At 63.9% G+C, this 54,397-nt stretch carries 57 protein-coding genes and 1 tRNA gene (2 of these 58 cut by a window edge); 39 read left to right on the top strand and 19 right to left on the bottom strand.

Annotated elements, in window-relative coordinates:
- The 10 genes from ribD to BRA471DRAFT_RS21630 all read left to right on the top strand — a co-directional run.
- Nucleotides 1–493 carry the 3' portion of a bifunctional diaminohydroxyphosphoribosylaminopyrimidine deaminase/5-amino-6-(5-phosphoribosylamino)uracil reductase RibD gene (gene ribD, locus BRA471DRAFT_RS21675; protein ID WP_007611104.1) on the top strand. 656 nt of this gene lie to the left of the window's left edge, so 493 of the gene's 1,149 nt are visible here — the last part of the coding sequence; the start codon falls outside the window, past its left edge; it ends in the stop codon at nt 491–493.
- A complete protein-coding gene (locus tag BRA471DRAFT_RS21670) occupies nt 493–1,116 on the top strand; it encodes a riboflavin synthase (protein ID WP_007611102.1) in 624 nt (207 codons plus the stop codon). The genes ribD and BRA471DRAFT_RS21670 overlap by 1 nt, the downstream gene beginning before the upstream one ends.
- 72 nt (nt 1,117–1,188) lie before the next feature.
- Entirely contained in the window at nt 1,189–1,680 is a 492-nt protein-coding gene (ribH, locus tag BRA471DRAFT_RS21665) for a 6,7-dimethyl-8-ribityllumazine synthase (protein ID WP_007611095.1), read from the top strand.
- Between the two features lie 2 nt (nt 1,681–1,682).
- Nucleotides 1,683–2,180 carry a transcription antitermination factor NusB gene (gene nusB, locus BRA471DRAFT_RS21660; protein WP_007611091.1) on the top strand — a complete coding sequence of 166 codons (498 nt, stop codon included), beginning with the start codon at nt 1,683–1,685 and terminating at the stop codon, nt 2,178–2,180.
- 174 nt (nt 2,181–2,354) lie between these two features.
- Nucleotides 2,355–3,353: a thiamine-phosphate kinase gene (gene thiL / locus BRA471DRAFT_RS21655; protein ID WP_007611090.1), complete on the top strand. Its 999-nt coding sequence runs from the start codon at nt 2,355–2,357 to the stop codon at nt 3,351–3,353.
- A gap of 235 nt (nt 3,354–3,588) precedes the next feature.
- The gene (locus BRA471DRAFT_RS21650; protein WP_007611089.1) at nt 3,589–5,709 is read left to right on the top strand and encodes a sodium-translocating pyrophosphatase; all 2,121 of its coding nucleotides are present in this window, start codon (nt 3,589–3,591) and stop codon (nt 5,707–5,709) included.
- A 373-nt stretch (nt 5,710–6,082) separates the two neighbouring features.
- Nucleotides 6,083–7,276: a class I SAM-dependent methyltransferase gene (locus tag BRA471DRAFT_RS21645; RefSeq protein WP_231170950.1), complete on the top strand. Its 1,194-nt coding sequence runs from the start codon at nt 6,083–6,085 to the stop codon at nt 7,274–7,276.
- On the top strand, nt 7,273–8,823 hold the full coding sequence (locus tag BRA471DRAFT_RS21640) for an amino acid adenylation domain-containing protein (protein ID WP_007611086.1): 1,551 nt from the start codon (nt 7,273–7,275) through the stop codon (nt 8,821–8,823). The genes BRA471DRAFT_RS21645 and BRA471DRAFT_RS21640 overlap by 4 nt, the downstream gene beginning before the upstream one ends.
- 35 nt (nt 8,824–8,858) lie before the next feature.
- Entirely contained in the window at nt 8,859–10,334 is a 1,476-nt protein-coding gene (locus BRA471DRAFT_RS21635) for a hypothetical protein (protein ID WP_007611085.1), read from the top strand.
- Nucleotides 10,331–10,603, top strand: a complete 273-nt coding sequence (locus BRA471DRAFT_RS21630; protein WP_007603436.1) for an acyl carrier protein — start codon at nt 10,331–10,333, stop codon at nt 10,601–10,603. Before BRA471DRAFT_RS21635 ends, BRA471DRAFT_RS21630 begins: the two co-directional genes overlap by 4 nt.
- Before the next feature lie 79 nt (nt 10,604–10,682).
- Here BRA471DRAFT_RS21630 and BRA471DRAFT_RS21625 read toward each other — a convergent pair whose 3' ends face one another.
- Both BRA471DRAFT_RS21625 and BRA471DRAFT_RS21620 read right to left on the bottom strand, forming a co-directional pair.
- Complete coding sequence (locus tag BRA471DRAFT_RS21625; RefSeq protein WP_007611084.1) at nt 10,683–11,684, bottom strand: tripartite tricarboxylate transporter substrate binding protein; 1,002 nt, start codon at nt 11,682–11,684, stop codon at nt 10,683–10,685.
- A gap of 86 nt (nt 11,685–11,770) precedes the next feature.
- Entirely contained in the window at nt 11,771–12,256 is a 486-nt protein-coding gene (locus BRA471DRAFT_RS21620; RefSeq protein WP_007611081.1) for an outer membrane protein assembly factor BamE, read from the bottom strand.
- Nucleotides 12,257–12,354: 98 nt separating this feature from the next.
- On the opposite strand from BRA471DRAFT_RS21620, the gene BRA471DRAFT_RS21615 reads away from it, so the two are divergent.
- The 9 genes from BRA471DRAFT_RS21615 to BRA471DRAFT_RS21570 all read left to right on the top strand — a co-directional run bounded on the left by BRA471DRAFT_RS21615 (nt 12,355) and on the right by BRA471DRAFT_RS21570 (nt 19,475).
- Entirely contained in the window at nt 12,355–12,906 is a 552-nt protein-coding gene (locus BRA471DRAFT_RS21615) for a ubiquinol-cytochrome C chaperone family protein (protein ID WP_007611080.1), read from the top strand.
- A complete protein-coding gene (locus tag BRA471DRAFT_RS21610) occupies nt 12,903–13,466 on the top strand; it encodes a DUF177 domain-containing protein (RefSeq protein WP_007611079.1) in 564 nt (187 codons plus the stop codon). Before BRA471DRAFT_RS21615 ends, BRA471DRAFT_RS21610 begins: the two co-directional genes overlap by 4 nt.
- Nucleotides 13,467–13,764: 298 nt before the next feature.
- Nucleotides 13,765–14,826, top strand: coding sequence for a phosphate acyltransferase PlsX (gene plsX, locus BRA471DRAFT_RS21605; protein ID WP_007611078.1), 1,062 nt, complete (start codon nt 13,765–13,767; stop codon nt 14,824–14,826).
- A complete protein-coding gene (locus BRA471DRAFT_RS21600) occupies nt 14,823–15,803 on the top strand; it encodes a beta-ketoacyl-ACP synthase III (RefSeq protein WP_007611077.1) in 981 nt (326 codons plus the stop codon). The genes plsX and BRA471DRAFT_RS21600 overlap by 4 nt, the downstream gene beginning before the upstream one ends.
- A gap of 133 nt (nt 15,804–15,936) precedes the next feature.
- Nucleotides 15,937–16,278: an integration host factor subunit alpha gene (locus BRA471DRAFT_RS21595; protein ID WP_179950105.1), complete on the top strand. Its 342-nt coding sequence runs from the start codon at nt 15,937–15,939 to the stop codon at nt 16,276–16,278.
- 27 nt (nt 16,279–16,305) lie between these two features.
- Nucleotides 16,306–16,884: a MerR family transcriptional regulator gene (locus tag BRA471DRAFT_RS21590; protein ID WP_007611070.1), complete on the top strand. Its 579-nt coding sequence runs from the start codon at nt 16,306–16,308 to the stop codon at nt 16,882–16,884.
- 108 nt (nt 16,885–16,992) lie between these two features.
- A tRNA-Pro gene (locus BRA471DRAFT_RS21585) sits at nt 16,993–17,070 on the top strand.
- 753 nt (nt 17,071–17,823) lie between these two features.
- The gene (locus BRA471DRAFT_RS21575) at nt 17,824–18,729 is read left to right on the top strand and encodes a macro domain-containing protein (protein WP_007611068.1); all 906 of its coding nucleotides are present in this window, start codon (nt 17,824–17,826) and stop codon (nt 18,727–18,729) included.
- Entirely contained in the window at nt 18,720–19,475 is a 756-nt protein-coding gene (locus BRA471DRAFT_RS21570; protein ID WP_035974169.1) for a DarT ssDNA thymidine ADP-ribosyltransferase family protein, read from the top strand. The genes BRA471DRAFT_RS21575 and BRA471DRAFT_RS21570 overlap by 10 nt, the downstream gene beginning before the upstream one ends.
- Nucleotides 19,476–19,806: 331 nt before the next feature.
- Here BRA471DRAFT_RS21570 and BRA471DRAFT_RS21565 read toward each other — a convergent pair whose 3' ends face one another.
- Nucleotides 19,807–20,046 (bottom strand): hypothetical protein, encoded by a 240-nt coding sequence (locus BRA471DRAFT_RS21565; RefSeq protein ID WP_007611067.1) that lies wholly within the window; start codon nt 20,044–20,046, stop codon nt 19,807–19,809.
- 341 nt (nt 20,047–20,387) lie between these two features.
- Here BRA471DRAFT_RS21565 and BRA471DRAFT_RS21560 point away from each other — a divergent pair, with 341 nt between their 5' ends.
- From BRA471DRAFT_RS21560 to BRA471DRAFT_RS21550, 3 genes are all read left to right on the top strand, one after another.
- Complete coding sequence (locus BRA471DRAFT_RS21560) at nt 20,388–21,296, top strand: dihydrodipicolinate synthase family protein (protein WP_007611066.1); 909 nt, start codon at nt 20,388–20,390, stop codon at nt 21,294–21,296.
- Nucleotides 21,297–21,440: 144 nt separating this feature from the next.
- Nucleotides 21,441–22,412 (top strand): SDR family oxidoreductase, encoded by a 972-nt coding sequence (locus BRA471DRAFT_RS21555; protein WP_007611064.1) that lies wholly within the window; start codon nt 21,441–21,443, stop codon nt 22,410–22,412.
- 271 nt (nt 22,413–22,683) lie between these two features.
- Nucleotides 22,684–23,796 (top strand): S9 family peptidase, encoded by a 1,113-nt coding sequence (locus BRA471DRAFT_RS21550; RefSeq protein WP_007611062.1) that lies wholly within the window; start codon nt 22,684–22,686, stop codon nt 23,794–23,796.
- A 10-nt stretch (nt 23,797–23,806) separates the two neighbouring features.
- Here BRA471DRAFT_RS21550 and BRA471DRAFT_RS21545 read toward each other — a convergent pair whose 3' ends face one another.
- The gene (locus BRA471DRAFT_RS21545; protein ID WP_007611061.1) at nt 23,807–24,313 is read right to left on the bottom strand and encodes a MarR family winged helix-turn-helix transcriptional regulator; all 507 of its coding nucleotides are present in this window, start codon (nt 24,311–24,313) and stop codon (nt 23,807–23,809) included.
- 399 nt (nt 24,314–24,712) lie between these two features.
- Here BRA471DRAFT_RS21545 and BRA471DRAFT_RS21540 point away from each other — a divergent pair, with 399 nt between their 5' ends.
- Nucleotides 24,713–26,191 (top strand): porin, encoded by a 1,479-nt coding sequence (locus BRA471DRAFT_RS21540; RefSeq protein ID WP_007611060.1) that lies wholly within the window; start codon nt 24,713–24,715, stop codon nt 26,189–26,191.
- A gap of 293 nt (nt 26,192–26,484) precedes the next feature.
- On the opposite strand, the gene BRA471DRAFT_RS21535 is transcribed toward BRA471DRAFT_RS21540, so the two are convergent.
- The 3 genes from BRA471DRAFT_RS21535 to BRA471DRAFT_RS21525 form a co-directional block, all read right to left on the bottom strand.
- Nucleotides 26,485–26,964, bottom strand: a complete 480-nt coding sequence (locus BRA471DRAFT_RS21535; RefSeq protein WP_035974168.1) for a GcrA family cell cycle regulator — start codon at nt 26,962–26,964, stop codon at nt 26,485–26,487.
- A 73-nt stretch (nt 26,965–27,037) separates the two neighbouring features.
- Nucleotides 27,038–27,235 carry a hypothetical protein gene (locus BRA471DRAFT_RS21530; protein ID WP_007603456.1) on the bottom strand — a complete coding sequence of 66 codons (198 nt, stop codon included), beginning with the start codon at nt 27,233–27,235 and terminating at the stop codon, nt 27,038–27,040.
- 199 nt (nt 27,236–27,434) lie between these two features.
- On the bottom strand, nt 27,435–28,376 hold the full coding sequence (locus tag BRA471DRAFT_RS21525; RefSeq protein WP_007611056.1) for an acetamidase/formamidase family protein: 942 nt from the start codon (nt 28,374–28,376) through the stop codon (nt 27,435–27,437).
- Nucleotides 28,377–28,579: 203 nt separating this feature from the next.
- On the opposite strand from BRA471DRAFT_RS21525, the gene BRA471DRAFT_RS21520 reads away from it, so the two are divergent.
- Genes BRA471DRAFT_RS21520 through BRA471DRAFT_RS21510 form a run of 3 tightly spaced genes read left to right on the top strand, consistent with a single transcriptional unit; the run spans nt 28,580 to nt 31,361 of the window.
- Nucleotides 28,580–29,329 (top strand): YdcF family protein, encoded by a 750-nt coding sequence (locus BRA471DRAFT_RS21520; protein ID WP_231171161.1) that lies wholly within the window; start codon nt 28,580–28,582, stop codon nt 29,327–29,329.
- 56 nt (nt 29,330–29,385) lie between these two features.
- Nucleotides 29,386–30,168 (top strand): DUF169 domain-containing protein, encoded by a 783-nt coding sequence (locus BRA471DRAFT_RS21515; protein ID WP_007611054.1) that lies wholly within the window; start codon nt 29,386–29,388, stop codon nt 30,166–30,168.
- A 14-nt stretch (nt 30,169–30,182) separates the two neighbouring features.
- Nucleotides 30,183–31,361: a trans-acting enoyl reductase family protein gene (locus BRA471DRAFT_RS21510; protein ID WP_007611053.1), complete on the top strand. Its 1,179-nt coding sequence runs from the start codon at nt 30,183–30,185 to the stop codon at nt 31,359–31,361.
- Here the strand turns inward: BRA471DRAFT_RS21510 and BRA471DRAFT_RS21505 are convergent.
- Nucleotides 31,312–31,818, bottom strand: a complete 507-nt coding sequence (locus BRA471DRAFT_RS21505) for a hypothetical protein (protein ID WP_007611052.1) — start codon at nt 31,816–31,818, stop codon at nt 31,312–31,314. The genes BRA471DRAFT_RS21510 and BRA471DRAFT_RS21505 overlap by 50 nt on opposite strands.
- A gap of 117 nt (nt 31,819–31,935) precedes the next feature.
- Here BRA471DRAFT_RS21505 and BRA471DRAFT_RS21500 point away from each other — a divergent pair, with 117 nt between their 5' ends.
- Complete coding sequence (locus BRA471DRAFT_RS21500) at nt 31,936–32,409, top strand: MarR family winged helix-turn-helix transcriptional regulator (RefSeq protein ID WP_007611050.1); 474 nt, start codon at nt 31,936–31,938, stop codon at nt 32,407–32,409.
- 93 nt (nt 32,410–32,502) lie between these two features.
- Here the strand turns inward: BRA471DRAFT_RS21500 and BRA471DRAFT_RS21495 are convergent, their stop codons facing one another.
- Nucleotides 32,503–33,699: an FAD-dependent monooxygenase gene (locus BRA471DRAFT_RS21495; protein ID WP_007611048.1), complete on the bottom strand. Its 1,197-nt coding sequence runs from the start codon at nt 33,697–33,699 to the stop codon at nt 32,503–32,505.
- A 146-nt stretch (nt 33,700–33,845) separates the two neighbouring features.
- Here BRA471DRAFT_RS21495 and BRA471DRAFT_RS21490 point away from each other — a divergent pair, with 146 nt between their 5' ends.
- Nucleotides 33,846–34,322, top strand: a complete 477-nt coding sequence (locus BRA471DRAFT_RS21490; protein ID WP_050992708.1) for a MarR family transcriptional regulator — start codon at nt 33,846–33,848, stop codon at nt 34,320–34,322.
- Here BRA471DRAFT_RS21490 and BRA471DRAFT_RS21485 read toward each other — a convergent pair.
- The 3 genes from BRA471DRAFT_RS21485 to BRA471DRAFT_RS21475 all read right to left on the bottom strand — a co-directional run bounded on the left by BRA471DRAFT_RS21485 (nt 34,291) and on the right by BRA471DRAFT_RS21475 (nt 38,523).
- Nucleotides 34,291–35,547, bottom strand: coding sequence for an O-antigen ligase (locus BRA471DRAFT_RS21485; protein ID WP_007611045.1), 1,257 nt, complete (start codon nt 35,545–35,547; stop codon nt 34,291–34,293). The two genes, BRA471DRAFT_RS21490 and BRA471DRAFT_RS21485, sit on opposite strands and share 32 nt — an antisense overlap.
- 171 nt (nt 35,548–35,718) lie before the next feature.
- Entirely contained in the window at nt 35,719–37,269 is a 1,551-nt protein-coding gene (locus BRA471DRAFT_RS21480) for an undecaprenyl-phosphate glucose phosphotransferase (RefSeq protein ID WP_007611044.1), read from the bottom strand.
- 120 nt (nt 37,270–37,389) lie between these two features.
- Nucleotides 37,390–38,523 carry a glycosyltransferase family 4 protein gene (locus tag BRA471DRAFT_RS21475; protein ID WP_007611043.1) on the bottom strand — a complete coding sequence of 378 codons (1,134 nt, stop codon included), beginning with the start codon at nt 38,521–38,523 and terminating at the stop codon, nt 37,390–37,392.
- Nucleotides 38,524–38,726: 203 nt separating this feature from the next.
- Between BRA471DRAFT_RS21475 and BRA471DRAFT_RS21470 the strand changes: the two genes are divergently transcribed.
- Nucleotides 38,727–41,000 carry an exopolysaccharide transport family protein gene (locus tag BRA471DRAFT_RS21470; protein WP_007611042.1) on the top strand — a complete coding sequence of 758 codons (2,274 nt, stop codon included), beginning with the start codon at nt 38,727–38,729 and terminating at the stop codon, nt 40,998–41,000.
- Nucleotides 41,001–41,201: 201 nt separating this feature from the next.
- On the opposite strand, the gene BRA471DRAFT_RS21465 is transcribed toward BRA471DRAFT_RS21470, so the two are convergent.
- Complete coding sequence (locus tag BRA471DRAFT_RS21465) at nt 41,202–42,383, bottom strand: GNAT family N-acetyltransferase (RefSeq protein WP_007611041.1); 1,182 nt, start codon at nt 42,381–42,383, stop codon at nt 41,202–41,204.
- A gap of 126 nt (nt 42,384–42,509) precedes the next feature.
- Between BRA471DRAFT_RS21465 and BRA471DRAFT_RS21460 the strand changes: the two genes are divergently transcribed.
- Complete coding sequence (locus BRA471DRAFT_RS21460; RefSeq protein WP_007611040.1) at nt 42,510–43,550, top strand: polysaccharide deacetylase family protein; 1,041 nt, start codon at nt 42,510–42,512, stop codon at nt 43,548–43,550.
- On the opposite strand, the gene BRA471DRAFT_RS21455 is transcribed toward BRA471DRAFT_RS21460, so the two are convergent.
- Nucleotides 43,540–43,761 (bottom strand): DUF2842 domain-containing protein, encoded by a 222-nt coding sequence (locus BRA471DRAFT_RS21455; RefSeq protein WP_007611039.1) that lies wholly within the window; start codon nt 43,759–43,761, stop codon nt 43,540–43,542. The genes BRA471DRAFT_RS21460 and BRA471DRAFT_RS21455 overlap by 11 nt on opposite strands.
- Before the next feature lie 93 nt (nt 43,762–43,854).
- On the opposite strand from BRA471DRAFT_RS21455, the gene BRA471DRAFT_RS21450 reads away from it, so the two are divergent.
- Entirely contained in the window at nt 43,855–44,937 is a 1,083-nt protein-coding gene (locus tag BRA471DRAFT_RS21450; RefSeq protein WP_007611038.1) for a COX15/CtaA family protein, read from the top strand.
- A gap of 13 nt (nt 44,938–44,950) precedes the next feature.
- Here BRA471DRAFT_RS21450 and BRA471DRAFT_RS21445 read toward each other — a convergent pair whose 3' ends face one another.
- The 4 genes from BRA471DRAFT_RS21445 to BRA471DRAFT_RS21430 all read right to left on the bottom strand — a co-directional run bounded on the left by BRA471DRAFT_RS21445 (nt 44,951) and on the right by BRA471DRAFT_RS21430 (nt 48,342).
- Nucleotides 44,951–45,283 (bottom strand): hypothetical protein, encoded by a 333-nt coding sequence (locus BRA471DRAFT_RS21445; protein ID WP_007611037.1) that lies wholly within the window; start codon nt 45,281–45,283, stop codon nt 44,951–44,953.
- 119 nt (nt 45,284–45,402) lie between these two features.
- Nucleotides 45,403–46,683 (bottom strand): O-acetylhomoserine aminocarboxypropyltransferase, encoded by a 1,281-nt coding sequence (locus BRA471DRAFT_RS21440; RefSeq protein ID WP_007611036.1) that lies wholly within the window; start codon nt 46,681–46,683, stop codon nt 45,403–45,405.
- 138 nt (nt 46,684–46,821) lie between these two features.
- The gene (locus tag BRA471DRAFT_RS21435; protein WP_007611035.1) at nt 46,822–47,406 is read right to left on the bottom strand and encodes a CoA-binding protein; all 585 of its coding nucleotides are present in this window, start codon (nt 47,404–47,406) and stop codon (nt 46,822–46,824) included.
- Between the two features lie 111 nt (nt 47,407–47,517).
- On the bottom strand, nt 47,518–48,342 hold the full coding sequence (locus BRA471DRAFT_RS21430) for an enoyl-CoA hydratase (protein WP_007611034.1): 825 nt from the start codon (nt 48,340–48,342) through the stop codon (nt 47,518–47,520).
- An 86-nt stretch (nt 48,343–48,428) separates the two neighbouring features.
- On the opposite strand from BRA471DRAFT_RS21430, the gene BRA471DRAFT_RS21425 reads away from it, so the two are divergent.
- The 6 genes from BRA471DRAFT_RS21425 to BRA471DRAFT_RS21400 all read left to right on the top strand — a co-directional run bounded on the left by BRA471DRAFT_RS21425 (nt 48,429) and on the right by BRA471DRAFT_RS21400 (nt 52,116).
- On the top strand, nt 48,429–48,857 hold the full coding sequence (locus BRA471DRAFT_RS21425) for a PaaI family thioesterase (protein WP_007611026.1): 429 nt from the start codon (nt 48,429–48,431) through the stop codon (nt 48,855–48,857).
- 158 nt (nt 48,858–49,015) lie between these two features.
- On the top strand, nt 49,016–49,480 hold the full coding sequence (rplM, locus tag BRA471DRAFT_RS21420; RefSeq protein WP_007611024.1) for a 50S ribosomal protein L13: 465 nt from the start codon (nt 49,016–49,018) through the stop codon (nt 49,478–49,480).
- Nucleotide 49,481: 1 nt separating this feature from the next.
- On the top strand, nt 49,482–49,961 hold the full coding sequence (gene rpsI, locus BRA471DRAFT_RS21415; protein ID WP_007611021.1) for a 30S ribosomal protein S9: 480 nt from the start codon (nt 49,482–49,484) through the stop codon (nt 49,959–49,961).
- Nucleotides 49,962–50,190: 229 nt separating this feature from the next.
- Nucleotides 50,191–51,423: a GGDEF domain-containing protein gene (locus BRA471DRAFT_RS21410; RefSeq protein ID WP_007611019.1), complete on the top strand. Its 1,233-nt coding sequence runs from the start codon at nt 50,191–50,193 to the stop codon at nt 51,421–51,423.
- 57 nt (nt 51,424–51,480) lie between these two features.
- Nucleotides 51,481–51,717 carry a hypothetical protein gene (locus BRA471DRAFT_RS21405; protein WP_007611018.1) on the top strand — a complete coding sequence of 79 codons (237 nt, stop codon included), beginning with the start codon at nt 51,481–51,483 and terminating at the stop codon, nt 51,715–51,717.
- A 102-nt stretch (nt 51,718–51,819) separates the two neighbouring features.
- Nucleotides 51,820–52,116, top strand: a complete 297-nt coding sequence (locus BRA471DRAFT_RS21400) for an antibiotic biosynthesis monooxygenase (RefSeq protein WP_007611016.1) — start codon at nt 51,820–51,822, stop codon at nt 52,114–52,116.
- 6 nt (nt 52,117–52,122) lie between these two features.
- Here the strand turns inward: BRA471DRAFT_RS21400 and BRA471DRAFT_RS21395 are convergent, their stop codons facing one another.
- Nucleotides 52,123–53,256, bottom strand: coding sequence for an AI-2E family transporter (locus BRA471DRAFT_RS21395; protein WP_007611015.1), 1,134 nt, complete (start codon nt 53,254–53,256; stop codon nt 52,123–52,125).
- Nucleotides 53,257–53,391: 135 nt separating this feature from the next.
- On the opposite strand from BRA471DRAFT_RS21395, the gene BRA471DRAFT_RS21390 reads away from it, so the two are divergent.
- Complete coding sequence (locus BRA471DRAFT_RS21390) at nt 53,392–54,096, top strand: hypothetical protein (protein ID WP_007611013.1); 705 nt, start codon at nt 53,392–53,394, stop codon at nt 54,094–54,096.
- Nucleotides 54,097–54,186: 90 nt separating this feature from the next.
- A protein-coding gene (locus BRA471DRAFT_RS21385; RefSeq protein ID WP_007611011.1) for a gamma-glutamyl-gamma-aminobutyrate hydrolase family protein crosses the window boundary here: on the top strand, nt 54,187–54,397 show its 5' end (the start). Its footprint extends 563 nt past the window's final position; the window shows 211 of its 774 coding nt (coding positions 1–211); the start codon lies at nt 54,187–54,189; its stop codon lies beyond the right edge, outside the window.

Genomic DNA, 54,397 nt, shown 5'->3' with positions numbered 1-54,397 from the left:
TCCGCAGCTCGACTGCCGCCTGCCGGGCATGGCGGCGCGCTCACCGGTGCGCGTGGTGCTCGATCAGAGCCTGCGCATTCCCGGCGCGAGCAAGCTCGTTGGCTCCGCGCGCGAGATTCCGCTGTGGGTGGTGGGTTCTGAACTCGCGGAGGCCGCGGCCGCCACGCGGCTCGGTGCCGCCGGCGCGCAGGTGATCCGGGTGCCGCCCGGCAACGCCTCGGGTCTCGATCTTGCGGCCGTGCTGCATGCCTTGGCCGGGAAGGGCATCACGCGGCTGATGGTCGAGGGCGGCAGCCGCGTCGCGGCGTCCTTCATCGCCGCCGACCTCGTTGACGAGATCTGGCTGTTCCGCGGCGCGGAGGCGGTGGGCGCCGACGGGGTGGATGCGCTCGCTGCATTGCCGCTGTCGAAAATCACGCAGTCGCAGGCCTACAAGGTTCATGCTAGCGAGACCTTCGATCAGGATACTCTCACCATCTACGAGCGCGCGTAATGTTCACCGGCATTGTCACCGATATCGGCGAGATCGTCGGCTTCACACCGAGGGCGCAGGGCCAGTTGCATCGGCTGCGCATCGCCTGCCGCTACGACCAGACCAGCATTGCCGACGGCGCCTCGATCGCCTGCAATGGCGTCTGCCTGACGGTGGTTGCTTCCGGTGTCGAAGGCGGCAAGGACTCTGCTCAAAGGACCTGGTTCGACGTCGATGCCGCGGCCGAGACGCTGGCGCTGACGACGGCCAAGCACTGGAGGGTCGGCACCAGGCTCAATCTCGAGCGTGCGCTCAAGATCGGCGACGAGCTTGGCGGGCATATCGTCGCCGGCCATGCCGATGGCATCGCGACCCTCGTCAGCCGCGAGGATCTGCCCGACATGGCGCGGTTCGAGCTCTCCACGACGCGGGAGCTGGCGCGGTTCATCGCGACCAAGGGCTCGATCACGCTCGATGGCGTGTCGCTGACGGTTAATACGGTGAAGGACGTGACCTTTTCGGTGCTGATCATCCCGCACACCCTCACGGTCACGACGATCGGCGGCTGGAAGGCGGGGGATGACGTCAATATCGAGGTCGATCTGATGGCCCGCTATGCGGCGCGGCTGACGGAAATGAAGTGACGGCGTCTTTAAACTTGGCTTACCCGCTGGTGGCGACTACATAGCGCCAACCCCTGTGGAACGGATTTGACGATGGCAGACGCGCGGCGCGCACCCCTGAAGGACCAGACCGACATCTCCGGCGCACGCGCGCTGATTGTCGAGGCGCGGTTCTATGACGATCTCCAGGACGCGATGCTCGAAGGCGCGGTGGCAGAGCTGAAGGCGGCCGGTCTGACCCACGATGTCATCACGGTTCCCGGCGCACTGGAGATTCCTGCGGCGATCGCCATCGCGGTTGATGCCGCGGCCGCCAATGGCAAGCCCTATGACGCCGCGATTGCGCTCGGCTGCGTGATCCGTGGCGACACCATCCATTTCGAGATCGTCTCGCAGGAATCCTCGCGCGCGCTGATGGACCTGGCGGTGGCGCGCAAGCTGCCGCTCGGCAACGGCATTCTCACTGTCAACACCGAGGCGCAGGCCTGGGCGCGGGCGCGCGCCAGCGAGCTGAACAAGGGCGGCGATGCCGCGCGGGCCGCGATTGCGATGCTGCGCATAAAGCGCCGGCTGGCGCGGGCTTGATCATGGCCGATAACAACAAGAAGCCGCCGGCTGGCACGGAGAAGAAAGCGAACCGGCGCGGTGCGGCGCGGCTCGCGGCCGTGCAGGCGCTGTATCAGATGGATATCGGCGGCGCCGGCATCAACGACATTTTTGCAGAGTTCGAAAGCCACTGGCTCGGCAACGAGGTCGAGGGCGACACATATCTCCCGGCGGAAGCGGCGTTCTTCCGCGACGTCGTCTCCGGCGTCGTGCGCGACCAGAAGAAGCTCGATCCGCTGATCGACGAGGCGCTGTCGAAGGGCTGGCCGTTGAAGCGCATCGAAGCGATCCTGCGCGCGGTGCTGCGGGCAGGGGCGTACGAATTGGAACACCGCAAGGACGTGCCGGGCCGCGTCGTCGTATCCGAATATGTCGACGTCGCCAATGCCTTCGTCGACCGCGAGGAGACCGGCATGGTCAACGCGGTGCTCGACCAGATTGGCCGCCAGTTTCGCGGTGACGAGTTCGGGCGGGGGTAGACGGCGCGAGGGCGGTGATTTGATGCGATGCGGCTGCCCCATATTCTGCTGTCATCACCCGCGAAGGCGGGTGATCCAGTACGCCGCGGCCTATCGATGTCACACGATCGTCTCTGGAATACTGGATCGCCCGGTCAAGCCGGGCGATGACAGCGATGTGTGTGGCTGACGCTAATGACCAGCCCGCACAACCCCTCCGCCGAAGACTCCCTCATCGCGCGCTATTTCAAGCCGCTGGCGACTGATCCCGGCGCGCTGGGGCTGGTGGACGATGCCGCCATCCTGCAGGCGCTCGGCAGCGACATCGTCGTCACCACCGACGCGGTGGTCGAGGGCGTGCATTATCTTGCCGCCGATCCGCCCGATACCATCGCGCGCAAGGCGCTGCGGGTGAACCTGTCCGATCTCGCCGCCAAGGGGGCCGCGCCGGCCGGCTTCGTGCTGACACTGGCGCTGCGTAGCAAGGAAGACGCCTGGCTCAGGCCGTTCGCGGACGCGCTCGGCGAGGATGCGAAAACCTTCGCCTGTCCGCTGCTCGGCGGCGACACGGTGTCGACGCCGGGGCCGCAGATGATCTCGATTACCGCCTTTGGCCGCGTGCCGCAGGGGCGGATGGTCGGCCGCACCGGCGCGAAGCCGGGCGACCGTATCCTGGTGACGGGAACGATCGGCGACGCCGCGCTTGGCCTCGACGTGCTCAAGGGCGGTGCGGTCGCGAATGCGCTGGCCTCCGATCCGCACGCGCGCGAGACGCTGATCTCGCGCTATCGCGTGCCGCAGCCGCGCAACGCTCTCGCGCAGGCCGTGCGCGACCATGCGACGGCTGCGATGGATGTCTCCGACGGGCTTGCCGGAGATCTGACCAAGCTCTGTGCGGCGTCAGGCGTCTCGGCCACGATCGAGGTGACGAGCGTGCCGCTCTCGACCGCTGCGGCCGGCCTGATCGCGGGCAAGGTCGTTTCCGTCGAGACGCTGCTTGCCGGGGGTGACGATTACGAGGTGCTGTGCACCGTTCCGCCGGCGCAAAGCGACACCCTGATTGCCTTGGGGCGGGCGGCAGGCCTTGCCGTCACGGCCATCGGCACGATCGTCGCGGGCCATGAGCGGCCGCGCTTCCTGGACGGGCAGGGCCAGGAGCTGGTCTTGAAGCGGCTGTCCTACAGCCACTTCTAGGAATTGCTCCAAACCCGCGTCCGGGCTCCCAAGACCGGCTAAATACCTGCCGAGATCGGCTTTTCGGCCTTATCTGGCGTTGCACCCTCAATTTGATTTTGGCAAGGTCGTGACCGACTAGGGCCGCGCCTTCGGGCAAGGGGCGGCCCTTTTCAAATCAAGGCGCCGCACCGCACGACGGAAAAACAAAAGGCGCCGGGGGTACGTTCATCAAGGATCTGAGGCAAAAAATCACATGACAGCATTATGGTTGATTGTGCTCTGCGGAGTGCTTTCCGTCGTCTACGCGATCTGGGCGACGTCTTCGGTTTTGAGCGCGGATGCGGGGTCTCCGCGAATGCAGGAAATCGCGGCAGCGGTGCGCGAAGGCGCACAGGCCTACCTGCGGCGTCAATACACCACGATCGGCATGGTCGGCATCGTCATCTTCGTGCTGCTCGCCTATTTCCTGGGGCTCTATGTCGCGATCGGTTTTGCCATCGGCGCGATCCTGTCGGGGGCGGCCGGCTTCATCGGCATGAACGTCTCGGTCCGCGCCAATGTGCGCACCGCGCAGGCGGCGACGACGTCGCTCGCGGGTGGTCTCGAGCTTGCCTTCAAGGCGGGCGCCATCACCGGCATGCTGGTGGCGGGCCTCGCGCTGCTCGGCGTGACCCTCTATTTCGGCTTCCTGGTCCATTCGCTGAAGCTTGCGCCTGACAGCCGCGTCGTCATCGACGCCATGGTGGCGCTCGGCTTCGGCGCCTCGCTGATCTCGATCTTCGCCCGTCTCGGCGGCGGCATCTTCACGAAGGGTGCGGACGTCGGCGGCGACCTCGTCGGCAAGGTCGAGGCCGGCATTCCCGAGGACGATCCGCGCAACCCGGCCACCATCGCCGACAATGTCGGCGACAATGTCGGCGACTGCGCCGGCATGGCCGCCGACCTGTTCGAGACCTATGCGGTGACCGCGGTTGCCACCATGGTCCTGGCGGCGATCTTCTTCGCCAAGACGCCGATCCTGGCCGACATGATGACGTTGCCGCTCGCCATCGGCGGCATCTGCATCATCACCTCGATCATCGGCACCTTCTTCGTGAAGCTCGGGCCGAGCCAGTCGATCATGGGCGCCCTGTACAAGGGTCTGATCGCAACCGGCGTCCTGTCGCTGGTCGGCATCGCCGGCGTGATCTATTACCTGATCGGCTTCGGCAAGCTCGCCGGCGTCGATTACACCGGCATGGCGCTGTTCGAATGCGGCGTGGTCGGCCTCGCCGTCACCGCGCTGATCATCTGGATCACCGAATACTACACCGGCACCGACTATCGTCCCGTCAAGTCGATCGCCCAGGCCTCGGTGACCGGCCACGGCACCAACGTGATCCAGGGCCTCGCCATCTCGATGGAGTCGACTGCGCTGCCCGCGATCGTCATCATCGCCGGCATCCTGGTCACCCACAGCCTCGCCGGCCTGTTCGGCATCGCGATCGCGACCGCCACGATGCTGGCGCTCGCCGGGATGGTCGTCGCGCTCGACGCGTTCGGTCCGGTGACCGACAACGCCGGCGGCATTGCCGAGATGGCCGGCCTGCCGAAGGAGGTTCGCAAGTCGACCGACGCGCTCGATGCGGTCGGCAACACCACCAAGGCGGTGACCAAGGGCTACGCGATCGGCTCCGCCGGTCTCGGCGCCCTGGTGCTGTTCGCGGCCTACAACGAGGATCTCAAGTTCTTCATTGCGGACTCCGCGCACCACGCCTACTTCGCCGGCGTCAAACCGGACTTCTCGCTCAACAACCCCTACGTCGTGGTGGGCCTGTTGTTCGGCGGTCTCTTGCCCTACCTGTTCGGCGCGATGGGCATGACCGCCGTGGGCCGCGCGGCGAGCGCGATCGTCGAGGAGGTCCGCCGACAATTCCGCGAGAAGCCGGGCATCATGCAAGGCACCGACAAGCCGGATTACGGTAAGGCAGTCGATCTTTTGACGAAGGCGGCGATCAAGGAAATGATCATCCCCTCGCTGCTTCCGGTGCTGTCACCGATCTTCGTCTACTTCGTGATCTATGCAATCGCGGGGGGCGGGGCGGCCGGCAAGTCGGCGGCGTTCTCGGCCGTCGGCGCGATGCTGCTCGGCGTAATCGTGACGGGCCTGTTCGTCGCGATCTCCATGACCTCGGGCGGCGGCGCCTGGGACAACGCCAAGAAGTACATCGAAGACGGTCATTTCGGCGGCAAGGGCAGTGACGCGCACAAGGCGGCCGTCACCGGTGACACCGTCGGCGATCCTTACAAGGACACGGCCGGCCCGGCGGTGAACCCGATGATCAAGATCACCAATATCGTTGCCTTGCTGCTGCTTGCGATCCTGGCGCACTGAGGTAGACGTTGCTGAACGAAGACCCCGCGGCGCAGGCCTGCGGGGTCTTTCTTTGCGTGCGTGGTGCCAGGGGGGCGGCGCATCATCTGAACATGAAACCCGCCCGGCGGGACGTGAAACTGCAACAATCCGATCATCAGAGCGATCCATCGATGCCGAGGGCGTAAGCGGCGCGGAAATGTGCATCCTAGGCGTGCGCGCATTTAGGGTTGCTTAACCGGCCGAGCTCTAGAAATACGCGAGATTGTCGGCGGCGTTTTAGCGAGTTCCGCAGCACGCGTCGGGATGTTCCGCGCGAGGCGCGCTCTCGATATGTTCAGGGGTTCGCTGCTTGCCGCCCGCACGAGGGAGGTTTCCGTTGCCTGCACGGCCTGTGAACGAGATTGAGCGGGCATTGATGGCGCATCCGGGCGTGGCGGATGCTTTCTTCAGCGCCGAGCCTGGCCACGGTGGTCAGTCCGAGGTCGCTTTCGTCGCAATTGCCCCCGATCGTCTGAGCGCCGGCAAGGCGAAGCGTCTCCAGGCCGAGACGGATCGCAGAGTTGCGCAATGGCGTCGGGCTTTCGATCAAGCGTATCGCCGTGACGCCGACGGTGTTGTGCCGTCATTCGTCGGTTGGACCAGCAACTTCACCAACAGGCCCATTCCCGAACCCGACATGGTCGATTGGCTGGATCATACGGTCCTGCAAATTCGTGCTCTTGGTGCAAGGCGGGTATTGGAGATCGGATGCGGCGTCGGCTTGCTTGTCGAAAAGCTCGCGCCTGGCTGCGAGGTATATTGCGGGACCGACCTCTCGCCGGTAGCCGTTCAGCGGCTGCGTGCGTTCGCGCAGTCGGAGCCCGAGCTTCGGCATGTCGAATTTCTAGAGCGGGAAGCCGCCGATTTGAGCGGCTTGCCGCTGAATTCGTTCGATGCAGTGGTGCTCAATTCGGTCGTGCAATACTTTCCCGGCATCGAATACCTGCACACAGTCTTGGAGCATGCCGCATGCCTGGTAGCTCCTGGGGGGCACATCTTCGTCGGCGACGTTCGTAACCTCGAGCTCCTGCCGGTCTTCCATCGCGAAGTTCAATCCGCGAAAGTTTCGGGAGCCACGGATGCCGGGCTCGCGCGAAAGATCTTCTTGTCGATCGCCCAGGAGCGCGAGTTGGTGATCGACCCCCGCTATTTTCACGGCATTTCCGGATCCATCCCGCGGATATCGGGTGCGGAAATCCTGCTCAAGCGCGGATCAAGCTACGAGCTGACCCGCTATCGCTATGACGTGGTGCTGCGTGTCGATCCCGAAGCTGCTTCAGCTGGCAGCGAGAACAGCAGCCTCGTGCCGGACATGAAGCACGGGGCAAGTGAGGGCAGGCCGCTGGCGACCGATCCGATGGCCGCCGCGTTCCTTCAGCATCTCGGCATGGAGCTCGGGGACATGTTGCAGGCCCAGGTTCCGGAGGCGAAATTGCCCGCGGCCGTGATCGCGCTCAACCAGCGAGATTTTGCCGAGATCGTGCAGGCCTCGTCGAGCGCGCCGGGCGATCCCGGCGACAATGAAATGATCGAGGCGTCGGTATGACCGCCCATAATCTGGCGCTGCGTTTCGAAGAGGCCGTTGCGTCCTCGCCGGACGCTGTCGCTCTGTTCTGCGAAGGCGACAGGTTTGCCTTTTCGGAGCTCAACCGGTTGGCAAACCGGTTGGCGCGCTGGTTGACATCGCGGGGCGTCAACAAGGGCGCCGTGGTGTGCCTCGAATTGCCGAAAATCGTCGAGGCCTATGCGCTCGCGATCGCCTGCATCAAGATCGGAGCACCCTATGCGTTCCTCGATCCTGCGGCTCCCGACGAACGTGCCTGGCTGATGCTGGAGCGATGCCGGCCCGCGCTGATCGTCAGCGTGCGCGATGGATCTGGACCGCGGACATTGATCGGCGATGCGAGTGCCCGAGCTGCCTTGCATCATGCCGCGTCGCAGTTTGAAGATGACAATCTACAGCTGACATCCCTGATCACCGGGGCCGATCCGGCCTATGTCATGTTCACCTCGGGATCGACTGGCGAACCGAAGGGGGTGGTCATCCCCCATCAAGGGGTGCTTCACCTGATCGCCTGGGCGAAGAACGATCTTGGAATTGGACCCGGTGACCGGCTGACGAATGTCAACCCGATCTATTTCGACAATTCGGTCTTTGACATCTATGCCGGCTTGCTGAACGGAGCGGCGGTTGTCGCGCTGGACGCGCTGAAGGGGCGGCCTCCCGCAGAGCTGGTGTCGGAGATCACCAAGCATCAGTGCACATTCTTCTTCGCCGTGCCGACCCTCTTCATGTTCCTGGACTCCATGCATCTTCTGAGCCCGGATTGGCTGCCGAGCATCAGCCGGTTCATGTTCGGCGGTGAGGGGTTTCCGCTGGCCCGGCTTCGCCGCTTCCACGACGCGTTTGCTGGCAAGGCGAAGCTGATCAATTGCTACGGTCCGACCGAGACGAGCTGCATTTGTAGCGGTTTCGAGATCGTCGAATCCGTTTTTGAGACCAAGGACGGATTGGCCCCCCTGGGGCGGCTCAACCCCAATTTTAGCTACCGGATCCTGGATGAAGAGATGAAGCCGGTGCCCGCGGGCACCGCCGGCGAGTTGTGGCTGGGAGGTCCTGGGGTAGGGCTCGGCTACATCAACAACCCGCAAGAGACGGCCCGCCGTTTCTGTCAGGATCCTCTGATCGACGGCTATCGGTCGATCCTCTATCGGAGCGGCGACCTCGTGGAGGCCGACCTTGAAACTGGCGTCCTGCGTTTTCGCGGTCGCGCGGATAATCAGGTCAAGCTTCGGGGGTATCGGGTCGAGCTGGAGGAGATCGACCACGCACTGATGGCGTGCAGGGGAATAACCCGTGCGCTTGCCGTGGTGCAGCACGACGCCAGTGGTGCCAGTCGGCTGCTGGCCGCGTATTCGGGTGCGAGAATGGCAGAGACCGATCTGCGCCTGCACTGCGCGGCGCACCTTCCCGCCTACATGGTGCCGGGCCGGTTCATCTGGATGGAAGACATTCCCATCAATCCCAATGGCAAGGCGGACCGCCGCTCGGTGGCGTCGCTGCTTGGCGAAGCTGTTGCAAGGGCCTCGTAGATGCAACAGCTCGTCGTGATCGCGCGCGTTGTCCGATGAGTGTTGAAAGCCAGTCCTACGGCTACGCGCCATCGGGTCCTCTTGAGAAGCCGTCGTGGCGGTTGATCCCCAGGATCGATCAGGACCCGAGGCTCGTGGCGGGGGTCCAGGACATCGGTGGCCGCGTGCTGCTCTGCTGCGCGGTCGGATTGCTCGCAGTTCTGTTTCGGCAGATAGGTATCGATTTTACAGCGGCGGGACTCGCGCTGATATGCGCCTATGCCGGCCGGTACCGGCGCGTCCTGATCCTGCTCGCAACCTTGCTGCTGCTCTATCGCAGCGGGTTCCTGATCGACCGCGGTTTTCTCGAACGGCTGGCGGTCGACGAAGGCGTCGGCGACCGGATCCATCAGCCGCTGCTGGAAGCGGTCATGCTGGTCGTCGTGGTTGCGCTGTTCGCGGGACTGCTGATCATGCAAGGAGCAGGGACGATCGTTTTCCGGCGCCCGACGCTCAGCCTGTTGCTGGCGTTCCTGGCACTCGTCGCGCTGACGCAGGCCACGGCGATGGCCGGCCTGCCGCGCGTCTTACTGTGGTCGTTCCTGATGACGGTCCAACCCTATTTGTGGTTCCTTGCCTATGGTCTGGCCGATGCGGGCAGGAAGCGATCTCCGGTGTGGCGGCATCTGAGCGTTTTCCACCCCTTCTGGGGATCGTCGCTGACGCCGTTCGGGAAGGGGCTGTCTTATCTCGACCGCTTCGAGGCCAAGACACCCGAGGAGCTTGCTGAAACGCAGCTCAAGGGCGTCAAGCTTGCGGTCTGGATCCTTGTGCTCGCCATCGTCAGGATCTGTCTCGTCGAGTTGGTCCACGCGCGTTTGCAGCTTCCAATGTTCGACGACAACTTGCTGCAATATCTCGCGGGCCATCCCTGGTCGCGTTTCGTCGGATGGGCGAGCCTCGTCAGCTTCTTCGCCGAGGACCTGCTGAGCATGACGGTTTTCGGCGGCGTCATCATTGCCACGGCGCGGCTTGCCGGCTTTCGCCTGCTGCGCAACACCTACCGGCCTCTGGAGTCAACGACGCTCGCGGAATTCTGGAACCGCTACTACTTCTATTACAAGGAACTGCTCGCCGATCATTTCTTCTACCCGACCTTTGTTCGCTGCCTCCGCGGCCATCGCCGCCTTCGCATGTTCTTCGCCACCTTTGCCGCGGCTTGTGTCGGCAACCTGCTGTTTCACTTCATCCGCGATATTCATTTCGTCGGCGAAATGGGCCTTTGGCGGGCCGTGGTCGGTCAGCAATCGCACGCGTTCTACACGTTTGTCCTTGCCATCAGCGTCGGGCTCTCGCAGATGCGCCGCGCCCCACGGGCGCCGCAAGGATGGCTGCGTGGCCGCTTGCTGCCTTGCCTGTGGGTGTCGAGCTTCTTTTGTCTCATTCACGTCTTCGATGCGCCGCTCGACCGCGAGCATTCGCTCGGGCAACGCGCCGAATTCCTGTTCTATCTCCTGGGAGTCTCGACATGACCACGAAAGCCGGCCCTGAAGTCAGATCGCAGATGCGACGCTACATCGTGCAGCGGCTGCTGATGAAGGGCGACAGCGCGCCGCTTGGTGACGATGATCTGTTGTTCACCAGCGGCCGCCTCGATTCGCTCGACGCGGTCGAGCTGATTATGAGCATTGAGACCGACCACGGGATCAATTTCTCCGACATCGGCTTCGATTTGACGCGCCTGGACTCGATTTCGGCGATTGCTGCTTTGGTAGGACAGCCGTCGGCCGAGCTTGCATAGCAACCGATGTGTCGCCACGCGCTCAACCCGAAAGCGCGTCGCGGCGATGCATGTTGGGCCGCCTCCGCGGATGCGAAGGCTACTGCACGTCCATCTGCAGCCCTTCCTTCTGGATGATGCCGGCGAACTTCTTCGTCTCGGCGTCCACGAAGGCGGCAAACTGGTCGGGCGTGCCGTAGTCGGCGCGGGCGCCCATGGCGGTGATGTTCTTCTTGATGTCGTCGCGCTCGAGCATCGCCTTGACCTGGAGATTGAGCGCGTTGAGCACCTCGGGTGAGACGCCTTTCGGCAGGAACACGGAAAACCAGGATGACACGTCGAAAGCCGCAAGCTCCGGCGCGCTCTCACGCATGGTCGGCAGGTTCGGCGCCAGGTCGCTGCGCTCCGTCGTGGTGACGCAGAGGCCGGTGAGGGTGCCGTTCTGCACCTGGGGAAGGCTCGGATAGAGATTGTCGAACAGGATCTGGATGTCGCCGGCGAGCGCCGCCTGGAGCGCGGGACCGGCGCCGCGGAACGGGATGTGCGTCATCTTCAGGCCGGTGAGCTGCAGGAACCAGGCGCCGGTGAGGTGAGGGCTCTGGCCGACGCCGGAGGAGGCGTAGCTGAGCTTGTCCGGATTGGCCTTGAGATAGGCGACCAGCTCGGCGATCGACTTGATGCCGGTCTTGGGATGCGCCGAGACGATGTTCGGGATCCGGATCATGTTGGAGACCGGCTGGAGCTGGTCCGGCTTGTAGGTGAGGTTCTTGAAAATGCTGTAGGCGATCGCGTTCGGACCGGGATTGCCGATCAGGATGGTGTGGCCGTCCGGCTTGGCGCGGACCACCTCGGCCGTGCCGATCGTGCCGCCGCCGCCGGAGCGGTTTTCCACCACGGCCGATTGGCCCCAGGCGGTCTGCAGATGCGCGGCCAGAAGCCGACCCATCACGTCGGTCGAACCGCCGGCGGCCGCCGGCACGACGAGGCGGACGTTTTCGGTGGGCTTCCAGTCCGCCAGACTCGATCGCGGCAGGATCGCTGCGGCCGAGATAGCGGCAGCACCGGTGAGCACGCGACGGCGGGACAGCAATTTATTGGGCACGAATCCACTCCCTGCATCTTGTTTTGCGGAGAGCGTATGGAACAGGACGCGCAACGGCAAGCCGCACGAAGCCGCAGGCTGAAGGCTCAGTTAAAGCTGAGCAGCTTGAAGATCGGCGCGAGGTAGCTCATCTCCTGGCCCGACGTCGGCGTGGTCCGGCTGATGAAGTCGAAGATCTTGCCGTCCTGCAGGCCGTAATTCGCAAGGCGGCGCACGCGCCGGTTCTTGTCGAAATAGACCGCGATGACGCGCTGATCGACCACCTTCTGGTTCATGAAGGCGACCATGCGCTCGGAGCGCTGCGAGATGTAATAGAACACTTCGCCGTCCAGGGTTGCGACGGTGGAGGGGGTGCCCATCACGATCAGCACCTGGTCCTGGCTCGCGCCGATCGGAATCTGCTCCAGCGCGCCGGGCGGCAGGATATAGCCCTTCTGGAACTGCTCGCCGGTACAGCCCGCAAGCGCAGCGCCAACCAGGGCCGCGGCCGCGAACAGGCGCAAACCGCGCCAACGTGCGTGAAGGCCGCGCCGCTTGTCTGCACGCAGGCTGGTCTGGTTCGTTATCGTCATAGCGGAACTGATTCCGTCCCCTTGCGTCGCGCGAGGCGCTGAAGTACCGGGCGGAGGCTCTGAATGCAACACGCGCGCGCCCGCTTGCGGAAACCACAATGCTTTGGCCGTTCAATCACTTCAGGAAACCCCGCCTAGCCTCGCCGGGCACCATTGAAGCCATCTATGGCATGATCGTGACGCAGGCGCGAGAACCCATATTTTACCGCGACTTGGGCGTGCCGGATACCGTTAACGGGCGTTTCGATCTGTTGCTGCTGCACCTCTGGCTGCTGCTGCGCCGCCTGCGCACGGTCCAGAGCGCCACCGAGCTGTCGCAGGCGCTGTTCGACCGCTTCTGCGAGGACATGGACGACAATCTGCGCGAGATGGGGATAGGGGACCAGACCGTGCCGAAGCGGATGCGGGCCTTCGGCGAGGCCTTTTACGGGCGGGTCCAAGCCTACGATCAGGGTATGGACGGCAGCGGCGAGGCGCTGGCATCGGCGATCTGCAAGAATATCTTGAACGGGGCCGGCATGGACCAGGCGCAGCGCCTCGCGGCCTATGCCAGGGCCGCCGAGGCCGACCTCGCCCGGACCGGCGAGGCCGCATTGTTGGCCGCGTCCTTCAAGTTTCCTCCAGCGCTTCCTGAGGATGTCACGCCATGACCCGACCGATACCAGCATCCGGGCCCGATCCCTGGCGGGTGCCCGTCATCGTTGCACAGATCCCGGATACCGGCCTGCATCGCAAACTCGAGGCCTCGGCCGCCGAGCGGCAGGCCATGGCTGAGACGGCAGGCTTGCGCGAGGTTGTCTCGGTCCAGGCCGATTTCGATGTCGTGCCGAAAAGCGGCAACCGGATCCAGGTCACGGGGCACGTCCGCGCCCGGATCGGCCAGACCTGTGTGGTCACGCTTGACCCGATGGAGAGCGACATCGACGAGGAGGTGGACCTGATATTTGCCCCCGAGGCCGAGGTCCGCCGCCTGGCCGAGCTGATGGAGGAGGGGCACGACGATCAGGAGCAGGTCGCCGACCCGCCGGAGGCGATCGTCAATGGCATTATCGACCTCGGCCGGCTCGCCACCGACGCCCTGTTCCTGGCGGTCGACCCCTATCCGCGGAAGCCGGGGGTCGTGTTTGAGCCCGAGGTCACCGCCCCCGATCCGGAGGACCATCCCTTTGCGGTCCTGAAGGCACTCCAGGACAAGAAGAAAGACCAATAGCTGCCGTCCTACCCGGAGGACCGCTTTGCTACGGGGCGCGAGGTGTTTGCGGTGGTGGTTTGAAAGTTCGAATTATCTGTTTGATTTTGATGTGTTTCTCGTGAATTAGTCCGTCCGCGGCCCGATGCTCCCGAATGCAAAAGGCTGGGGGCAAGAGGTTGTTTCGGGATAACAAAACGCTATTGTCGCGCCCCGGTCCGGGTGCGGCGTGGCGCTTGACCGACCGCCATGTTCGTGGCGAACCCATTTGCGGCCCCGCTCGTTCAAGACCGCACCAGACCAGGTTTCCAGGACTTTTATGCCAAGCAAGGTTCGCATCGCGCTTGACGCCATGGGGGGCGACGCCGGCGCCGCCGTGGTCATTCCAGGCGCCGCCATCTCGCTCGCTAGGCATCGCGAGATCGAATTCCTGCTGATCGGGGACCGCGCCAAGATCGAGCCCGAGCTCGACCGCCACCCCGCGCTGAAGGCCGCCTCGAAGATCATTCATACCGATGTCGCGGTCAGCGGCGAGGACAAGCCGAGCCAGGCGCTGCGGCGCGGCCGCAGGACCTCCTCCATGTGGCTTGCCATCGATGCGGTGAAAAAGGGCGAGGCGGATGTTGCGGTCTCTGCCGGGAATACCGGCGCGCTGATGGCGATGTCGCGCTTCCACCTGCGCACGCTGCCGGGCGTCGACCGTCCGGCCATTGCCGGCATGTGGCCGACCAGGCGCGGCGATTCCGTCGTCCTCGACCTCGGCGCCAGCATCGGCGGCGATACGCATCATCTGGTGTCGCTCGCCATCATGGGCGCGGCGATGGCCAGTGTGTTGTTCAACAAGAAGCGTCCCACGGTCGGCCTGCTCAATATCGGGGTCGAGGAGATCAAGGGGCACGAGGAGATTCGCGAGGCCGGCGAAATCCTGCGCGCCAGGAACCTGCCCGAGCTCGACTATCTCGGCTTCGTCGAGGGCGACGGCATCGGCAAGGGGGTGGCGGACGTCATCGTCACCGAGGGCTACAGCGGCAACATCGCGCTGAAGGCCGCGGAGGGAACCGCACGGCAGATGGCGGAATTGCTCCGGGACGAGATGAAGCGGAGCTGGCTGTCAAAGCTCGGCTATCTCTTTGCGCGCAACGCCTTCCAGGCCCTGCGCAACAAGATGGATCCGAACAAATCCAACGGCGGCGTGTTGCTGGGGTTGAACGGGATCGTGGTCAAGAGCCATGGCGGAATCGCTGCCGAAGGCTTTGCCTATGCGATCGATGTTGGCTATGAGATGGTCAAATTCGATCTCCTCAACAAGATCAATCAGATGCTCAATCGCGAAGGTGGTGCACTCAGTTCCGTGCAGGCCGCGCAGGAGGCTGTTTCGTGACTCAAATTCGTTCGGTCGTGCTGGGCTGCGGCTCTTATTTGCCGGAGCAGGTGGTGACCAACGCCCAACTGGCGGCGCGCATTGACACGTCCGACGAGTGGATCGTGCAACGCACCGGCATTCGCGAGCGGCACATCGCGGCCGAGGGCGAGTTCACCTCGCATCTGGCGCTCAAGGCGGCGCAGGCTGCGCTCGCCGATGCCGGCGTGGACGCGCAGTCGATCGACCTGATCGTGCTCGCGACCTCGACCCCTGACAACACCTTCCCCGCGAGCGCGGTCGCCGTGCAGCACGGGCTCGGCATCAACCATGGCGCCGCCTTCGACCTTCAGGCGGTGTGCTCGGGCTTCGTGTTCGGGCTCGCCACCGCCGATAATTTCCTGCGCACGGGCGCCTTCAAGCGCGCGCTGGTGATCGGGGCGGAAACCTTCTCGCGCATCCTCGACTGGACCGATCGCGGCACCTGCGTGCTGTTCGGCGACGGCGCCGGCGCCGTGGTGCTGGAGGCGCAGGAGCAACCGGGCAATGCCGCGACCGACCGCGGGATCGTGACCACGCATCTGCGCTCGGACGGCCGCCACAAGGCGAAGCTGTTCGTCGACGGCGGTCCGTCCTCGACCCAGACCGTCGGCCATCTGCGCATGGAGGGCCGCGAGGTCTTCAAGCACGCGGTCGGCATGATCACCGACGTGATCGTCGACGCCTTCAAGGCGACCGGGCTCGATGCCGACAGCATCGACTGGTTCGTGCCGCACCAGGCCAACAAGCGAATCATCGACGCGTCCGCGCACAAGCTCCATATCGCGCCGGAGAAGGTGGTGCTGACGGTGGACCGTCACGGCAACACCTCGGCGGCCTCGATCCCGCTGGCGCTGTCGGTGGCGCGCAAGGACGGCCGCATCAAGCGCGGCGACCTGGTTCTGCTCGAAGCCATGGGCGGCGGCTTCACCTGGGGCTCCGCGCTGGTGCGCTGGTAAGCCACAGTCGATAAAATTTTGCCCGAATCAGATCGGATTATCGATGCGCCTGCATTGATGAGCGCTGTTGACCGCCGTATCGTAAGCTCATAATTTCAGACAACAATTGTTCGCCGTGATGTGGGGCAGGGCGATGACCGATCAAAGTAAAACCGTAACGCGTGTCGATCTGTGCGAGGCCGTCTACCAGAAGGTGGGGCTATCGCGCACGGAATCGTCTGCCTTCGTGGAACTCGTGCTGAAGGAGATCACCGATTGCCTTGAGAAAGGCGAGACGGTGAAACTGTCCTCGTTCGGCTCCTTCATGGTCCGCAAGAAGGGTCAGCGCATCGGTCGCAATCCCAAGACCGGCACCGAGGTGCCGATCTCGCCGCGCCGGGTCATGGTGTTCAAGCCGTCCGCGATCCTGAAGCAGCGGATCAACGGCCAGCACCGCACCAATGGCGACGCCAGCAAGGCGCAACCCGAGGCGTAATCCGCCCTCCGGATAAGGATTTGGCATTTGGACAAGGCGCCGGATGCGTTCCGAACCATCAGCGAAGTAGCGCAGGAACTCGACATTCCGCAGCACGTGCTGCGGTTCTGGGAGACCCGATTCTCCCAGATCAAGCCGATGAAGCGCAGCGGCGGCCGCCGCTATTACCGCCCCGACGACGTCGACCTGCTCAAGGGCATCCGCCGTCTGCTCTACGGGGAAGGCTACACCATCCGCGGGGTGCAGCGGATCCTGAAAGAACACGGCGTCAAATCAGTGCAGGGCCTCGCCGACAGCGCGGCCGCGGTCTCGTTCGGCGCCATCGAGGACGCCGTCGGCGCCAGCCTGATGGAGCCCGAGGAGGAGACCGGCGTCCGCGGCGCCCGCGACAGCGACGATGACGACTACCAGGGCGAGGAGGAGGAGGGCATCGACTTCCGCTTCTCCGAGACCGACGACGAGGAAATCCTCACCACCTTCCGCAAGGGCGGCACCCCCGCCGCACCCGCCGGCCCCAGCGCCATCGACCGGGAGCGCCTCGGACGGGTGCTCGCCGAGCTGATCGCCTGCCGCGAGATGCTGGATCAGGCGCTCAAGGACGCCTGACGCCGGATCTCCCGCTTTGGGGCAGTTCCGGTGCCTTTCGGCGGAGGCAGCAAAATGGTGTGACCTCGCCTTGCGCAAACCAGCGATCCTAGCTAATGGAACGACGTTCGGAGCGTGGCGCAGCCCGGTTAGCGCACTAGTCTGGGAGACTAGGGGTCGGAGGTTCAAATCCTCTCGCTCCGACCATTCTTACCAAAGCATCTGTCGGATGAATCGAGGGGCGGCGCGGAGCCTGCTGCCGCCGGTGACGCATGCGCGGCGGTTGGTTGCGGTGGTTGCTTCGGTGGTCGGCAAACTAAAATGCCGAAAACAACCCCATGCACAGTAGCGATGTCATTGACCGGATGACGTTGTTCCGAAGCGATTTGACGCGCTGGGCAAGGGGTATGGTGCATCATGCCGGACTTCTGGATGCGGATCTGCGTCGCGGTGAAGCGTGACATCCGCGAGGGTAGTCTGCCCCCCGCACTACGCGTTCCGCTCGCTTGGGCCGAGGGAATGCGCGATCTGCTGCATGACAGCGTCGATCTCGCCGAGCGGGCGAGGGCAGACGGTGGGCTCTGCTCGGTGGCTGGCCGCACAATTATTCGTTGATGCCGACGCCGGAAGGCGCTGGCCATGCGCGAGGTCGCCCACTGTATCTCATTGAAAAGGTGAAACATTATGCATCATCAAATAAGTCATCATTTCTAAGCTATTGAGATAGTTGACAAAAGTGAATACGTTCTCTATATGTTCTAACAAGTAGCTGCGCTTTCTTCGCAATCGATACACTGAAGCTCGCGTCGTCCCATCGCATCATTTGCGTTAACATTCTCGCCTCTAATCAGGCCGCCTGTTTACAACTTGAGATTCGCTGTGTTGAGTCACGTCGGCCGAAATCGCGCTCAGATGCCGTGCGGAAGCAACCTCCACACGTCTGAAACTTGCGGAAGATCAATGCTAATCTATCGGCGCACGAGCCTCCTCGAATCGACAGCACAGACGCTCGTCAATACCGTCAACTGCGTCGGGATAATGGGGAAGGGCATTGCGCTCGAATTCAAGAAGCGCGAGCCCGAAATGTTCGCTGCTTATAAGCGGATTTGTGACCAAAAATTGCTAGCCCCTGGCAAGCTTTGGCTTTGGCGAGGAGAGGATCATCTTACTCTCAATTTCCCCACGAAGTTGCATTGGCGCAATCCATCGAAATTGGAATGGATAGAGGCGGGGCTCCGCAAGTTCGTCGAGAATTACAAGGCACTCGGCATTGGAGAGGTCTCCTTCCCTAGGCTCGGTTGCGGGAACGGAGGACTGGATTGGGATGACGTTCGTCCCTTGATGGAGCGATATTTGTCACCGCTTCCGATTCAAGTCTATATCCACGATTTCACGGTCGATATTGGTTTGCCGGAGCATATGGAGGCGGTCGCAAATAAGCTGCGTGGCGAGCGGGCCTCAGACTCGAATTTTGAGTCTTTTATGCAGTCGCTATATCGTGCGACCGATTTGGTGCGCGGTAATTTGCTCGATATCTCGAGTAAATCGCCGATCGACGCTTTCATTATCGACGGCCATTTGAAACTTAGGTTCGAGGAACGAGAGTGGACGTTTGATCGGGAGGATTTACGCGGGGTCTGGGTTGGACTTCAGAAGGGGTTGTTGACTAAGGAAAAGGCTGGGTGGACGAGTATGGAAGGAGGAGGCCCGTTGCTATCGCTCATTAGCCTCTTGCCTCACGTGCGGCCGATCCAGATTCAAAAGGCGGAATGCCAGGCTGAGTTGGCTGTTGAATTGCTTCCAACCTTAGGCGCCGATGAAGCTATCCCTGAATCGAAGAAGCAGATCGAAATGGCATGGCGCTAAGTGCGACCTTCATCGAAGATCATATTGGCAGGTGGGAAGCCGAACTCAATAAGCCATGGTACTCGTACAGACGCAATTGGCCCAGCCGCCTATTCCATCATGCTCCCATCGAGAACGCGGTCGAGTTGCTCAGAGATGGGAATTTGCGTTCTCGAAACGATCCCAACAATAAGAGGACGCGGGACGTCGCTGCCATCGCTGTAATAAACACACGCGAGTACGCTCACAATTTTGCGCGTCTCTATTTCCGGCCGACGACGCCTACGCAGTGGCACATAGAAGGAATTCGGAAACAGGGCGAATGCTCGTTTGGCGAGAGCTCTCACGCTCCAGTCTTGATTATGTTCGTATTCGACGCCCGTAAGGTTCTTTTGAGCGAGGGTGTAAAGTTCTCCGATCGCAATATGCAGACCGCCACTGCAGAGCCCCAAGATTCAGAAATTTATTTTGCGACGATACCATTCGAAAAAGTGTTTCACGTCGGAGCGACGGGAGGTGACAAATCGATCACCGAACATCGTTGCGCCGAGGTTCTAGCGGCTTCTCCGCTGCCGCTCTCTACTGCCTTGCAATGGATATACTGTCGAACGGTTGCCGAGCGTGAAACCCTCTGTGACATGCTGGGAGACTGTGCAAAGTCTTGGTCCAACAAGATTATCGTGTCCAATGATTTGTTGGTATTTGAAGGAAGTATGTCTTCGTTGAGTATGTCGGAATTGTTGAAAATGGGCTTGTATTCGAGCTAAATCCGCGAACGGACCAAAAGCCGATTTCCGTCAAAGTAGTTGCAGCCGACTCGACGGGCAAAGAGGTAATACACTTCGTCAATAGGGAGATGGCAGCCCACCCTGAAGCGTCGATACGGCGCTGGCGAATTGCAGCTTCTCTGCCTCATGGCACGTACCGTGTTCGTATCGAGCTCGAAGGCCATCTGGCGTTCTGCGCAAACGTCAAGCATGGCGACGAGTTGGTCTGACGGTCTTCAGCACCCCCGCACGGAAAGCCAGTCGGCCTCCGGGGCGTTTCCTCGTTTTTAGTCTTGGTCCGTCGTCTTGGTATCAGTAGTTTTGCGGGGCCTTAGGCGTGGCCCTTGATCTCGTAGTGACCCGGGACGCATTTGTAGCGATCGAGCCGCCAGTTGGCGTGGTAGATCGGATGCTCGCCCATCCATTTCGCCAATGGGGCCTGTGCGCCGATCGCACACTGCATCATCGACATCTCGGGCGTCATGTTGCTGTCGGTCACGATTTCCTCGATGCAACTGCCTGAGCTGGCTGCACTCAGCCGGCAGAGCACGGCAACGACGGTCACGAACATTCCAGTCACCTCATCGGTAGTTTCTGACCACGAAGAGGATGCAAGCGGAGTGCCAGAGCCTGTGACACAAACAACACGCTGACCTGGCCGACTCGACCCAGCGTCCGGAGTCCATTGAAGATTCGGATTGTAAAAAAATTGCCCTTAAACCGAAGCCGGGCAAATACGGGAACCGGCAGGGGTGAGTAAGGGGGTGAGTCGCAGGGATGATCGTTTGTGGGGGCAGCGCCGCGCCGGGGGCGCTTCACAGGCCGCTTGCAGCCGGTAGGCTCGGAAGGACCGTGGGCACCCGCCAAAAGAGCGGGACCGCCACAAGGGATATGGAAACGCGAGGGCAGACCATGAAGGCACGACCGACCGGCGTGATTCCGCCGATGACGACGCCGTTCCGCAAGGATGGCGAGATCGACTACACGCTCGTGGCGCCCCAGGTCGACTGGATGATCGGGGCCGGCGCGCATGGTGTCGCGGCCGGCGGCTCGACCGGCGAGGGGCACACGCTCGATCACGAGGAATATCGCGACCTGATGGAAGCGACGGTCGCGGCGGTGAAGGGGCGCATTCCCGTGATCGCCGGCATCATCGTCGATTCCACGCGCGATGCGATCCGCCGCGGCAAGCTCGTGCGCGACATGAATGTCGCCGCCCTCCAGGTCACGCCGGTGCATTACCTGTTCAAGCCGGACGACGAGGCGATGGTGGCGCATTTCCGCGCCATGGCTGATGAGACCGGCATGCCCATCATCATCTACAACGTGGTGCCGTGGTCGTATCTGTCGCCGGCGCTGCTGACGCGGATCATGACCGAGGTGCCGCTGGTGGTCGGCGTCAAGCAGAGCGCGGGCGACCTGAAGCTGTTCGCGGACCTCATGATGATGGCGCCGGACAAGCTGATCTACAGCGCGGTCGATGCCCTGATGTATCCGTCCTACACATTGGGGGCCCATGGCTCGATCGCCGCGATCCTGACCGCGGCGCCGCATGCCTCGGTCGCGCTGTGGGATGCGGTGAAGGCGGGCGACCATCCGCGCGCGCTCGACCTGCACAAGAAGCTGCTGACGCTGTGGAACGCCGTCATCGCCGACAATCTGCCGGCCTGCACGCGCTATGCGCAGACGCTGCAGGGCCTGCCCAGGACTTATCCGCGCGCGCCGATGCCGGAGGCATCGCCCGTGCAGCAGGCGGCGATCCGCAAGGCGCTGGACGGGCTCGGCGCGTTGAACGGGCGGCGCGTCGAGGCGGCCGAATAGTCCACGCCCCGAAATAACTGATGAACATGGCAGCGCCGATCCGCTTTTGCCTGCGGATGCGGCGCTGCTACATTTGCGCGCGCTGCGATGCGTGCGGCGCTGGCTGTGAAGAAACATACCGACAAGGGAGGGGCCGAAAGTCCCATGAAGGATTTTGCAGGAAAGATCGCCGTCATCACCGGCGGCGGCACGGGAATGGGACGTGAGCTCGCGCGGCAGCTCGTCGCCGAGGGCTGCAATGTCGCGATGTGCGACGTCTCGGAAGCCGCGATGGCCGAGACCAGGCGGCTGTGCGAGGTCGAGAAGCTGCCGCAGGGCCTGCGCGTCACGACCCATGTCGCCGACGTCTCGATCGAGGATCATCTGAAGCGATTCCGCGACGAGCTCGCCGAGCAGCAGAAGACCGACCGGATCCATCTTCTGTTCAACAACGCCGGCATCGGCGGCGGCGGCAGCCTGTTCTCCAATACGCGCGAGCAGTGGGAGCGCACCTTCAACATCTGCTGGGGTGGCGTCTATCTCGGCGTCCGGACCTTCCTGCCGATGCTGGTCGCAGCCGACGAGGCCCACATCGTCAACACCGCGAGCGTCAACGGCTTCTGGGCCTCGATCGGTATGAACCAGTCCCACACCGCCTATAGCTCGGCGAAGTTCGCCGTGAAGGGATTTACCGAAGCGCTGATCAACGACCTCCGCCTGCACGCGCCGCACGTCAAATGCTCGGTGGTGATGCCCGGCCATATCGGCACCTCGATCGTCTCCAATTCGCGCAAGGTGCAGAGCGCCGACGGTTCGGAGCGGCTCAATGCCGACGAGGTCGCGCTGACCCGCAAGCGCATGGTGGCGGCCGGCGTGCCGGATGCCGACAAGATGTCGGACGAGGACATCCAGGCGGCGTTCACCGAGCGCGCCCGCAGCTTCCTCGAGGACGCGCCGACGACGGCGGCGCAGGCCGCCAGGATCATCCTCGACGGGGTCAAGGCGGAGCAATGGCGCATTCTCGTGGGCGAGGACGCAAAGCGCCTCGACGAGCGCGTGCGCGCCACGCCGGAGCAGGCCTACGACCGCGCCTTCTACGAAAGTTTCACGCAGGAGGTCGGCTGGCGGCTCGGCTGAGGCGGCCGCCGAGCGCGCGCCGATATAGGTATGATGCTCATCATGGCAAGAGGTGCGCAGGCAATTTCGCGTGCCACCTCTTGCCAGTTCGCGGTCGGCGTTTCTCGCCTGAGTTGGCCACTCATGACGAATTGGAGTGTCACGCATGCGACACATTCGTTCAAGCGATGGTGATCTCGAACGGCTCTCATTTGGCGCACGGCTGCTTGGTCAGGGAACCAAAATAGTTTAGTCAGTCATGTGTAAGGTGATGACCAGAGCGTAGCTCCCGATGATACCCGCATGCCTCTCCGACGACTGGACCCTTTGCCCGGAGCGAGAGGACATCTCCGCTGAGTTCACGCGGCTCCTGACCGCGGCCCAGGAGGGCGGCGCCACGATCGCGGAATGCCTGATGATCGCGCGGCAGCTGAAGCGGGGCGACGACCAGTCCTGGCATCGCGAGTGGAAGAATCTGGCGCAGGCCAATCGGCTTCGTGCCGAGGCCGCGTTCGCGGAAGGTCACAGGGCGACCGCGCAGCGCAACTGGCTCCGCGCCATGAATTACTACAGCGCGGCAGCGATGCCGCTCGATCAGGCGGACGAGCGCCGCTGGGTCGCAGTCCTCGCGATGCAGGATTGCGCCCGCCGCTTCCTCGCCGCGCGCGATCCGGCCGGCGAAATCATGACGATACCCTGGCTCGACGGCCATTCATTGCAGGGCTATTTCCTGCCGGCGCCGTCGGGACGCGTGCGAGCGCCGACCGTGATCTGCATCGGCGAGCCCGGCCACCGCAAGGAAGAGTTTCTGTTCAAGCTTGCGCCGCATGCGCGCGAGCGTGGCTTCTCGCTGCTGGCGCTGGACCTGTTCGGCGACCAGCGCGACGATTATCTCGACGCGCTGTTGCGGCGCCGGGACCTCGAGAGTGCGATTCCGTGCGTCATGGACTATCTGGAGACGTGCAGCGAGGTCGATTTCGAGCGCGTCGCGATCGTCGCCGATGGCTGGGGATCGTCCTTCGTGGCGCGGGCGGTGCTGCAGGAGCCGCGGCTCGCCGCCGCCGTCTGTGATGGCGGCCTGTGGGACCTGCACGAGCGAGCCTTCTTTGCGAGCCGATTCGCGATGAGCGACGTCTCCATCGTTCCGGTGCCGCATGCTCCGCTGATGGCCTCGAGCGCCGACTGTCCGGTGCTTATCACGCTCGGTGAGGACGGCTGGCTCAAGGCCGATCGGGCGCGTCAGATCGTGCAGACGTCCCGGCTCGGCAGTTCGGATGTGATGTTGAAGGTATTCACCGCGGCCGAAACCGGCGCGGCGGAGGGTCATGCGGACAATCCGAGCCTTGCCAATGAATACATCTTCGATTGGCTCGAATCCCGGCTAGGCGCCGCGCGGCGCATTTAAGGACGTCGCCTCAGAAGTCGAGGGTCAGGCGGACGCAGGCCTTTTCGAGACGGGTTTTCAGCATCGCGAGCTTGGTGGTGAATTCCGTCAGCTCTTTCTCGTCGAACTCCTGGAAGACGAATTCCTTGATCGTCTTGTACTGCTCGTTGAGGCTCGCCAGGTGCTTCTGCGTCTTCTCGGTCAGGGACAGCCGCACCACCCGTGCGTCGGTCGGCGAGGGACGACGGCGCAACAGGCCCTTCTTCTCGAGCAGCTTGGACTGGGTGGTGACGAACGACGGGTCGACGTGGAGCAGTTTTGAGACGACGTTCACCGGAATGCCGTCGTCCTTGTCGAGGTCGGAGATCGCCATCAGGATCAGCCATTGCGGACCGCTGATGCCGAGCGTTCTCGCCCAGAACTGACGCAGCTCCTCCAGATACATGTTGATCGACGATATCTCCCAGGTGAAGCGCCTGATGATATCCAGATTGCCGATGGTGCGGAGGCGCGCCCCTTCTTTCCTCGTCGCTGACACAGCGTCACTCCCGTGATCTGATTTGTATGCGGCCGGTGTCGTGCAAGCCATAGTCCACGCAAGCCTGCTCTGACGCAAGTGCAGAGCAGGGTAATTTTGTCACTAAAACTACAAAGATGATCAGCTCACGGAATCGCTTTGCCGGGGTGTTGCGCACGGGGCACAGGTTTAGCGAAACCACAAAGCTTATCAAATAAGGTATTTTGATTAGTGAACGGCGCAGGCATATTGCGTCGTGACGGTGGGGGGTACTCGATCGTCCCGTTGCAGCTGGTTCGCCCACGTCCCTCGCATCGAAAGCGGGTGTGTGCGCAAAGCGGCCGAGCGGATTTGAAAGACGGGGATCTGGGGGGCCTGACGGTCCGGTCTTCGTAACATGAGCAACTTGGAGGTTTTAATATGAAAGTGGTGAAGAGCCTTTTGCTCGGCACTGCGGCGGGTTTGATCGCCGTCAGTGGAGCCCAGGCGGCCGATCTTCCGGTCAAGGCCAAGGCGGTCGAGTACGTCAAGATCTGCTCCCTGTATGGAGCTGGATTCTACTACATGCCGGGCACCGATACCTGCATCAAGCTGGGCGGCTATCTGCGCGCTGACGCGATCCTCGGCGGTGCAGGCGACTATAACTTCCAGCAAGGCGCGAACGCGGGCTCGAACAACCGTCTGACCAACTACTATACCGGCCGCGCTCGTTTCGACTTCAACGTCGACACCCGCACAGCGACCGAATATGGCGTGGTGCGAACCTACGCCGACGCGGTCTTCACCTACGATTCCGCGACGGTCACCGGCAGCAATCCCTCGACGTTCGCGACTGGCGGCGCCGCCTCGCTCGGCCTCTACCATGCGTTCATCCAGTTCGCTGGCTTCACGTTCGGCCGCACGGTCTCGATCTTCGACGCCCCGTGGCAGAGCTATCCGGCTGGCGGTCCCGACACCATTCCGGGCGGCAGCAACCATACCAACGGTGTGAACCAGGTTGCCTACACGGCCGACTTCGGCCAGGGCATCACCGCTTCGGTCGCATTGCAGGATGAGACGTCCGCGAACAACGGTCAGTCGAACCTCTGGAACGTGTCCTCGGGTACGGCCGCTCAGTTCGTGACGGGCGTCTACGGTGCCAACTCCTGGGGTGGCACGCGTTCTCCTGACATCATCGGTCAGGTCCGCGTCGACCAGGCCTGGGGTCTGGCCCAGCTCTCGGTTGCCGCGCATGATCTCCATGCCGGCTACTACGGCGCCACGGAAGTTACCGGTCATCCCTCCGACAAGTGGGGTTGGGCTGTGCAGGGCGCTTTGTCGATCAAGAACATCCCGACCGGCGCGGGCGACAACATCAACCTGCAGGCCGTCTACACCGACGGTGCGACCCGTTACAACTTCCAGAGCCTGTTTCCGCAGAGCTTCTTCATGTTCAGCGGTAGCGACACCGCGTATCAGAGCACCGGTTTCGCCGGTCTTTCCGACGGCGTCTTCGGTGCCGGTACCGGTATCGATACCGTTAAGACCTGGGGCTTGCGTGGTGGCTATACCCACAACTGGAGCCCGAACTGGGCGAGCGCCGTCTACGGTGGCTATGCCCAGCTGAAGTACGGCACTGCCGGCAAGGGCCTGATCTGCGGCAACTTCGCTGCAATCGCGCTCGCGGGTGCGACCTGTAATCCGGACTTCAACTTCGCGGTCGTCGGTGTCAACACCGTGTGGACTCCGGTCAAGAACCTGGCGTTCACTGCCGACCTGAGCTGGTCGCGTCTGGACCAGAAGTACTCCGGCTCCATTGCGAGCCCGGGCATTGCCACCGCTGCGAAGCCGGCGGCCGTGTACGAGCTGAAGGACCAGAACTCGGTCAGCATGCTGCTGCGCGCCCAGCGCAACTTCTAACATCGGTCTCGCGGATCGATCAGAGAACCCCGGCGGGAAACCGCCGGGGCTTTTTTACAAGAGGGGCGTTCGGAAAATCCGGCAGCCCGTGCGGGCAGCGAAGACGAGCCATGCGATCCGATCTGGCTCAAACTTATTTACTTACCTGAGTTACTAAGCTATATAACTCCCCAGCCGATGACGAAAGTTGCGGCTCTGACTTGATGCTAAACCTCCAGAAACCTCCGGCAATGCCCTGCCGGAGGTTTTTCGTTTTGGGACATGGCTCTAGGACATGGCTCCAGGCTATCACTCTAGCCGCGCATGACGCGCGCGCGCGAGTTCGGCCGGTAGGCGAGGCGGCTGTGGCCGGCGCAATAGGACTGGCCGTCGGGTGCGGAGTTGCCGCAGAAGCAGAAATCGTCCGCGCCAGGCGTCGAGATCGGCCAGCGGCAGCGGTTCTCGGCAAGCTCCAGCAGCGAGCAGCGATTGGCGTCGTCGATCGGACCGGCGACCATCGGCGCACCGGTCTCGCCATAGATCGTGGCGAGCATCTCGTATTGCAGCCGCGGCACCGTCCGTGACGTGCGCGAAGGCGCGGAGCCCCTGTCCTGAACCTTGCGGTCGTCGATGGTCCGGCCGCGCGTCAGATTGAGGCGGGACAGCTTGCCGATCACGGCATTGCGGCTGACGCCGATGTCGGCGGCGATCTCGCGGCAGGAGAGGCCGGCCTCGAAGTGCTGCCTCAGCAGTTCGATGCGTTCGTCGGTCCAGGTGGGTGAGAGAACAGGCATGTGTAACGGTCCCAGGTTGCAGATGTCGGCCATCCGCCTCTCGAGATCCGTCCGCCTCACGTTCGGCGCGCGCTCACGTCCTGCCATTGTCGCGAATCGACAAAAGCCCGTCCTTGATGGCGAGACGGATACCTTCCTCGATCAAGGTACGTGCGACGCCGGGAACGCTGGTGCCGTGGGTGCCCTGTCTCACCAGTTTCTCCAGATAGGTGATGGTCGAGAGCGCCAAGGTTACGGGAATGCGGTCAGTCTCGGCTTTTTCGGTGGCCATGCCTAAACGCTAGCCTCATACGCGGGTACATAAAAGTTACGATTAAGACTCTATTTAGGTTTGGAGGCGGAAGTCAAATGCAGGCTGCGGCGCTCGGTCAGCTCGTTGGAATCGCGAGGGAAATTAGGCATGACTGGGCAAGCCGCGCGGCAGGCAGGCGGCGGCGTGGCTTCGACCGGTCAGGCGTGGGCAGGTCGCCTCAGCCGTGCACGATCGCCTTTTCGATCATGCAATGGATGCCCTTGGAGCCGTTCACGGTCTGGGTCACCCGCAGATCGGCCGCCAGGCTGCACAGCGTATAGGCGTCCTCGCGCGACAAATTGCGCCTCTCGCCGAGCAGCACGATCATGTCGCGCAGCGCCCGCACCACGCACTGGTCGAGATCGGGGTCCATCGCCATGGTCATGTAGTGCGTCGCCGTCTCGCCGCGGGGATAGTCGAGCCTGAGGTCCTTGCGCAGCGTCAGGCGAAAGCGGCCCTGGAGCGCGGTCTCGATCGCGGTGACGCAGACCTCGCCGTCGCCCTGCACGCCATGGCCGTCGCCGCAGGAGAACAGCGCGCCCGGGACGAACACCGGCAGGTACAGCGTCCCACCCGCGCCAAGCTCCTTGTTGTCGAGATTGCCGCCCATGGCGCGCGGGACCAGCGAGGAGATGCGGCCCCAGGCGGGAGGCGGCGAAACTCCCATCACGCCGAAGAACGGCTTGAGCGGCAGGTCGAGCCCCCACGGCATGCGGGCGACCATCCGCGACCGGTCGAGCGGGATGTTCAGGATGCGCGTCTCGTGGAAATCGTCGGGCAGGGTGCCGGACAGCGGCTTGATCATGTTCCAGCCCCAATCCTGCCGGAGCTGGACGTCCAAGATCTCGACCGCGAGCACGTCGCCGGGCTCGGCCCCCTCGACCGCAATCGGGCCGGTGAGGATATGGCCCGGCAGCATGCGCTCGTTCCTGGCGTGAACCTCGTGCATCTCGGGCGGGATGTGAAACTTGCTGGGGTCGGGCAGCATGTCCGGACCGCCGCTGATGGTGTCGATCGTGACCTCGTCACCGCTCGCGATCGTGAGAACGGGCTTGAGCGCAGCCTCGAAGAAGCCCCAATGACAGGTCTCGGGGCTGGAATGCAGGTGGTGATGGGTCATTGGCCGCCTCTGGTCGGTTGTTTCTGAGCTTCCCATGAGCGACGGCCGGGCTTGACCAGGCAATCGATCCTCTTCCAAGAAGCTTTCTGAAGATCGACGGGCGGGTCAAGCCCGCGCGCACCAGGCACGATCATTCCAGCGAGGCTCCCCTGCTTTTTGTCCTGTCCAAGACCCTCGGCGCCGCGGTGCTGCCGATCAACTTGATGATCGAGCTCGGGATCGTCTCGGTTGTCCTGATGGCGACGCGCTTTGCCGCATTCGGTCGCAAGCTCGCCGCGGCCACGCTGATCATGCTGGCACTCGCCGCGTTCTCGCCGCTCGGCAACCTTTTGCTTTATCCGCTGGAGTCGCGTTTTCCGCCGTGGGATCCGTCGCGCGGGGCGCCCGATGGCATCATCGTGCTCGGCGGCTCGATCGACACCGATCTGTCGGCGGCGCACCGCACGCCGATCGTCGCGCACGCGGCCGATCGCCTGTTTGCGCCGGCCGAGCTCGCGCGCCGCTATCCGAACACGCGGGTTGTTTTCACCGGGGGCACCGCGAACCTGGTTTCGACGGACTCCCGCGAGGCCGACTACTCCGCGCCGATCCTGGAGAATCTGGGCATCGCGAAGCAGCGCCTGACCCTCGAGCGGGACTCCCGCAACACCTACGAGAATGCCATCTTCACCAGGCAATTGGTGGCACCCAAACCGGGCGAACGCTGGCTTCTGGTCACCTCGGCCTTTCACATGCCGCGTTCGATGGGGATCTTTCGCAAGGCGGGATTTGAGGTCGAAGCCTATCCGGTGGACTGGCGAATGGGCGGCCGTGACGATCTTTTCTCTTTCACCAATGTCGGCGCGGACGGGCTCGGTCGAACCGAGGTCGCCGTGCGCGAATGGATCGGGCTCGTCGCCTACCGCCTGATGGGCCGGACTGGCGAGTTGCTCCCGGGACCGGCCAAGGACTAGAACCGTTCAAGAAGCAATAACAGCGCCGGCGCGCGACTGCCGGCCGGGAGGACGCCATGCAACAGCAGAGTGCAGACAGCATCGATCTTGCCGGGCTCGTCGCCGATCTCAATAGCCTGCTGCGGCTGAAGACCACGGTGATCGGCATGAAGCTGTTCGCGCGCACCGCGGACATGGAGGCAATCCCGAAAATCCGGCGGCCGAACGCGGTCCACACCACCGACCAGATCGTCAGCATGGCGGCGCGTCTGGGCTGGACCGTCGGCATCACCGCCGACGATCTCGTCGGCGCGCAATGCCGCGCGGTGATCGGCCTTGCACCGCAGGACGAGAAATGGCTCGCCGGCGAAAACTATGTCGGGGTCTGGCACGGCACGGCAGAGGACGCACGCAAGCGCCAGGAGGCGCTGGACGTGGTTCCGTTCGGGCAATATCAGGCGCTCGCGGTCAGTCCGCTGTCGAGCGGCCGGCTCGATCCGCCGGACATCTGTCTCGTCTACGCGACCCCGGGGCAGATGATCATCCTGATCAACGGGCTGCAATACACCGGCTACAAGAAGTTCGAATGGGGCGTGGTCGGCGAGACCGCTTGCGCCGATTCCTGGGGCAGGGCGCTCAAGAGCGGTGAGCCCAGCCTGTCCTTGCCATGCTATGCCGAACGGCGCTATGGCGGCGTGCCGGACGAGGAGATGCTGATGGCCTTGAAGCCGGAACATCTCGCCAAGGCGGTTCTGGGCATGAAGGCGCTGGCGAAGAACGGCCTGCGCTATCCGATCCCGCCCTATGGGATTCAAAGCGACGTCCGTGCCGGCATGGGCGTGAGCTACGCGAAGAAGTAAAGCAAAGGCCGACCATGAGCTCTGCGAAATTCGACATCGTCGTCTATGGCGCGACCGGTTTTACCGGCCAGCTCGTCGCCGAATACCTGACCCAGCATTACAAGAGCGACCATTCGCTCAAATGGGCGATGGCAGGCCGCAGCCTCGGCAAGCTGAAATCGGTGCGCGATGCGATCGGCGCGCCCGGGAATACGGCGCTGATTGTCGCGGATGCGTCGGATGCGGCTTCGCTGAAGGCGATGGCGGAGCAGACGATGTCCGTGATCACCACCGTCGGACCGTACCAGCTCTACGGCGAGGAATTGCTCGCGGCCTGCGTGGCCACGGGCACGGACTATTTCGATCTCTGCGGCGAGCCGATCTGGATGCGCCAGATGATCGACAAGTACGAGGCGGCCGCAAAAGAGAGCGGCGCGCGGATCGTGTTTTCGTGCGGCTATGATTCCGTGCCGTTCGAGCTCGGTACGTTCTTCGTCCAGGAAGAGGCCAAAAATGTCTTCGGCGCGCCGGCCCCGCGCGTGAAGGGCCGCGTGCGCGACATGCGCGGCACGCTCTCGGGCGGCACCGCCGCGAGCGCGAAGGCGACCTTCGATGCCGTGGCGAAGGATCTCAGCCTTGTCGCCATTCTCAACGATCATTTTGCGCTGACGCCCGGCTTCAGCGGCCCGAAGCAGCCGAAAGGCAACAGGGCCGCCTTCGAGGAGGACCTGCAATCCTGGGCGGCGCCGTTCATGATGGCGCTGATCAACACGCGCAACGTTCACCGCTCCAACATGCTGATGGGATTTCCCTACGGCCAGGACTTCGTCTACGACGAGATGGTCCTGACCGGTCCCGGCGAGAAGGGGGAGGCCAACGCCAAGCTCGTGATGGCTGCCAATGCGGGCAAGACCGGCCCCGACGCACCGAAGCCGGGCGAGGGGCCGTCGAAGGAAGAGCGCGAGAACGGTCTGTTCGATCTGCTCTATATCGCGATCGCACCTGATGGCCGCATGGTTCGCGCCGGCGTCACCGGCGACCGCGATCCCGGCTACGGCTCGACCTCGAAGATGATCTCCGAATGCGCCATCTGCATGCTGCGTGACACGACCGACGTCGCAGCCGGCTTCTGGACGCCGGGCGCGGCGATGCGGCACAAGCTGATCAAGCGGCTGGTCGAGAACGCGGGGCTGACGTTCGCTGTGGAGGAGTAGCTGTCACCTTCGCCTCTCCCGGGCGGCGAAACCGACCTTTCATCCTCAAGCCGTCTCGCGTGTTGAGCACGAGCAAGGTGATGTTCACAGCTCCTGCGGCAAGCTCGACAGCCTGCACTGCATAGAAGACTGCATCGAGCTCGGCGGCGCTCGCCTTGTGTGCGAGGAACAGTGCGGCCGGGACCAGGACCAGGATGCCATTGCCGGCGATCAGTGGCATTCGCTTGATCTTCGCGCCGACCAGCCCGGCTCGCCGACCCCGTGCCAGTGTAAAGCCCGTGCCGCCCGCCGCCGCCAGCGCCGGGACCAGCAAAAGAAAGCCCCACGGTATGGCCGTCTTGACGGCGGTGATGACGGCTTGGGATGCGAAAAGCTCGCTGAGCGCGGTCGACAGCCAAAACGTCGAGATGGTCAGAAGCGCGATGGCGCCAGCAATGGGATGAATCACCTTGATCATAATTGGGTTTCCTTGACCGAGAACGGCTAGCTTGTTCAATATGACATGATGATGTCGATATTGATGATGCAAAGAACCATATTGACATGATGGTGTCAATAAATTCATGGTGACAATATGCGCGTTACGAAGCGATCTCCGGCCGGTGATGCCTTGACTGACCTCATTCTCGATCTGTTCAGGGTCAACAACCTGACCGTGACGTGGGGCGACCGGCTGGTCGCTCCGCTCGGTCTGACCAGCGCCCGCTGGCAAATTCTGGGGGCGATCGTAGCCGCGGACCGCGCCCAGCCGGTCGCCTGGCTCGCCCGCGACCTTGGAGCGAACCGCCAGAACGTTCAGCGCATCGTCAATGACCTGGCGCAGGAGGGGCTCGTTACGTTTGAGCCCAATCCACATCACCGTCGCGCCCACCTTGTGGTGCTGACGGACAAGGGACGGAAGACTTACGATGCTGCCATCCGCCTGTATGACCCCAGGATCAACTCTCTCGTGCAAGGTCTGCCGATGGAAGACCTCAGGGCCGCCGGTCGCCTCATGAAGGTGCTGCGCAAGAGGCTTGAAGACCAAGAGAGTGCTACAGAGGCTTGATCAATCGTCGTGCCGACATCGACTATGTGGTGACGCTCTGCGTCCTTCTGGCGCCGCCCGTGCCGAGGCCGAGTACGATTCGACCTGATGCGCTTACACCGCCCGCGCATCGTACGCGTACATGAAATCCATGCCCTTTGCGCCGAGCGGCAGCAGCCATTTCATCATCTGATTGCGGATCCACGCGCCGGTGGCGCTGAACTCGCGCTTGCTGTTGCCGTTGCGGCGGGCCATGGCGACGATCTTTTCCGCGCGCGGGCGCCGCTCGGCCTCGAAGGCCTGGAAAGTGGCGCCGAGTTCCTGGCCTTTCTGCATCAACCGGGCGAGGCGCATCGCATCCTCCAGCGCGAGCGAGGCGCCCTGACCGGCATGGGGGCTGGTCGCATGGGCGGCATCGCCGATCAGCAGCGAGCGCTTGCGCGACCAGGTCGGCAGGGTGTCGACGTCGAGCGTGTCGGTGACCACGATGTTCTCGGCTGCCTCGATGATGCCAGGGATCGGATCGTGCCAGCCGCGGTGGAAGCCGCGCAGATGCTGCTTCAGCGTCGCGTGGTCGAGCGCGCGAAACATCGCCGCGTCCATGCCGTGCGCCGGCTGCGTGCTCCACCACATCACGCCGTCGTCCGGATCGGGGCTGCAATAGCCGTAGCCGAAGAAGCCGCTCTGCCCGAACGTGGTCTCGACGTTCCGGCCGATGGGCCGGCCGTCGAGGACGGCGTGCGGCACGAAGCCGCCGAAGCCGATCAATCCGGTGTCGAACGGCTGCGGCCCGTCCGGCACCACCTGGCGGCGCGCGACCGAGTGTACGCCGTCGGCGCCGATCAGGAAGTCGCCTTCGGCCGTGGTGCCGTCGGCGAAGTAGGCGATGATCGGCTGGTCGCCGCGATCCTCGATCTTGATCAGGCGCTTCTCGAAATAAAGCGAAACGCATGCGCACCAGGCCTTGTCGATCAGCATCTCGTTCAGCGTGGCGCGGCAGACATTGACCGCGGGCTGGCCGAAGCGCCGCGCCATGTCGCGGTTGATCGAGCCGAGCCTCTCTCCGGCTTGCGAATAGAAGTCGAACGATTCCGCGATCGAGCCGCGGCTGATCAGCTCGTTCGAAAGGCCGATCTCGTCCATGACCTGCATGCCGTTCGGCGCGATCTGAAGGCCGCCGCCGATGCCTTTCGAATAGGGCCAGGCCTCGTAGATCGCGGACTCGATGCCGGCGCGGCGCAGCAGGATCGCCGCGACGGGGCCGGCGATGCCGGCGCCGATGATCAGGGCCTTGCGGGGACGATAGGACATCGCTTGCTCCCGACGTTTCCGTGGTGCCAGGAGAATTATGGTCGCTAAATATCTTAGTGACTAAGATATATATCGACTAAGAGATGAGGTCGGCCTTGTCAAGGACGAAGGCGCGCGCTGCGCTGCTGCAGGAGCTCGAGGAGGCGATGCGCAGGTCGTCCGCGCAGGGCGTGCTCTATGGCCAGACCGTTGCGAACGTTGCCGGAATTGCCAATTCCGACCTCGAATGCATGGACATCCTGTATCTCGAAGGCCGCGTCACCGCCGGCCGGCTCGCCGAAGTGACGGGGCTCACGACCGGCGCCATCACCGGGGTGATCGACCGACTCGAAAAGGCAGGCCTGGTGCGTCGTGAGCGCGACGATGCCGATCGTCGCAAGGTTTTCATTGCCGTCGTGCCGGAGGCGATAGAAAGGCTGGGCCAGTTCTACGTGCCGATGCAGCGGGCGATGGAGAAGGTTCTTGGCGGCTATTCCGACCAGGAATTGCGTCTGCTGCTGCGCTTCGCCAATGAGGGCTACAAGGGTGTGCTTGCGGCAACCGCGGCGCTGAAGGGCCTGCTCGACACGCCGCCGGAGAAACGCCCCGATCTCAAGCTGAAGAAGCTTCGTCGCCAGCCCTAGACTTGTAGATCTGCGCGGCCGCGATCATGCCCCACATCGCGCCCAGCATCATCCAGAAGTGCCGCCAGTGGTCGGTATCGATCACGAAGCTTTCGCCGACGGTGCCGACGAAGGCGGAGAACACCGCGAGATAGGCGCGCTGCCAGGGCACAGGCACGAAGATGTGCCTGACACCCATGATGACGGTCGTGAAGACCAGCGCGGGATAGCAGATGCCGGACAGCCAGCCGCCCGACATGAAGGCGTTGAGATAGGAGTTGTGGGTGTCCTCGGGAAAGAAGCGGTGGAATTGCAGAGGGCCGATGCCGAACGGCAGGTCGAGTGCCATCTCCGCTCCCAGGATGTGCCGGCCGAACCGGCCGAACCTGCCTTCGTCATAGCTCTGGTCGAAGCTCGCGCGCTGCTTGAACATCTCGGCGGTGGAATCGAACGACATCAACACTGCGATCAGCGCGAGGCCCAGCACCGCCGCCAGGATCGCCATGACGATGATGCGCGAGCGCTGCGCGTTGGTCCGGCTGGTCAGCACCATCAGCGCCAGCATGAAGGCGGATGTCAGCACCAGCCCGCCCCAGGCGGCGCGGGAGAACGCGAGCAGGATCGCCAGCGACATGATGCCGAAGGCGATGACGTTGCGGAACGCCTTGCCGAACTTGTCGGAGACGACGCTCTGCAGCGAGAACAGCGCCGGCAGGATCAGGAAGGCGCCGAGCACGTTCGGATCCTTGAAGGTGCCGCGCGCGCGTCCGTACAGTGTAAGGAGGTCGTCGCCGCCGGGAATCAGGTGGAAGTAGCCGGCGACCGCCAATAGCGAGGCGACCATCGCGCCGACAACGAGCCCGCGGCGGAGCATGTCGAGCCGGGCCGCGGTGTCCTCCGACGTGACCATGGCGAAGAACACGACTGTCACCGCCATGTACCAGGAGGTCGCAATCCAGCTCACGACCTCGGACTGCTCGAACAGCGGGATTGCACTGATGGTGTAGCCGATGTTGAGCAGGACCAGCATCAGCACCAGTGGCATCAAAGCGAGCCGCAGACGCAGGCCGGTGGCGAAGAAGGTGACGGTGGCCAGCAGCGTCACGATCTCGTAGGGGCTCGGCTCGATGAAGACGATCGCGCCAGAGGCGCCGACCAGCCATACCAGCGCGCGCTGGAGGGCCAGCACGCCGGGCGCAGCGCGAACCGCTGCATTCATCTCCCCGGCTGTTGCCGCATACGCCATCACACGCTCATTCGTTTACGCAACTGCTACGCGCACAAATACTTCTGTCATCGCCCGGCTTGACCGGGCGATCCAGTATTCCGCGGCAGCGCGGCTGAATCTCAGCGCCGCGGCGTACTGGATGCCCCGCCCCAGTGCGCAACTGCGCACAAGGCGAGGCATGACCACAACTCAATACGCGTTCTCGTTCTTAGTCAGCAGCGAGATCGGCGTCTTCAGCAGAATGACGAGATCGAACAGCACCGACCAGTTCTCGATGTAATAGAGGTCGAACTCGACGCGCTTCTGGATCTTCTCTTCATTGTCGATCTCGCCGCGCCAGCCGTTGATCTGGGCCCAGCCGGTGATGCCGGGCTTGACCCGGTGGCGGGCGAAATAGCCGTCGACGGCTTCGTCGAACAGGCGGCTTTGCAGCTTGCCCTGCACCGCATGTGGACGCGGGCCGACCAAAGAGAGATCGCCGGAGAAGACGACGTTGAAGAGCTGCGGCAGCTCGTCGAGGCTGGTCTTGCGGATGAAGCGGCCGACGCGGGTGACGCGCGAGTCGTTCTTGGTCACGACCTTCGAGGCCGTCGGATCGGCTTGATGATGGTACATCGAGCGGAACTTGTAGACGTCGATGCGCTCGTTGTTGAAGCCGAAGCGCTTTTGGCGGAACAGCACGGGGCCGGGGCTGTCGAGCTTCACGGCCAGCGCCACCAATCCCATCACCGGCAAGGCCACGAGCAGCGCGATGGTGCCGACGACGCGGTCGAACAGCCATTTCATCACCAGGTCCCAGTCGGTGATCGGCGCCTCGAACACATCCAGCGTCGGCACCTCGCCGATATAGGAATAGGAGCGGGGGCGGAAGCGCAGCTTGTTGGTGTGTGCGGAGAGGCGGATGTCCACCGGCAGCACCCAGAGTTTCTTCAGCATCTCCAGGATGCGCGTCTCGGCGGAGATCGGCAGAGCGAACAGCACGAGATCGACGCGGGTGCGGCGGGCGAACTCGACGATGTCGTCGACCTTGCCGAGCTTGCGCGCGCCGGCACAGGTGTCGAGCGCGCGGCTGTTGTTGCGGTCGTCGAATACGCCGAGCACGTGGATGTCGGAATCCTCCTGCTCCTTCAGCGCCTCGACCAATTGTTCGCCGTTGCGGTCGGAGCCGACGATGATGGTGCGGCGGTCGAGCCGGCCCTCGCGCCCCCAGGCGCGCACCAGCGAGCGCAGCACCAGACGCTCGCAGAGGAGCGCGGCGAGCCCGAGGACGTAAAAGGCGGCAAGCCACAGCCGCGATATTTCGCTGCCGAATTTGGCGAAGAAGGAGATGCCGATGAACAGCAGGAAGACGAACGACCAGGACGAGATCATCCGCGTCATCTGCCGGAGCTGACCGCGGAACAGCTGCACCTGATAGATGTCGGCGGCCTGGAAGCAGACCACGGCGCAAACCGCGACGGCGATGATCTGCGCGGGATAGATCCAGCTGAAAGAGCCGGCGTGCGGCATCACGTAGCCGAGATAGAGTACGATGCCGACGAGGCTCAGCAGTGCGAAATCGGCGAGGCGTACGAAGCCGGTGATCACGATCGGTGAATAGGCGCGGGCGACCTTCTGGTTGACGACGTCGAGCGCGGCGGGCGAGAGCCGCTGGCGGCGCTCCACAAAGGGCCGGTCAGCCGGCTTCGCCGCGGCGCTGGTCGCGGCATCGAGCATCGAGCGTGCGTTGAGCGGTTCCACGGGCGTCCACGTCCATTCCAAAAACCCGCGGGCCGCGTCCTTGCTGCCCGGGCGAGCATCCCCTGGCCCTCGGATTATCGGACAAATCGGAAGATTCTCTAAAGCGGGTCTTAAGAATGGTTAGTGATTGGTAAATGCGTCGCGATAGCCCGCGAGCACGCCCTCGACCATCGCCTGCTGGGAGAAATGCGCGGAGATGCGCTCGCGAAGGGACGAGGCGCGTTGCGCTGTTCCCAGCGGATTGTCGAGCGCAGCGGCAATCGCCTCGGCCATGGCTTCCGCGTTGCTCGGCGCGAACAGCGCCGGGTTCTCCGCGCCGAAAATCTCGGGAATGCCGCCGATCTTGGACGCAATCATCGGAATACCGGCGGCGCCGGCCTCGATCACGACATAGGGCATGGAATCGCCACGCGAGGGAACGACCAGTAGCCGCCCCTTGGAGAAGCCGTAGCGTGCCTTGACGTGACCGATGAAGCGGATGGCGCCGGAGAGGCCGAGCCTCTCGACTTGCGCTTTCAGCGCCGCGGTCTCCTCGCCGTCGCCGCCGAGCGTCAGCGTGACCTTCTTGCCGCCCTCGTGCAGGCGCGCCACCGCTTCGACCAGCAGATCGGCGCCCTTGATGTGCCTGAACTCACCGACATAAGCGAGGTCGGTGGCGTCGTCGGCCATGACGACAGGTTCGAATTCCTCCGGCGTCACGCCGTTGAAGACGCAATGCACCACGCCCTTCGGCTTGCCGACGATGCGCTGATAGGTGTCGCGGGCAAACGCGCTTTCGAACAGGAACAGGTCGGTCGCGTCCATCAGCGCACGCTCGAGCCGCGCGTAAAACTCGCCCTTGAGGGTGTTGAGGGGATAATGCAGCGAGCCGCCATGCGGGGTGTAGATGCGGATGGTGTCGTCGGATCGCCGCCGCATGCGGATGAAGGCGCCGGCCTTGGCGCCGTGGCCATGCATGACGTCGGGCTTGAGCGTGGCGATCAGGCGCCGCAAGCGGAACCAGACCAGAACATCGTCAGGCGACGGTTCGCGGCGGATCGCCATCCGGTGCACGCCAAGCTTCAGCCGCGGTGCGAGCTCGGCAAGGGCCTTGTCGGCGCGCTCACCGCCGGTGAGACTGTCGGCGAGGATGCCGACATGATGGCCACGATCGACCTGGCCGTTGGCGACGTCGAGGATGTGGCGGAAAATGCCGCCGACCGGAGCGCGCACGGCGTGTAGGATACGAAGCGGCTGGTCGGGAGAGGGGGGCATGATCAAAACCAGCGCTCGACGGCGAATGCTCGAACAAACTCACGAAATATCGAGACGGATTAAGAGCCCTCGTGGTTAACAAACGGTGACGGGCGTGCCCGCGCGAGCTGCGGCACGCCACGATTAACCCAGCGGCAACCTTAATGGAGTGTAATCGCCCTGGTTGAGGTAGGTTCGTGGCGTTGCGCCTGCGGGAGTGTTCGATGCGTTTAGCGTTCTGGCGTGCCGGCAAGGACAAGGCGGTGGTCGAGCGGGCTGTCTCGAAGGCCGCAGCCAAGCGGGCCGAACTCGAGCCCCGGGTTGAAGCGAAGCCTGCACCCATTGCTCCGAGGCCGGCGCCAGTCGAATCCGGCGACATCGACCTGCACGCACTCGGCGCGGCATTGGCGCGCAAGCGCGGCTGGATCATCGTGCCGACGGTGCTGGCGCTCGTCGCATCCGTCGCGATCGTCAATCTGATCACGCCGCGCTACAAGTCTGAATCCCGCATCCTGATCGACGGCCGCGAGAACGTGTTTCTGCGCCCGAACAGCGATCGCGCCGAGGAACGGCAGGCGCTCGACGCCGAAGCCGTTACCAGCCAGGTGCAGCTCGTGCTGTCGCGTGATCTCGCGCGCGAGATCATCAAGAAGAACAAGCTTGCGGAACGGCCCGAGTTTGATCCTGTGCTGCAAGGCATTTCGCCGCTGAAGTCGCTTGCGGCGCTGGTCGGCATCGGCCGCGATCCGTTCTCGATGACGCCGGAAGAGCGGGTGCTGGACGCCTATTACGAGCGCCTCCAGGCCTACGCCGTCGACAAGTCGCGCGTCATCGTAATCGAATTCCAGTCTGCCGATCCCGATCTCGCCGTGCGCGTCGCCAATTCGATCGCCGACGGCTATCTCGTGCTCCAGCAGGATGCGCGCCAGGATCAGGCCCGAAACGCCAGCCAGTGGTATGCCGGCAGGATCGACGAGCTGCGACGGAATGTCTCCGAGGCCGAAGCGAAGGCCGAGGATTTCCGCTCCAAGTCGAGCCTGTTCGTCGGCACCAACAACACGACGTTGTCGAACCAGCAGATGGGCGAGGTCAACACCCAGCTCAACAACGCACGCGCGCTCAAGGCCGATGCCGAGTCCAAGGCGCGCCTGATCCGCGAGATGATCCAGAGCGGCAAGCCGATCGAATCATCGGAAGTGCTGAACTCGGAATCGATGCGCACGCCCTCCCAGCAGCGCGTGGCGTTGCGGGCGCAGCTGGCCGAGCAATCCTCGACGCTGCTCGGCAACCATCCGCGCATCAAGGAATTGAAGGCGCAGCTCGCCGACCTCGACACCCAGATCCGCGACGAGGCCGCCAAGCTCGCCCGCACGCTCGAAAACGATGCGCGTGCCGCCAGTGGGCGTGTCCAGGAATTGTCGGCGAGCCTCGAGCAGCTCAAGAAGCAGGCGACGGCCACCAACGGCCAGGACGTACAGCTCCGCGCCCTCGAGCGTGAGGCCAAGGCCCAGCGCGACCTGCTCGAAACCTATCTCGCGAAGTACCGCGAAGCCAACACCCGCGAGACCATCGACACCGCGCCGACGGATGGCCGCATCATCTCGCGCGCCGTGGTCTCGAACACGCCGGCCTATCCGAAGAAGCTGCCGATCGTGCTGATCGCGACGATCGCGACACTGCTGCTCTCGTCCGGCGTCGTCGTCACCGGAGAGTTGTTGCGCCAGACTGCGCCCCGTGCGGTAGCGGCGTTCACGCCAGCGCTGACGCGGGCGTCGGCTCGCCGGGAACAGATCGTCGAACCGGTGGTCGAGCCCTTCGCCGAGCCGATCGTCGGTCCGGTGATGGCAGAGCCTGCGCCGCTGCAGCCGGAGATGACGGCCGATGCCGACGTCACCGAATTCGCGGAGATCGAGCGTCTGGCCGACAGCCTGCGCGCCGCCGGAGCCATGGCGAAGAAAGTCACGGTACTGGGCACCGCGAGCGGCGAAGCCATCACGCTATCGACGCTGACATTGGCCCGGCATCTGGCGCGCGATGCGCGGGTCGTCGTGGTCGATCTCGCCGCGTCCTCGCCGACCATCGCCGCCGTGTCCGTCGATGCCTCGGCCCCGGGCCTTGCCGAACTGATGCAGGGCGAGGCGTCGTTCGCGCAGATCATCACCCGGGACAAGCTCTCGCGGCTGCATCTGGTCATGGCCGGCCGTGCCGGCTTCGATCGCAGCCTGTTGCAGTCGCCCCGCGTGACGCTCGCGATCGACGCGCTGCTGCGCGCCTACGACCACGTGCTGCTCGATGCCGGCAGTGCTTCCGACCTTCCCGCCGAGCTCCTGACGGCGAATGCCCGCGCCGTCGTGGTGCCCGACGCGTCGATGGCGCCGGATGCACGCGCGCTGATGTGCGAACAGCTCAGCGCCGTCGGCTTCAGCGAAGTGACGATGCTGCGCAGGTCCGTGCAGCCGTCGGATGCGAGGGACGCACCGCGGGTCGTGGCGGCGTAATGTCCTTGCCCTCTCTGCGGGGCCCGAGCGAGCGCCTCGTCCTTCGAGACGACCGCTTCGCGGTCTCCTCAGGATGAGGCTTGGCTAAATCGGAATCCGTTGAAGGTGCTGCCGCGAATTCTCCCCTCATCCTGAGGGCCCGCCAGAGGCGGGCGTCTCGAAGGATGCGCCGCAAGGGAGCGTTTCCCAACCGGGAAATTCTTACCCGAACGCTCGCCGCAGCCGCTGCGCGAGGTCGAACAGCATCTGGTTCTGTTTCACCAGCCGCTTGCCGTGGCTCAGCGAGGACATCGCCATTGCCGCGAATTTCCCGCGTGACGTTAGCGGAACAAAACTGTCGAAGATGTCCTGGTCGTCCTTGCAGAACATCCGCTTGTACTCGTCCGAGCCGATGCCGAGGTCGAGCGAGCGGTAGCCGCGCTCGGCGCAGCGGTCGATGATGTAGCGCATCAGGATCAGCCCGGGGCTGTAGCGGGCGTGCTCGGACATCGTGTAGGTGTTGAACATCATCGAGAAGCGCTGGCCGTCGGCGACGCCGGCGAAGATCGCGATCACCTCGTCGTCGCATTCGAGCGCGTGGATGCCGATGACGCGGCCGTCACCACGTGGCGCAAGGCAGGCGCTGCGGACGAATGGCTCGACGCCGGGCTCGGCGAAGACGTTGGGAAGCTTCTGTTCGGCCATCCGCGCCGGCTTGACGCGGAAGAACCAGTCGAGCAGGCGGGTGATGTCGGCGTCGGTCGTCGCCAGATGATAGCGATAGCCGGCGAGCGCCTGGAGCTTCTTCTCCTTGCTCTTGAGGCGGCGGCGGAAGGAGTTGCTGATCCGCGATGCCGGCGGCCCGCCCGGTTCCATCGTGAGCAGCGGGCAGCCGTTGATCGCGCTCTGGCGTGGCAGGTGCGCGAACGGGTTTTGCTGGTCGTTCCAGTGCAGCGGCTGCTGCGTCAGTGCGAGCACGTCGGCATGTTCGCTAAGCGGTGCAAACAGCGCGTCGAGATCGGCGCTGGCGACCTGCGCCGCAAACCCAGCGTTCCACAAGCCCATGTTGAAGGTCGTATGCTTGCCGCCCATGAAGCAGGCGGTGCGCACGCCATGGTTCTGACGCAGCGAGAGCGGCAGCAGCAGCAGCGGCTGATGCTCGGCGTCGCGGCCAACGACGATGAAAGGGCGGGCGCGTTCGTGCTCGCCGACCAGACGCTGCCAGGGACTGAGCAGATCAAATCGCTGATAGGGCGTGAAGAGGTGACCGGGCTGCTCGAAGCCACGCCAGACGGCCTCGGCCGCGCCGAGATCTGTGACGATATCGACATGCGCGATGCGGCCCGCTTTCGACCCCGCTGGCGATTCTGCCGTCCGGCTTTGCATCGCCGCAGCCATGGTCATTCGCGAACCTGTCGAGAAATCAAAGTATGCGTAATTCGGCCTGTGGCCGACCTTTGCAAAGAAATGTCAACAAAGGGTAATGACTATAGGAGGGGGGACGGCCGCCGACGGGCGCGAGGTGGGATAGTGGCATCCGACGACAGATGGCTGGAACGGCTGCGCCTTGAGCTGACCTGGTTCACAGGCCAGGCCGCGCTGCGCAGTCGTGGTGCCGGCGCGATCCTGCGCTTTGCGCATGTGCGGCCGCGGCGCGGCGGGTTTCAGCCGCTGCGCGAAAACGAGATCACGCCGCATTTCCTCGATCGCGCCATTCGCGCGCTGAAGCGGTGGAAGTATGATTTTCTCGGCATGGACGAGGTCTGCCGGCGCGCGGTGACGCTGTCCGAACACCGGCGCTTCGTGGCCCTCACCTTCGACGGTGCCGGCAAGGATCTGATCGACTTTGCCTATCCGGTGCTGGCGCGCCACGCCGTGCCCTTCACGATCTACGTGCCCACGGCGTTTCCCGATGGCGTCGGTGAGGCCTGGTGGCTCGGACTCGAACAGGTGATCGCGCGCGAGAGCCGTGTCAGCCTGATGATGGGCGACAAGGAGCAGCGCTTCACGGTTACTGATAACGCCGAGAAGCAGGCGCTGTTTTCGTTCCTCGAGGCCTGGCTGCGCTCGCTGCCGCCGGCGGATGTGTCGGCTGCGATCGCAGACCTCTGCACGCGCTACCGGGTCGACCTTGCCGCGCTCTCGCGCGAGGCATCGATGAAGTGGGAGGATCTGGCGAGGCTTGCGGCCGATCCGCTGGTGACGATCGGCAGTGCGACCGTGAACTATCCCGTTCTCGCCAACATGAAGGATGCGGCGGCGCTGCGCGAGATGACGATGGGCAAGGCGGTGGCGGAAGCGGCCTTCGATCGCGATATCCGGCATCTCGCCTTTCCGTTCGGCGATCGCGCCTCGTTCCGGCGCAGCCATGTCATCATGGCGGAGGAGGCCGGCTTTGCCAGCGCGGTGACGACGATCCCGGGCGTCGTGGATGCGGAAGGGCGCACCAATCTGCGCGCGCTGCCGCGCATTTCCTGGGATGGCCGGGTGCGCTCGCTGCGCATCATGCGGGTGCTGGTGTCGGGGGTTGCTTTTGCGCCGGTGAAACCGACGGGCGGAACTACGAACTAGTTTTCGCCCGGTCCGGCCGCTGCATCCAGCTCACGATCGGCATCGCCGGCAGCACCCAGCCCATGCCGACCACCACGTAATAGATCGCCTGCCGCCAGCCGGATTCGGCGATCCACGGCATCTGCGCCAGCGCCATGCCGAGCAGGGCCCAGACGGTGGCAAGCACCAGGAGCAGGATGGTGCCGAGGAACTTGCGGGTGCGGATCGTCATGACGGAATATCGCGGCTTTCGCGTAACTTGCGCTGCGGGAGCGGGGGACTATAAGGGGCACGCAGTCCGGTTCAAGCTCTGGTTTTGCCTCGAATGACGACGATTTCCGCCCCGTCCGAACCGCATCGCGCCGTGCGCTGGTGGCTGATCTCAGTGGCTGCGCTGATCGCTCTGATGGTGCTGGTCGGCGGCGCGACGCGGCTGACGGAATCCGGGCTCTCGATCGTCGAATGGAAGCCGGTCACGGGCAGCGTGCCGCCACTCTCGGAAGCGCAGTGGACGGCGGCCTTCGAGGCCTACAAGACGATCCCGCAATATCGCGAACTCAACGCCGGCATGAGTCTGTCCGAGTTCAAGGAGATCTTCTGGTGGGAATGGAGCCATCGGCTGCTCGGCCGTTTCATCGGCGTCGCCTATCTGCTGCCGTTCCTGTTCTTCCTCTGGCGCGGCGGCCTGTCCGGTGAGTTGAAGCGGCGGCTATGGCTGTTGTTCGGGCTCGGCGGGCTCCAGGGCGCGGTGGGCTGGTGGATGGTGGCCTCAGGCCTGTCGGGACGCGTCGAGGTCTCGCAATATCGGCTGGCGACGCATCTTGTGCTCGCGCTGTTGATCTTCGCCGGGATCGTCTGGACGGTGCGGCGGCTCGCCGAACGGCCGCAGATCGCAGCATCGTCGCGGCTGCGCTTCACCAGCGCCTTGCTCCTCGTCATGACCTTTATCCAGATCTATTTCGGTGCGCTGGTTGCGGGCCTGCGCGCCGGCCGCGCCTACAACACCTGGCCGCAGATCGACGGCGCGTTCATTCCCTCAATGGAGCGGCTGTGGTTCGAAACGCCGTGGTGGCGCAACATGTTCGACAATGTGCTGACGGTGCAGTTCGAGCACCGCATGACGGCCTATGCGCTGTTCGCGCTGGCGGCGTTGCACGCGTTGGATGCGGCCCGTTCGCGCGCGGAGGCCGCGGCAAGCGGGGCGCTTTTGCTGTTGGGCGGGGTGAGCCTGCAAGCATTGCTCGGCATCCTCACGCTGCTCAACCAGGTGCCGATCGATCTGGCGCTCGCGCATCAGGCGGTTGCCATCGTGGTGCTGACGCTTGCTGTGATGCAGACAGAGCGGCTCGCTCCACGGCATTCGACCGAAGTGCAGCCACGCGCGGTTCCCGTCGGTCAGCCCGGCTGATCGGATCAGCTCTTCAGCAATAACCGTAGATGCCGCACGAGTAGGGCAGGCGCCAGAAATAATCGACCTGCGCCCCGCCGTAATACGCGCCCTGATAATCATAGTCCCATGGGCGGCCATAATAGCCCGGCAGCGTGTGGGAGCCGGGCAGCAGCGGCGTACCTGGCAAGTTGCTGACGTAGCTGCCGATGCCGTAGGCCGGCGAGATCAACGCATCCGGATCCTTCTCGACATAGACATGCGGCGGAGCGGCGGCCTGCCGCTTCGGCCTGGCCGGCAAATCGGCGGCCATCGCCGCCGAGACCATCAGCATTGCCGCAAGGGCAGGCACTATCCAGCGCAGCATCCTCGGCTCCGAATCAAAGAGGGCGATCCAGTGACGATGTATGCGGCAGATATGGTTAATGACTGTTAACTGGAGCCGCACTTCGGGGCACACCAAAGCGCCCCGGAATGACGGTGATGCTACGCGCCCAGCGCCTGTTCCAGATCGGCGATCAAATCTTCCTTGTCCTCGATGCCGATCGAGAGCCGCACCACGTCGGGGCCGGCGCCGGACTTGATCTTGGCGGCGTCGTCGAGCTGGCTGTGCGTGGTCGAGGCCGGATGGATGACCAGCGAGCGGGTGTCGCCGACATTGGCCAGATGCGAGAACAGCTGCAACTTCGACACCAGGCTGACGCCGGCATCGTAGCCGCCCTTCAGGCTGAAGGTGAACACGGCGCCGGCACCCTTCGGCGCGTATTTGCGTGCGAGCTGGTTGTACTTGTCGCTTGCAAGGCCCGCATAATTCACCGCGGCCACCGCCGGATGGCCGGCGAGGAATTCGGCGACCGCCTTCGCATTGTCGCAGTGCTTCTGCATGCGCAGCGGCAATGTCTCGATGCCGGTGAGGATCATGAAGGCGTTGAACGGCGACAGCGCCGGTCCGAGGTCGCGCAGGCCGAGCACGCGGCAGGCGATCGCGAAGGCGAAATTGCCAAACGTCTCCTGGAGCCGGATGCCGTGATATTCGGGCCGCGGCTCGGAGAGCATCGGATATTTGCCGCCGGTCGACCAGTCGAAGGTGCCGGCATCGACGATGATGCCGCCGATCGAATTGCCGTGGCCGCCGAGAAACTTCGTCAGCGAGTGCACGACGATGTCGGCGCCGTGGTCGATGGGACGGATCAGATACGGCGAGGCCAGCGTGTTGTCGACGATCAGCGGGACGCCCGCCTTGCGCGCCACCGTCGAGATCGCCTCGATGTCGGTGATGCTGCCGGCGGGATTGGCGATGGACTCGATGAAGATCGCTTTCGTGCGCGGCGTCACCGCGCGCTCGAAGCTCGCAATGTCATCGGGATCGGCCCACACCACGTTCCAGCCAAAGCTCTTGAACGCGTGGGTGAACTGGTTGATCGAGCCGCCATAGAGCTTTCGCGCGGCAATGAACTCGTCGCCGGGCTGGAGCAATTGCTGCAGCACCACGACCTGCGCGGCATGGCCCGAAGCCACCGCAAGCGCGGCCGTACCGCCTTCGAGGGCTGCGACGCGCTCTTCCAGCACCGCGTTGGTGGGATTGCCGATGCGGGTATAGATGTTGCCGAACGCCTGCAGGCCGAACAGAGAGGCGGCGTGGTCGGCATCGTTGAAGACGAACGACGTCGTTTGATAGATCGGAGTCGCGCGCGCACCGGTGGTGGGATCGGGCTGTGCGCCGGCATGCACGGCGAGGGTCGAAAATCCCGGAAGGCGATCGCTCATGGAGGGCGTCCTGTTCTCGTGGCCTGAAATCGCGCGGCATGCTGATTGGCGCCGCGGCTGCCGTCAAGGCGCGGCTTCACATCGGAACGATCGTGCTACGCATTGTCGCGTTCGCGAAATGAAACCTTCGCAACTGCGTCAGCTTTGCTCGCTCTTGTTCTTGGCGGCGCGGTCCGATGCCGCGGTGTCGCCGCCGCCGACACTCATCCGATTGAGGGATAAGCGCATGCCCTGCGTCGGCACCGGGGCGCGTTTGGAGCTCAGCGTGCGTGAATTGACGCCCATCCAGGAGATCTCCGACGACAGGCGGCCATATTCGATCTTGGGGCAGCGGTTCATCACCACCTTGATACCGACCGATTCCGCCTTCAGCGCCGCCGCATCGTCGCGCGCCCCCAGCTGCATCCAGATCACCATCGGCAGCGGATCGAGCGTGAGGGCTTCCTCGACCACCGGCATGATGTGACTGGAGTTGCGGAAAATGTCGATCATGTCGACGGGACGGCCGATGTCGGACAGCGAGGCGACGAAGGGGTTTCCGAGCAGCTCCTTGCCGACATGACCGGGATTGACCGGAATCATGTCGTAGCCGCGCTGGGCCAGATATTTGAACGCGAAATAGCTCGGCCGCACGTTGGCCGGCGAGGCGCCGACCATGGCGATCGATTTCACGTTGTTGAGGATGCCCCGGATGTAATTGTCGGGATAGGCGTCGTGGTTCATTTTTTTCTTTCGTTCGTCATTCCGGGGCGATGCGCAGCATCGAACCCGGAATCTCGAGATTCCGGGTTCGGCTCTGCGAGCCGCCCCGGAATGACGGTGTAACAAATACAGTCACTCGTCCCGCCATGTCGGCGTGCGTTTCTCGATGAAAGCGCCGATGCCTTCCTCGGCGTCTCGCGCCATCATGTTCTCGGTCATCACCTCTGCCGCATAGCGATAGGCGTCTGCAAGGCTCATCTCGGCCTGGCGATAGAACGCCTCCTTGCCGAGCTTGACGGTATAGGCGGATTTCAGCGCGACCTGTTCGGCCAGCGCAATGGCGGCAGCGCGCTCGGTGCCGGCGGCGACGACACGATTGACGAGCCCGATCTCGCGGGCGCGTGCGGCCGGGATCGGCTCGCCCGTCAGCAGCATCTCCATCGCCTGCTTGCGCGGGACGTTGCGCGACAGCGCCACCATCGGCGTCGAGCAGAACAAGCCGATGTCGACGCCGGGAGTGGCGAAGTGTGCTGCTTCCGAGGCGATCGCGAGATCGCAGCTTGCCACGAGCTGGCAGCCCGCGGCGGTGGCGATGCCCTGGACGGATGCGACCACGGGCTTGGGCAGGCGAACGATCGCCTGCATCATCGCGCTGCAGGCGGTCATCATCTCGGCGAAAAAGGCGCGGCCGCGATCCGGGTCGGTGCGGCGCGCGGTCAGCTCCTTCATGTCGTGGCCGGCGGAGAAGGCGGGGCCGTTGGCCGCGATCACGACACCGCGGACGGACTTGTCGTCGCGGATCTCGTTGAGCTCGGCATGCAGGCTTGCGATCATCGTCTCCGACAGGCTGTTGCGGGCGGCCGGGCGGTTGAGGGTGAGGACCGCGATGGGGCCCACGGTCTCGCGCAGCAGGATCGGCGGTTGCGGGGAGGGGGCGGGGGCGGCCTGGACGGACATCAAAGCGTTTCCGGTTGGATTATTGCGATTGGATGACGCAGATAACTTAATGTAACAGGGGACGTGAAGCGAGGGTGAGGGGCAGCATGGCGTTAGCGAAAATGAGCGTGGCGGAGCTCGAGCAGTTCCTTCGCAACGAGTTTCCCCAGGCCTTCAGCGGCGACGACATCACCATCGAGAGCGCGGACGGTCAGGCCTGCCTTTTGCGTCAACGCTACAGCGAAAGGATGCTGCGGCCGGGCGGAACCGTGTCTGGCCCGACCCTGATGGCGCTCGCCGATTTCGCGATGTACGTGGTGCTGTTGTCCGCGATCGGGCCGATCGGGCTCGCCGTGACCACCAATCTCAACATCAACTTCCTGCGCAAGGGGCAACCCGGGCAGGACGTGCTGGCGGAGGCGCGGCTGCTCAAGCTCGGAAAGCGCCTCGCCGTCGGCGAGGTGAAGCTATTGTCCGGTACCTCCCCCGATCCGATTGCGCATGTCACCTCGACCTATTCCATTCCAAACGTTTGATCTTTTTGCAGGTATCTTGATACCATAATTCTAAGCCATTGATCTTGAACGTGTAAATTCCGCCTTTGGGCATTGACCGCAGCGCCGCTGTTCTCTAGAAAACCGCCCAGTCCGGTGCGGTGTTCGCGCCGATGCTCCCCGTCCACGGAAACTCTGACATGAAAACCTTTTCGGCAAAGCCGGCTGAGGTGACGAAGAAGTGGGTACTGATCGACGCCAAGGGTCTGGTCGTCGGCCGTCTCGCCACCATCGTTGCCATGCGCCTGCGCGGCAAGCACCTCCCAACCTACACCCCGCACGTTGATTGCGGCGACAACATCATCATCATCAACGCGCAGTATGCGGTTCTCACCGGCCGCAAGCGCGAGCAGAAGACCTATTACAAGCACACCGGTTACGTCGGCCACGTCAAGGAGCGCACCGCGCGCCAGATCCTCGAGGGCAAGCATCCCGAGCGCGTGCTCGAGAAGGCCGTCGAGCGCATGATCCCGCGTGGCCCGCTCGGTCGCGTCCAGATGGGCAACCTCCGCGTCTATGGCGGCGCCGATCATCCGCACGAGGCTCAGACGCCCGAGAAGATCGACATCGCCAAGTTGAACCGCAAGAACACGAGGGCCGCATAACATGGCCGAATCCATCCAGTCGCTCGACCAGCTCTCGCAGCTCAAGACGGCGGCCGCGCCCGACGCGCCCAAGCACGAGAAGAAGGTCGACAAGTTCAACCGCGCCTACGCCACCGGCAAGCGCAAGGACGCGGTCGCCCGCGTCTGGATCAAGCCCGGCGCCGGCAAGGTCACGGTCAACTCGCGCGAGGTCGAGGTCTATTTCGCCCGTCCCGTGCTGCGCATGATGATCGAGCAGCCGTTCTCCGTGGCCGCGCGGTCCGGCCAGTATGACGTGATCTGCACCGTCGCCGGCGGCGGTCTGTCCGGCCAGGCCGGTGCCGTCCGTCACGGCATCTCCAAGGCGCTGACCTATTTCGAGCCGGAGCTGCGCACCGTGCTCAAGAAGGGCGGCTTCCTCACCCGCGACTCCCGTGTGGTCGAGCGCAAGAAGTACGGCAAGGCCAAGGCCCGCCGGTCCTTCCAGTTCTCGAAGCGTTAATCGCTTCGGTCGCATTCGCCGCGAAAGCGGCTTCAATGAGATGCAAAAGGGCGCTGATTTCAGCGCCCTTTTTGCTGTTCGTTTGTATGCAAATTGATGGCGTGTTTCCCGAAAACTTGGGCCCGCATGAAAACCTGAATGGAACCCGCTGGACATAGCGTCGCATTTGGAAGGGCGCGCAAATCGGTTGAGCCGGTCGCGTAACTGCTATGTCTAGAAGGGGGCCGACATGATGTCGCTCGATAGCATCACGCTCTATTTGGTCGCCACCATGGTCGCCGCATTGCTCGGCGCCATGATGGTGTTTTTCGGAAGGCAGGAGAACAGCGCTGCGCTGAAATGGTGGGGCACCGCCTATCTGCTCGGCGCCGCATCGGTCGCGCTCTGGACGGCGGCCGGCGACAGGCTGGGGCCGCATCTTTACCTTGCGCTGAACGCGGTCGGCTTCGTCGCCTGCGGCATGGTGTGGAATGCGGCGCGCGTCTTCCACGGCCGCAAGCCGAATTGGCCGGGTCTCCTGGTCGGCGCGCTCGCCTGGGCCGCTGCCGCCACGCTGCTCGATCCCACCGCGTCCATGCTGCGCATGATCGTCGGCGCCGGCATCGTCTCGGTCTATGCGGCGCTGACCGCGAGCGAGCTCTGGGTCGAGCGGCGCAAGAGCCTGCAACGGCGCTGGCCGGCCTTCGTGGTCCCGGTGATGCACGGCTGCGCCTTGATGCTGCCGATCCTGCTCGGCAGCTTCCTGCGCCCGAACGATGCCGGCTTCTCCACCAGCATCTGGGTCACCGTGTTCGCGGTCGAACTCGTGCTTTATGCCGTCGGCACGGTGTTCGTGATCTTCATGCTGGTGTCCGAGCGCACCGTCACCGCGCACCGGACCGCCGCGTCCACCGATCCCCTGACCGGCATGCTCAACCGCCGCGGCTTCTCGGAAGCCTGCGGACGCGTGATCGAGCGCGAGGCCAAGGCCGGCCGTCCCGTGACCGCGATGATCTTCGACATCGATCATTTCAAGTCGATCAACGATCGCTTCGGCCATCCCGCCGGCGACGAGATGCTGAAACTGTTCGCGACCGTCGTCGTCAGCAATCTGCGCATCAGCGACATGTCGGGTCGCATCGGCGGCGAGGAGTTCGCCGCCCTCCTGCCGTGTTCGCTCGAGGAGGGCGTGCTGGTCGCCGAGCGCGTGCGCGAAGCCTTCGAGACCTCCGGCGTCGTTGTCGATGACGGCCCGGTCGACACCACCGTCAGCATCGGCGTCGCCGGCGGTCCGGCCGGCACCGAGCTTGAAGTGCTGCTGGCCTCGGCCGACACCGCGCTCTACCAGGCCAAGCGCGGCGGCCGTAACCGCGTCGAGGCGGCGGAGGAGCTGCCATTGTCGCTGGAGAACTGGCGCCGCCAGAGCGCCGCGCGGATCGGTGGGCCCAACACGCAGTCCAAGGCGCAGACGGCGACCGCCTAGGCAAAGGAGGCCTTGCGGTAATCCCCTGTTTACCATTCGATCCCTACCATTGCGGTCATGGAATCGATCCGTCGACAGAACCCGCAGGCCGCCCTGATGTCGCTCGAAGCCGCTGCGGCCTCGGCACGCGGCGGCTTCGCCTGCCTGTTCTCGACCGCGGACGAATACGAGAGCGCGCTGATCACCGAGCGCCGGGCCCAGGGGCGTTACACGCAAGGCCGCAATTACTGGCCGCTCGCGCTGTTCGCCGGTTGTGCGCTGATGGTGGCGGGCACCGTTGTCCTGCTTGCCTGAGTGATCTGCATTTCTGGACCGGGCAGGGCGCCGTTTCGGCGCCTTTTTCTTTGTCGCGGTCTGCGGTAGACATGCCCATCGAACAAAAATGGGTGGAAACAGATGATCACCGAGATCGCGCAAATCGACGTCAAGCCGGGCAGCGAGAAGGATTTTGAGGCCGCCGTCGCCAAGGCCAAGGCCGCTTTCGGCCGCGCCAAGGGTTTTCACGGTTTCGAGCTTCAAAAGTCGATCGAGAAGCCGCAGCGCTATCGTCTGATGGTGAAGTGGGAAACGCTCGAGAACCACACCGTCGATTTCCGCGGCTCCGAGAATTTCACCGAATGGCGCGGCCTCGTCGGGCAGTATTTTGCGTCACCCCCTGAGGTCGAGCACACCGAAACCGTGCTCACCACCTGAGGCGGCTCAGGCCGCCTCCGCCAGAGGCGGTGCTTCATACGTCTTGAAGTGGTCGATCATGACTTTGGCGATGGCGACCAGTGGTAGCGCCAGCGCCAGGCCCCAGATTCCGAACACGACGCCGAGCAGGATCTGGAACGCGAACAGCGTGGCCGGCGGAATGTCCAGTGCCTGCCGCTGGAGGATCGGCGTCAGCACATAGCTCTCCATGGCGTGCACGCCCATGAAGAGGAGAAAGGCCGACAGCGCCGGAATCCATCCCGAGGCGAGGCTCGCCAGCACGACCACGACGCCGGCGATGATGGCGCCGACGGTCGGGATGAAGGCGAGCAGGCCCGCCTGTATCCCCAGGATGAACGAGCCGGGAATGCCGATGAGGACGAGTCCGATCCAGGTCACCACGCCGACCGCAAGCATCACGACGATCTGCGCGATCAGCCAGCGCTCCAGCGTCTCGCCGATGCCGTCGATGATGACGGTGATGCGGGCCCGATGCCTGGCCGGCGCGAGAAACAACAGGCCGTCATGATAGACGGTGGGCTGCGCGGCGAAGGCAAGCCCCAGGAACAGCACGATGAAGATGTTGCCGACCGCGCTGATGGTGCCGAGCAGCAGCTTGAAGGTCTGGCTCACGATCGCCCCACCGCTCGAGGCCAGCGCGCCAGCGCCCGGCAATCCGCCGTGCGAGCCCGAGTTCGGGGCCGGCGCCGGCGTCACATCGGTGGAGGCAGCGGGTGCGGCGTTGCCGAGATCGAAGAAGCTGGTGTCGATCCCATGGTTTTCGAGGAAGGACCGGACGTTGGTGATCTGCGACTTGATCGTCTTGCTCAGCAGCGAGGCCTGCTCGGCGATGGTGGCGCCGCCGAGATAGGCAACGCCCGCAAGCATCACGGCCAGCGCGGCACAGACGATGGCGAGCCGGACCGCGTGGGGCAGGTGCACGCGGCGACCAAGCGCGTTGGTCAGCGCGTTGAGGCCGACGCCGAGCAGCATTCCGGTGAAGATCAGGAGCAGGGTCGCGGCAAAATACCAGGTAAAGACCAGCATTGCCGTGAACAGCACGATTCCGATGCCCCCGACCGAGATCGACCAGGCCAGATCGGTGCGGGTCCGGGGTCGTTCATCTGCGGGAATGGTCACATCGGGTCCTTTTCAGCGCGGTGCGCACCGCACTCTTTCGATAAACGCGATCCGGATCAAGACCGCGTCAACGCGCTGGTTTGACGCTGGTGCGTGAACGGTGCAGAGCGATGAGGAAAGAACAGGTGAGGGCGCTTGAGTTTCATCAGCAAGTGGGCCGGTCTGCTCGGCCTTCTCGCCGTGCTCGTGATAGGCGACCAGATCCGGATCAACCGGCCCGGTCACAAATATCGCCTCACGGTCGAGGTGACGACGCCTGACGGGATCAGGACCGGCTCGGGCATTCTGTCCGTCGTGCCCGATCGCGGCTATAGCCGGGGCGGCCGCACCACGATGCGCGGCGAGGCTGTGTTCGTCGACCTCGGCCGGGGAAAGAATGTGGTGGCATTGCTCGCGCATCAGCAGGGCGCGAAGCTCGATCTCGACGACATCAACTATGTCGCGCTCCGCGCTTATGGCGCCGCGCGCGGCAACCGCGTCTCGTTCAACGAGCTCAACCGGCAGACCGGCGTCGTCGCGGTGCAGGGGGATCTAATGCCCGTGCTCGTGAGCTTTGGCGATCCCCTCGACCCTGCAACCGCGCGGCTTGTCACCGGCGACCATGCGGAGGCGGTCCTGGGCGACGGCTATGCACTCCGTGGCCTTACCGCCGAAATCGTGCCCAACGGGCTTTGGCCGATTGATTTCGGTGGCGTGCTCGGGGAGTCCGTGACGCGCGGAATCGAGGCGAAACTGCCCTGGCTGGCCGCGCCGGGCGACGCGGCGGCGACCGCGCTGAAGGCCGCCGGCCTGCCCCTCGGCGGCGCGATCGAGCCCCGGGAGGCATTTGCGCGAAAATAGCATTGCCGTCCCGCGTACCCTTCTGTTGAATTTGTTCCATCCCAGGGGCATGTTTAGAGAATCTTCTTACGGGAGAGGTCTGAACGGGAGATGAGAAAGCCGGTCGTCGGCGTGATCGGGAACGCCCATCGCGTTGAAAATCGATTTCAGGTCCAGATGGTCGGCGAGCGCAATCTGCGCGCGGTGGCCGAGGTGTCCGGCGGCCTGCCGGTGATGTTCGCGGGCTCGCCCGACATCACGGATATCGGCGCGCTGCTCGACACTGTCGACGGCATCGTGCTCACCGGCGCCCGCGCCAATG

The sequence above is a fragment of the Bradyrhizobium sp. WSM471 genome (assembly GCF_000244915.1).
Taxonomy (GTDB): Bacteria; Pseudomonadota; Alphaproteobacteria; order Rhizobiales; family Xanthobacteraceae; genus Bradyrhizobium.
Note: the sequence above shows the minus strand (reverse complement) of the source record. Positions and strands in the feature narration are given on the sequence as shown.

Excerpts from the sequence above, each read along its gene's own strand:
- BRA471DRAFT_RS21670 (WP_007611102.1), top strand. The coding sequence starts at position 493 with ATGTTCACCGGCATTGTCACCGATATCGGCGAGATCGTCGGCTTCACA.
- ribH (WP_007611095.1), top strand. The coding sequence starts at position 1,189 with ATGGCAGACGCGCGGCGCGCACCCCTGAAGGACCAGACCGACATCTCC.
- nusB (WP_007611091.1), top strand. The coding sequence starts at position 1,683 with ATGGCCGATAACAACAAGAAGCCGCCGGCTGGCACGGAGAAGAAAGCG.
- thiL (WP_007611090.1), top strand. The coding sequence starts at position 2,355 with ATGACCAGCCCGCACAACCCCTCCGCCGAAGACTCCCTCATCGCGCGC.
- BRA471DRAFT_RS21650 (WP_007611089.1), top strand. The coding sequence starts at position 3,589 with ATGACAGCATTATGGTTGATTGTGCTCTGCGGAGTGCTTTCCGTCGTC.
- BRA471DRAFT_RS21640 (WP_007611086.1), top strand. The coding sequence starts at position 7,273 with ATGACCGCCCATAATCTGGCGCTGCGTTTCGAAGAGGCCGTTGCGTCC.
- BRA471DRAFT_RS21635 (WP_007611085.1), top strand. The coding sequence starts at position 8,859 with ATGAGTGTTGAAAGCCAGTCCTACGGCTACGCGCCATCGGGTCCTCTT.
- BRA471DRAFT_RS21630 (WP_007603436.1), top strand. The coding sequence starts at position 10,331 with ATGACCACGAAAGCCGGCCCTGAAGTCAGATCGCAGATGCGACGCTAC.
- BRA471DRAFT_RS21620 (WP_007611081.1), bottom strand. The coding sequence starts at position 12,256 with ATGACGATAACGAACCAGACCAGCCTGCGTGCAGACAAGCGGCGCGGC.
- BRA471DRAFT_RS21615 (WP_007611080.1), top strand. The coding sequence starts at position 12,355 with ATGCTTTGGCCGTTCAATCACTTCAGGAAACCCCGCCTAGCCTCGCCG.
- BRA471DRAFT_RS21610 (WP_007611079.1), top strand. The coding sequence starts at position 12,903 with ATGACCCGACCGATACCAGCATCCGGGCCCGATCCCTGGCGGGTGCCC.
- plsX (WP_007611078.1), top strand. The coding sequence starts at position 13,765 with ATGCCAAGCAAGGTTCGCATCGCGCTTGACGCCATGGGGGGCGACGCC.
- BRA471DRAFT_RS21595 (WP_179950105.1), top strand. The coding sequence starts at position 15,937 with ATGACCGATCAAAGTAAAACCGTAACGCGTGTCGATCTGTGCGAGGCC.
- BRA471DRAFT_RS21575 (WP_007611068.1), top strand. The coding sequence starts at position 17,824 with ATGCTAATCTATCGGCGCACGAGCCTCCTCGAATCGACAGCACAGACG.
- BRA471DRAFT_RS21570 (WP_035974169.1), top strand. The coding sequence starts at position 18,720 with ATGGCGCTAAGTGCGACCTTCATCGAAGATCATATTGGCAGGTGGGAA.
- BRA471DRAFT_RS21565 (WP_007611067.1), bottom strand. The coding sequence starts at position 20,046 with ATGTTCGTGACCGTCGTTGCCGTGCTCTGCCGGCTGAGTGCAGCCAGC.
- BRA471DRAFT_RS21560 (WP_007611066.1), top strand. The coding sequence starts at position 20,388 with ATGAAGGCACGACCGACCGGCGTGATTCCGCCGATGACGACGCCGTTC.
- BRA471DRAFT_RS21555 (WP_007611064.1), top strand. The coding sequence starts at position 21,441 with ATGAAGGATTTTGCAGGAAAGATCGCCGTCATCACCGGCGGCGGCACG.
- BRA471DRAFT_RS21550 (WP_007611062.1), top strand. The coding sequence starts at position 22,684 with ATGATACCCGCATGCCTCTCCGACGACTGGACCCTTTGCCCGGAGCGA.
- BRA471DRAFT_RS21540 (WP_007611060.1), top strand. The coding sequence starts at position 24,713 with ATGAAAGTGGTGAAGAGCCTTTTGCTCGGCACTGCGGCGGGTTTGATC.
- BRA471DRAFT_RS21535 (WP_035974168.1), bottom strand. The coding sequence starts at position 26,964 with ATGCCTGTTCTCTCACCCACCTGGACCGACGAACGCATCGAACTGCTG.
- BRA471DRAFT_RS21530 (WP_007603456.1), bottom strand. The coding sequence starts at position 27,235 with ATGGCCACCGAAAAAGCCGAGACTGACCGCATTCCCGTAACCTTGGCG.
- BRA471DRAFT_RS21525 (WP_007611056.1), bottom strand. The coding sequence starts at position 28,376 with ATGACCCATCACCACCTGCATTCCAGCCCCGAGACCTGTCATTGGGGC.
- BRA471DRAFT_RS21520 (WP_231171161.1), top strand. The coding sequence starts at position 28,580 with ATGATCGAGCTCGGGATCGTCTCGGTTGTCCTGATGGCGACGCGCTTT.
- BRA471DRAFT_RS21515 (WP_007611054.1), top strand. The coding sequence starts at position 29,386 with ATGCAACAGCAGAGTGCAGACAGCATCGATCTTGCCGGGCTCGTCGCC.
- BRA471DRAFT_RS21510 (WP_007611053.1), top strand. The coding sequence starts at position 30,183 with ATGAGCTCTGCGAAATTCGACATCGTCGTCTATGGCGCGACCGGTTTT.
- BRA471DRAFT_RS21505 (WP_007611052.1), bottom strand. The coding sequence starts at position 31,818 with ATGATCAAGGTGATTCATCCCATTGCTGGCGCCATCGCGCTTCTGACC.
- BRA471DRAFT_RS21500 (WP_007611050.1), top strand. The coding sequence starts at position 31,936 with ATGCGCGTTACGAAGCGATCTCCGGCCGGTGATGCCTTGACTGACCTC.
- BRA471DRAFT_RS21495 (WP_007611048.1), bottom strand. The coding sequence starts at position 33,699 with ATGTCCTATCGTCCCCGCAAGGCCCTGATCATCGGCGCCGGCATCGCC.
- BRA471DRAFT_RS21490 (WP_050992708.1), top strand. The coding sequence starts at position 33,846 with ATGCGCAGGTCGTCCGCGCAGGGCGTGCTCTATGGCCAGACCGTTGCG.
- BRA471DRAFT_RS21485 (WP_007611045.1), bottom strand. The coding sequence starts at position 35,547 with ATGGCGTATGCGGCAACAGCCGGGGAGATGAATGCAGCGGTTCGCGCT.
- BRA471DRAFT_RS21475 (WP_007611043.1), bottom strand. The coding sequence starts at position 38,523 with ATGCCCCCCTCTCCCGACCAGCCGCTTCGTATCCTACACGCCGTGCGC.
- BRA471DRAFT_RS21470 (WP_007611042.1), top strand. The coding sequence starts at position 38,727 with ATGCGTTTAGCGTTCTGGCGTGCCGGCAAGGACAAGGCGGTGGTCGAG.
- BRA471DRAFT_RS21465 (WP_007611041.1), bottom strand. The coding sequence starts at position 42,383 with ATGACCATGGCTGCGGCGATGCAAAGCCGGACGGCAGAATCGCCAGCG.
- BRA471DRAFT_RS21455 (WP_007611039.1), bottom strand. The coding sequence starts at position 43,761 with ATGACGATCCGCACCCGCAAGTTCCTCGGCACCATCCTGCTCCTGGTG.
- BRA471DRAFT_RS21450 (WP_007611038.1), top strand. The coding sequence starts at position 43,855 with ATGACGACGATTTCCGCCCCGTCCGAACCGCATCGCGCCGTGCGCTGG.
- BRA471DRAFT_RS21445 (WP_007611037.1), bottom strand. The coding sequence starts at position 45,283 with ATGCTGCGCTGGATAGTGCCTGCCCTTGCGGCAATGCTGATGGTCTCG.
- BRA471DRAFT_RS21440 (WP_007611036.1), bottom strand. The coding sequence starts at position 46,683 with ATGAGCGATCGCCTTCCGGGATTTTCGACCCTCGCCGTGCATGCCGGC.
- BRA471DRAFT_RS21435 (WP_007611035.1), bottom strand. The coding sequence starts at position 47,406 with ATGAACCACGACGCCTATCCCGACAATTACATCCGGGGCATCCTCAAC.
- BRA471DRAFT_RS21430 (WP_007611034.1), bottom strand. The coding sequence starts at position 48,342 with ATGTCCGTCCAGGCCGCCCCCGCCCCCTCCCCGCAACCGCCGATCCTG.
- BRA471DRAFT_RS21425 (WP_007611026.1), top strand. The coding sequence starts at position 48,429 with ATGGCGTTAGCGAAAATGAGCGTGGCGGAGCTCGAGCAGTTCCTTCGC.
- rplM (WP_007611024.1), top strand. The coding sequence starts at position 49,016 with ATGAAAACCTTTTCGGCAAAGCCGGCTGAGGTGACGAAGAAGTGGGTA.
- rpsI (WP_007611021.1), top strand. The coding sequence starts at position 49,482 with ATGGCCGAATCCATCCAGTCGCTCGACCAGCTCTCGCAGCTCAAGACG.
- BRA471DRAFT_RS21410 (WP_007611019.1), top strand. The coding sequence starts at position 50,191 with ATGATGTCGCTCGATAGCATCACGCTCTATTTGGTCGCCACCATGGTC.
- BRA471DRAFT_RS21405 (WP_007611018.1), top strand. The coding sequence starts at position 51,481 with ATGGAATCGATCCGTCGACAGAACCCGCAGGCCGCCCTGATGTCGCTC.
- BRA471DRAFT_RS21400 (WP_007611016.1), top strand. The coding sequence starts at position 51,820 with ATGATCACCGAGATCGCGCAAATCGACGTCAAGCCGGGCAGCGAGAAG.